Raw genomic sequence first — 52,150 nt, 5'->3', positions numbered from 1 at the left:
CCGACCCAGACCACCCCCACCGACCCCGGCAACATCGCCATTGTGGACCGCGACGAGTACGTGTCTGCCACCACCCGCACCATCGGCCGGCGCACGTTCGTGCAGCCCATCGAGCTGCCCAGCGGCACCCTGACGGGCGAGCCGAACGTGTCCGGCGACGGCTCCCGCGTGGCGCTGTGCTACCCGTGGACCGAGGAAGATCGCGTGGCGATCTGGGAGATGTTCCTGACGCTCGTGTGGGCCGAGGTGATGCCAGTCGACTGGGACACCGCGCAGTTCGCGCCGCTGTCCATGCGGGCGCCGACCGCGTGAGGTGGATGCTGGGGCTGCTGGCCGCGCTCCTCACGGGGTGCGGCCAGTCGACTGTCGGACGGCCCGCGCCTGCGCCACCCTCGCCGCTGGTCACGCGGCCCTGGCCGGACGTGCCCATCGAGTGGCATGCCGAGATCGACCAGGCGGCCCTGGACCGGTACGCGCGGCCGGGCGGCATCGCGGGGTACGTCCTCGGGACGGCGTGGATGCGTCCGGACGGCGTGTGCGAAGTGCACGTCATGTACGACCGCCTGCTGACGCCGGAGGTCAGCGCACATGAGGCGGCGCACTGCCTCGCCATCGCCCGACGCGGCGTACGTGCCCCGGTACCTGCAGGCCTGCGGCGCCACCGTCGCGCCCCTGGGTCTGCCTGACGACCGGCCCGCGACGTGCACGAACCCACCCGAACTCTGAACCCCGCCCACGTTCACGCGCCCCGGCTGCCCGGCCCGGGGCGCGCCTTCCTTTCCGCCGGGCACGAGGTGATCACCATGCGACGCAGGCCACTGGCCCTCCTTCTTCTCGTCAGCGCGGCCCTGCTGGTTCTGCCGGTCGCCGTGGCCGAACTGGCCCTGAACCCCTCCGATGCCCCCAGCTGCGCCGCCACCGCGCGGCTGACCGGGCCGCGCAGCATCCTGGGGCAGTACCAGGTGCGGATCGAGCTGCCGCCTACCTGCCCGCCGAATGAACTCAGGTATACGCGGATCATCACGCGGAACGGTGGCCGCATCCCACCCATCGGGTACTTCCGCATGGGCGCGGGCTTCCCGCGGCGGATCGACTGGTGGATCTTCCCCGGCGCGCAGGTGCAGGACCGGCCCGCGCCGAATCAGTGGGTGAACGTCCTGACGGGGGTGCCGACGTGGTGGTGATGCTGCGGCCGTACCGCACGCAGGTGCTGCTGGGGCACGCGCTGCTTGCCCTGGCTGTCTACCTCGCCGTGCCCGTCGAGAAGGCCAGCCTGTGGCCGCTGGAGATCTGGGGCGGGCTGCACATCCCCGTGTGGGTGTGGCCCGCCCTGCTCGGCGCGACCGGCCTCCCGCTGGCGCAGACCCGCAAGGCGCGGATCGGGATGCTGCTGTGCCAGCTGAGCGTGATCTGGCTGGTGACAGTCGGCATCGCGGCGTACCTCGCCAGCGGCTGGAATCCCATGTCGGTCCTGTGCGCCGTGCTGGCCCTGCACGCGCAGTGGACCAGCGTGGATCTGAAAGCCGTGGCGGCCGCGCTCGGCACCGGGGTCCGGTGACGGCGTGGATCTAGAACTGATCGGCAAGATCCTCGGGTGGACCACGGCGGGCACGGTCGCCCTGACCGGCGTGTGGACGTACCTCGGCAAGAGCAAGGACAGCGCCTGGACGCGGCTCGTGTCGGAAAACGACCGGGTGCGCCGGGACCTGCAGGAGATGAAAACCGAGCTGAAAAGCACCAACGAGCGGCTCGGGAAGGTGGAAACGGAACTGGAGGAACTGCGCGCCGACCGCCGGACTCTGCTGGACTTCCTCCGGGACGTGGTGAGTGGGCAGTTCCCACCCGACTGGATTCAGACCCGCGCGCGCGAACTGCTGGCGCGCATGGGCAGAGGAGCACCATGACCGACTGGAAAGCACTGATCGCCGCGCGACCGAGCGGCGCGACCGCGGCGTCCCTGATCGCGGCCTACGGCAACCCCGAGGGACCCGGCGCTGGTCCCAGTCCGCAGGGCGGCGCGTGGTTCACACCCAGCCCCGCCTGGGCGCGGGAGAACCTCACGACCATCCCTGCCGAGAAGCTCCCCCACTGGCCGCTGCTGGGCGGGAAGGCGGTGAGCGGCGTGACGGTGCACCGCCTGGTGGCTGCGCCGCTGATCGCCACCTGGGCGGAAGTCAACCGGCGCGGGCTGGCCGGGCGGCTGCGGACCTTCAACGGCGCGGCCGCGTTCCGGCACATGGGCCACGACCGCAGCCGGCCCCTGAGCGTGCACGCGTTCGGCGCGGCGTTCGACGTCGACGCGGCCTGGAACGCGTACGGGGTGCCGCTCGCGCAGCAGCAGATCGACCGGGACGTGGTGCGGGTGTTCCAGGAATGCGGCTGGGAGTGGGGCGGCCTGTGGACCGATCCCTACGAGGACGGGATGCACTTCCAGTGGACTGATCCGCTGCCGGGTGTCCGGCAGCCCGCGTGGCGCGACGCGATGGCACGCGGGCAGGGCAGCGCCCCGAAACCCACGCCCGCCCCCGCCCCCGCTCCTGCGCCGACGACGGGGATCGTCGTGAAGCCGACCGTGCCCGGTCCGGTGGTGCTCGTGCCGGACGGCGCGGGGGGCTGGCGCGACGTGGCCGGGCAGCGCACCACCCTGCCGGGCGGCACGGTCGTCAACGCGACCGACCTCACGCGGATCTGGATCGCCGAGCGCTGAACCTCACCGACCAGGGCGGCCACCTCCAGCGCGGGGTGGCCGCCCGCCTTGACCCCTGGGAGGGTGACATGAAACGAGTCGTGAACTGGATGACGGGCGCAGGCCTGCTGCTCGACGCGCAGCTGCGGTGGTTCTTCGCACTGGCGCTGCTGAGCTGCGGGTACGCCTTCGCACAGGAGGGCCTGCCGGACATGGGTGCGGACCCGCTCGGTTGGCTGCGGACCATGGCGAGCAACCCGTTTGCACTGGGCGCTGTTGTATTCGGCCTGGTGGAAGCGTGGAAGCAGGACGCGGCGAAGCGGGAGCCGCCCCTGGACTGGAAGCCGTGGCGGTGGCGCACCCTGGCGTTCGTGATCGGCCTGGGCGGCAGCGTGGTCGCGCGGCTGGCGGTGAGCGCCCTGCCGGGCGGCGTGGCGTTCACGGCCGCGGATCTGCCGGTCACGCTGGTGAACGGCCTGCTGGCGGGCCTCGTGTCGATCGCCGGGTGGAACAGCCTGCGGACCCTGACGAAATGGATCTTCCCCGATCGGGCCGCCGCGGACACTCAGACGGGCAGCGCGGCGGCAGCGGCGCAGACTGCGGGAACGCGTGAGGGTGACCCTGCCGCGCCGCCCGCTGCGGCCTTCCAGGAAGCCGAGGCGGCACGCGCCATGCGGGCCATGGGCGTGCCTGCTCAGCGTGGCATGGACGCAGTGGTGGCCCTCGGGATGATGGGCGGCAGCCCCACTCCGTTCCTCGGTCCGGTCCGCGCCCTGGCTCCGGCGGTGCTGGCCACCCTGCGGCAGATCCTCGCCGAGCTGCTGCCCGAACAGCTCACGGCCGCGCAGGCGGCAGAGCTGGCCATCCGCCTCGCGCCGGTGATCGCGGATCTCGCGGACGGCAGCACGTACCTCAGCGACGAGAACCGCGGGCGGCTGCTCGACGCGGCGCGCGACGTGCTGGACGGTGCCGCGTGAAGCGGGCGCTGCTGGTCCTGGTGGCGGTGCTCTTCACGGCGTGCGGCCTCCCCCCGGAGCGGTCGACCGTCACGGTGCAGGGCCTGACCGTCACGGTGGGGAACCCCGGCCCGGGGCCGCTGACCGGCGACCCGACCCGGAAGGGCGACGGCGTGGCCTTGCGGATTCGTGGTGTTGACCTGACACCGACCGGGGACGCGGCGCGCTGGTGCCAGGCGGTGAACGCTGTCCGGTGGGGGTGCGTCCTGCCGGAGATCCCGGAGGGCAGCGCCCTGCAGGCGACATTCACCGGGGGGCCTGGGGCGCGGATCGGGAGTGCGGATCTGGCGGGGTACCGGGCCGCGCGGGGCAGTCTGCCCGTGCTGCGGTTCTGGCCGCCCCTGGTGCCCTGAACTATCGGACGTCTTGCGCCGTTCCGACTGACCTGCGTGACTATGCGGGCGAATTGGGTTGCGGCGCCTGTGCGAACCCCGTACTCTGCGCTTGCCGATGCGTTTCTAGCCCCCGAGAGAGGGGCTTCCTGAGCTCGGACATGAATGCAGCCGCGCGAGCGGTGACTTTTCATGTCCGGGTGTATCGCGTTTTTCCGGAGCAAACATGCAGCCACAGCCAATTGCACCAGCCATGCAGATCATCTCGCGGCAAAACCTCACGCAGCGTCAGTTGCGCTTACAAGACTTCGATGTTGTGACGTGGAGGAGGGCGTGACGGTGCCACTGACAGCCTTGACATTAGAAGCGCTGCAGAACGGAAGCATCCCCGGCATCAGTGCTGCGAAAGGCGAGTGTCATGTGCAGGCCTGCATCGTGCGACTGGAAGCACACCAACATGCGTCCGGTGTAGATCTGGCGATGGGCGGCGATGTGGCTGGCAATCCAGCCGTCCTGAACTGGACGACCACCGTGACAGATCAGATGAGGCGCACTTGGAACGACCCGCAGGAAGCACTGGAAGAAGCGGCGGCAGGTATCGCCATCCTGACTTTGCTGGCCAACACGCCGTACACGGTCGTTGACCGCTCCTGCAAAGGCACGGGTGTAGACTACTGGCTGGGCGAAAAAGATGATGAAATTCTGTTTCAACGCAAAGCGCGTCTTGAGGTAAGCGGCATCGAGCGCGCCAGCCAGGGGAATACCGTGGCTTCGCGCGTGGCACTCAAGAAGAAACAGACGACTCAAAGCGCCGCCACCAAGCTGCCCGCCTACGTCGGCGTTGTGGAACTGTCGCAACCGCACTCGCATCTGGAGAAGGTATGAGCGCTGTACTCGATCAACAGGAGTTGAAGCGAATCCACCGCATGGCGATGGAAGCGGTCGATCGTGCCGACATTGCCCGCCGGGCTGGTGATCCTGTCGCAGAACAGCAGTTCCTGGGACTGGCCCTGGAACTGGAAACGCAAGCCGCCAACATGCTGGTCTTTGCGGTCACCGTGGAGCCCACGCGGTCCGTGCTCTACCGAAGTGCGGCCAGCATCGCCATGCGCACCAGGAACTACCGCGAAGCGGAACGGCTGATTGCGCACGGCCTCAGTGGAGAGCCGCCAGAGGAAATCGCCGAGGAGCTGCGCGATCTGTACGAACAGGTCACGTTCGAGCGTCATCTGGAATTACGGGGCATCACCCTGCAGGAAGGGGAGTTCCAGCTCACCCTTTCTGGCCCTGGCATCGGCCTCGGCATGGCGCCCAGTGAACACGCCTATCAACGGCTGGCCACCATGCAGAAGATGATCTACCGGACCGCGGAGCGCGTCTCCAATCTGCCGTTCCGTCAGAAGGGCGCGCCAGCCACTGAGATCAAGGACCTGTACGAGACGTATATCTCGATGCCACGCGCCGCCAGCTTCGCTCTGACGGTACGCCTCGGCGTGAAGAACGACGTCTTTGGTCAGCAGAATACGGTCGTTCGCGAAGTGATCCAGAACCTCCGCCTCGTCCAGACTGACCATCTGGACACGCTGCATGCCGCTATCCGTGACGAGGCGTACTACAACAACTTCGTGGCGCTCGCCACTGAGCTGGCTCCGGACGGTAAGGACGTCACGCAGGTCGGCATCAGCACGGAAACCGAGAACGTTGCCCTCCAGCGGACCCGCGATATCGTCCGCAAGACGATAAACGCCCATCAAGACACTCCAGTGGATAACGGGACTGATGCGGAAGTCAGTGAGATCACCGGAACCTTGCATCTGGTGGATGGACGCGGCAAGGACGATCTCGTCCGCCTGACGGACGAGCAGGGCGGGAAGTGGACGGTGCACGTGGCCCCAGGGCTAATGGACGACGTCGTCGCGCCAAACTGGCGCAAGCAGGTGCGCGTCACTGGAACCATCAGCACCCGCAGGAAGGACCGTCAAAAGAACGTCATTTTTATGGACACGATGGTGCCCATCGAGTAAATCGAGTACGGAAAGGGCCGCTCCCCATCCCAGATCCCTCAGCGGGCTGGGATGGGGAGCGGCCCTTTAGTTGTTCTGCGCAGTGGACCTGGTGCGGCGGCCCTGGAGTGTGATCGTCTCCAGCGCACCTCGACGCGTGACACCCACCTCGCGCAGGTCCAGCGTGCCGGTTTCCACGTCGTCCAGAAGTTGGCGCAGCTGCCGGATGGTGTCGTCCCGCAACGCTTCAGGGGTCTGATCCTGGATGACGTTGCTGCGTCTGAGGTGCTTGACCGTGGAGCGCTTGAGCACCTTGCTTACATCGTCGAGATAATCGCTAAGAATCCGTGCGGCGTCGGTATGCACATCGTCTCCTGCAGATTCCCACCGATCGAGGACGGCCGTGGCCTCGGTGACGCTGTAGAGGTCAGGAGTAGTGGGGAGCTGACAACTTCGCAGGCGCGCGAGCAGAAGGCCCTGGACTTCTAAGAGCAGCTCGCGCACCTGCGCGTTGTCTTGGAGGCTCAGGTCCTCTGCGAGATCCTTCAAAGTGGCGGCGGCCAGCACCGCCTCGTCTGACGTCCGGTCCAGATCATCATGCAGGAGCCCTAACACGTGGTAGGCATAGCGAATCAACCACCCCGTCCACTGTAGGGGGTAAGGGGTTTTGCCGTCTGAGTCGTACAGAGACTCGTACTGACCGTACGATAGAAGCACGAAGGGCGGCCACTCGCGGTCTCCACTGGGCTCAGGAGGCTGAAAGTGCAGGGAGACCGGGGGAACCATGATGCAGGCTAGCGTGTTACTTAGACGCGACGTGCCTCAGATGACGCTCAGGTGGCTGCTGAGCGTCATGGGAGAGCTCCGCGAGCGCCAGCCTGCTGAGCCTCGTGGGTTTCCATGAGGAAGGTTGCCGCTGCGCCTGCCGTCGTCACCGCCAGATGAGCGTGTCGGAGTTCCAGAGGTGAAGGACCAACGCCACCGTGACCAGTGCCGTAGAGATTGCGAAGCTCAGCTAAGCCTCGGACGATCTGCGAAACTCCTGCCAGCACTTGTTTGAGCGTGTCCTGACCGGCTGCCGAGGGCGCCAGGGCCACCTTCGGATCGAGGGCTAGGTACTGCTGAACGCGCTTCAACAACTGTGGCATATCGTCAGTCAGATTCGTGTCTCCATGTGCCTGGAGGATGAGCTTCAAGACGGACTCCAACAATTCTTTCGCGGAACCAAGGGCCAGTTCAGGATCACTCGTGAGTGCTTGCTCGAGCCGCGTGATGGCGCGCGTCACGTCGAAGCTACTGTTCACGCTGGCAGTAGTGACGCCCACCAGGGCTCCGAAGGCGCTGCCGTAGAGCTGCTGATGCACGGCGGGATCGTTAGCTTTCAGCCACGTGCTCAGCTGGAGATGTTCGGCTATACCCTCGATGAGCGCAGGATCACGCTGCTCGACACTGGTGAGGACCTCGGAGATGGCCCGGGCGTAGTCGCTGTCTCCAAAGTGCAGACTTCGGTACAGTCGCGTGTGGTCGGAAAAAATGTCCCCTATCTTGAACAGATCGCCGAGGTCATCCCATTTGCGTATGCTGGCTAATCCGGCAGTCGCCGCTGGAGTTATCCGGCACCTCATGCTGAGGTTATCCGGCACTCTCCCCCACGGCAGACGAGCTGTGTCCATTATGAAAGGCTGACGGCTGATGGGGTCAAGTGACGCGACCTCTTCCGCAGACTTTCTCCCTTCAATTCAATCCGGTAGGCGTGATGCAGGACGCGATCCAAGATCGCGTCCGCCAGTGTCGGATCACCCAGATTGGCGTGCCAGGCCGACGTCGGAAATTGACTGGTGATGATGGTGGATGACCGCTCATAGCGGTCATCCAGAATCTCCAGGAGAATTCTTCTGCCTTCTGGCGTCGGCACATCCAGCCCCCAGTCGTCCAGAATCAGCACCTGCACCTTGGCCAGGTGAGCGAGCAACTTCAGGTACCGCCCGTCGCCTTTGGCCAGCGTCATGTCCCCAAGCAGTCGTCCTGTTTGTGCGTACAGCGCGGTAAACCCCTGGCGGCAGGCCTGGTGTGCCAGGGCACACCCAATGAACGTCTTGCCGACCCCCGTCGGGCCGGTGATGATGACACCTCTCTTTTCGGCGATCCATTGCCCGCTGTGAAGTGACCTGAACAGTTTGGCGTCGAGCCCACGTGGATGTTTGACATCCACCTCCTCCATGCTGACGTTCTGTTTCAGCCGCGCCGCCGACAGGCGGCGCTGCATGCCTTTGGTATCCCGAATCACGCGCTCGCGTTCCAACAGGAGGGTCAAGCGTTCTTCGAAGCTCAGTTCGCGGATGCTGGCCTGTTCCTGCTGTTCCTGAAGCGCCAGGGCCATGCCATCGAGTTTGAGCGTGCGGAGTTGTTGAATCACAGGGTGCAGGAGCATCAAAACCTCAATTCAACACGCGGTCCGTGTCGGGTTCGTCGAGATCGGCGAAGTACTGCGGGCCACGGAGATTGCTGTGAACCGCCACGGGCAGCACCTCAGAGGCCGCGGGCAGTTCGGCCTCGTCCAGGCGGTGCTTCAGGATGGAACGGACGCTCTGCAGGCTGTGGGCCTGCAAAAACAGGGCACGGCGGCACGCGGCTTCCAGCCGCGCGCCATATTCACGGTGCAACCGGAGAATGCCCAACACCGTGCGTTTTTGCTGTTCAGGATGCTGTTCACCATCGAAAATGGCGCAGACCAGCGCGGCGGTCTGTTCACCAATGGCTTGGGCTTGCTGGATCAAGGCATCCGCGTTCAGAGCAGCGAGCTGCCGATGATGGGTCGGCATATGTTCCGCCAATGTCGTGTGCCGCATCGTCCTGCCGTGCTCCTCTGACACCCGGTGGTGCACGGCGATCCGCTGTCCTGCCCGGTAGATTTCGATGAGCTGCGGAGTCAGGCGAACATCCACCCGCGTCCTGGCGTGCAGGTGGGGCACGCTATAGGCGTGCCCCAGGACGACGACGTGGTAATCCAGCCCCACCACAGCCTGCTTCCACTCCGCAATTTCGAACGGTTGGATGGGTAAAGGGCGGAGTAGGGGGCGATCCAGGGCTTCGAACTCACTGCGCCGACTGCCGGGTCGTTTCTGAAACGGTTGCTGATTCAGTGCCTCGACCAGCGCCCAGATCAGTGCATTCGCTTCCGACACGCTGAACAACACCCGATCACGAAGGGGCGCCAGAATCCGGCGTTCCACGATTTGCACATGCACTTCGACCAGGGCCTTGTCTTTGGGCTTACGAACCCGGGTCGGAATGATCGCGACATCGTAGTGCTGGGCAAACTCCTGATAGGTGCGGTTCAGCTCAGGTTCGTAGCGGCTGGCGTGGTGCACGCCAGCCTTGAGGTTGTCAGGAACGATGATGTCCGGGACACCGCCGAAAAACGCCAGGGCACGGACATGCGAGGCAATCCAGTCCGGAACGCTCTGCGTGCGTGTGACTTCCGCGTAGGTATAGTCACTGGCTCCCAGGGTCGCCACAAACACCTGTCCTGCACTTACTTTTCCGGTTTTTGGATCCGTGATGGGCACGGTCAGTCCGGCGTAGTCGACGAAGAGTTTTTCCCCTGCTCGGTGGGTTTGACGCATGGTCAAACCGCTCGCGGCTTTCCAGTGACGGTAGTGTTCGTTGAACGTCGCGTACTGCCAGCCATCGGGATGCTGGCGCCGATATTCTTCCCACAGGAGTTGGCGTGTAACGCCTTTGCGCCGGAGTTCTCGGTCCAGTGCAGCCCAATCGGGAATGTGCACGGCACGCTGCGCCGCCTGATCCTGTTGCTTGAACAGTTGCTGTTCAAGCTGGTGGTCATCCAGGTCAGGGGGAAGTGGCCAGGTCAGCCCGGCCTGTTTCGCTCGGATGACGTAGTCCTGAACCGTGCTGCGCGCCAGACCGACACTCTGCCCGACCTGGTGGTCGCTCAGTTTGAGGTCCAACTTCAAGCGCAAGACTTCTCTGATTTTTCGCATAGACGCTCGCTTTCTGGTCATCCTTCAGGATGACCAAGGGAGTCTCGTCTACGTGTCGGGTGCCGACATCCAGCAGAGGGTGCCGGATTCGCCCAGCGCAGGGTGCCGATTTCATCCAGCGGGACGTGCCGGATAACTCCAGCGCCGCCCGCCGGATTTCACCAGCGTACGCACCATTCCTCGGAAGTCGTGAAATGCCCAGCCAAGTAGTCTTTCAGCTTGAGGCGCAGCAGCGTGGCACGGTTGATGGTTGTCATCGGCTCAACGTATCGCACGGCATGTGCGCAGTGTCGCGCGTCAGGTGGCCTCCATACTGTGCAGGATGCATCCCCAGGAATTCGCGGCCAAATGGCGCACCCGGGCCTTTGAGGTCACCGAGGAACAGGCCTACCAGGAACACTACGCCGACGTCGCCAGTCTCGTGGGTGGCCCCGTGCCCGGTCAGGCCGGGGCACCGGCCGGGCTGACGTACCAGGCGGGCGTGAGCAAGATCGGCTCGAAGGACTTTGGGAAGGCCGACGTGTTCCTGCCCCGGCATTTCATCTGGGAGGCCAAACGCGCGCAGAAAACAGCGGACGCCCGCGCCAGGAAACTCGGGGACGCCCTGGCGCAGGCCAGCCTGTACGCGTACGAGCTGGGCAACCCGCCCCTGATGATTGTCACAGACTTCGTGGAGATCCGCGTGCACACGGTCTTCACCGCGACCGCGCCCCGCATGTACCGCATCACCCTGGACGACATCGAGCAGAACCGGAAGCTCGAAGCAACGGACCTGACCGCCCTGCAGGTCCTGCACGCCGCCTTCCACCGCCCGGAACTGCTGAACCCGGCGCGGCAACGGCAGGAGATGACCACCCAGGCGACCGAGCAGGTCGGGGAGGTCGCGCAGAGCATGGTCCGCCGCGGCCTGGGCCAGCTGGAGGTGTCGCACTTCCTGATGCGGCTGGTGTTCGCAATGTTCGCCGAGGACGTCGGTCTGCTCGACGATACGCCGCTCACCCGCGTCCTGAAACGCAGCGCCGAGCACCCCGAACGGTCACGCGGGTACCTCGAGGAGCTGTTCGGGGCGATGCAGACGGGCGGGGAGTTCTGGGGCGCGGACGTCCGGCACTTCAACGGCGGGCTGTTCGACAGTGACCGGGCACTGGACCTCACGGCCGCGGAGGCGCACGCACTGCTGGGCGCGGCGCGGCTGAACTGGTCGAAGGTCGAACCGGCCATCTTCGGCACGCTGTTCGAGCACAGCCTCGACTCGGGCACCCGCGGGAAGCGCGGCGCGCACTACACGCCGGTGCAGGACATCCTCGACGTGACCGTCCCGGTCGTCCTCGAACCCCTGCGAGCCGAGTGGGACGCCGTGAAGGACAACGTCCGCACGCTGCTGGGCGGGAAGGCGAAAGACCGCCTCCAGAAGGCCACTGGGGCCCTGCAGGCGTTCCACCAGCGGCTCGCGGGCGTCACCGTCCTCGACCCGGCCTGCGGGAGCGGGAACTTCCTGGTGGTGACCCTCAGGCACCTGCTGGACCTGGAGAGTGAGGTGATCGGCCTGGCGCGGGAGATCGGGGCGCCGTTCGTGCTGTTCCCCAGCCGCATCACGCCCCAGCAGCTGCGTGGCATCGAGGTGGAACCGTTCGCGCATGAACTGGCGTCGGTCAGCGTGTGGATCGCGTTCCTCCAGTGGAAGGCCGCGCACCCCAGCGACGAGTGGCCCACGCCCATCCTGCGGAACTACGGCAGCATCCAGCACATGGACGCCGTGTTCGACGAGAAGACCGGCAAAGAACCCGAGTGGCCAGCAGCAGAGTTCATCGTGGGCAACCCGCCCTTCCTGGGGAACACCCGCATGCGCCAGCGGCTCGGGGACGCGTACACCGAGGGTCTGCGCGCCGCGTACGAGGGGCGCGTGCCGGGCTTCGCGGACTTCGTCATGTACTGGTTCGAGAAGGCCCGCGCGGAGATCCAGGCGGGCCGCACGCGCCGGGCAGGGCTGATCGCCACGAACAGCATCCGGGGCGGCGCGAACGCCGCGGTGCTCCAGCGCCTGCAGGAGACCGGGGGGATCTTCCTGGCGTGGCCGGACCGGGCGTGGGTGCAGGACGGCGCGGCGGTGCGCGTGAGCGTGGTGGGCTTCGACGACGGGACGCAGCAGGCACGCACCACGCACTGGCACGACGGGGATGAAGCTGATCTGACCAGCCGCGTGACGCGGTCGCAGCCGGTCGCGGCGTTCAACGCGGACCTGACGAGCGGGGTGGATGTGCGGCAGGCGCGGCGACTGTCGGAGAACGCCGGGCTGTCCTTCGAGGGCGTGAAACCGGCCGGGAAGTTCGATCTGCCCGGCGCCGTGGCGCGGGAGTGGCTGGACCTGCCGAACCCCACGGGCGTCAGCAATCGCGACGTGCTGAAGCCATATGTCACGGGGGAAGACGTGATGGACCGCAGCAAGGACCGCTGGACGGTTGACTTCGCTCAGATGGTGTTGGAGCAAGCCGAACAATACCGACGACCCATGCAGCACGTGACGGAACACGTCAAGCCCGTGCGTGAGAAGAACAATCGCGCCGTGTACCGGCAGAAGTGGTGGATCTATTCCGAAGCTCGGCCCAACATGCGTGAGGCGTTGAAGCCGCTGGAACGCTTCATCGGGACGTCCCGGGTGGCGAAGCACCGGGTGTTCGTGTGGCTCCCGACCTCGGTCGTGCCTTCTGATCTGGTCACGGTGATCGCGTCGGATCAGGACTACATGTTCGGCGTGCTGAACAGCGGCATCCATGTGGCGTGGGCGACGCGCCTGGGAACCAGCCTGGAGGACCGTCCACGGTACACGCCGACCACGACGTTCGAGACGTTCCCGTTCCCACAGCCGTCCCCGGAGCGCCGGGAGAAGATCGAGGCGGCGGCCCGGTATCTGGAGCAGGCCCGCGCGTACCTGCACGGGAAGGACGCCCCTGGCCGGAAGGGGGGCGTGAAGCTAGGCCTCACGGACATGTACAACCTGCTGACCGAGTACCGCGTGACGAGAGTGGAGGCGGTGGCGGGATTGAGCACGCTGGCGGACGCGCACGAGATGCTCGACCAGGCGGTGGCTGCCGCGTACGGCTGGGACTGGCCCCTGAGCGAGGACGACGTGCTCGCGCGGCTGCTGGCGCTGAACCTGGAGCGGGCCGCAGCCACAGCCTGATCAAATGACCATCCATTTAATTCCGGACTAAACGCTGTATGTCTTCAATGAGAGTCCAGAACACTGGCCGCACCATCCTGCTCGACCCCGGCATCCTGCCCCCCGACACCAAGGTCAGGGACGCCAAGCCGAGCAGGTCCGCCCCCAGCCTGCAGGTCTTCAGGTGGGACCGTGAACTGAAGAAGACCGTCGCCACCTCGCTCTCGGCCCTGATCATGGGTAAGGCGCCCGAGGGCCACATCTGGATGCACTGCAACGGGGACCACTACGACTTCCGCTGCGAGAACCTGCTCGCCGTGCCGAACGGCCGCCAGGCTGCCAAGAAGAGCCACCCCACGCTCTTCCCCGGCTACGAGGAGCGCCTCAAGGTCCGCGAGAAGAAGCCCCGCCGCAAGCCCACACCCGGCCTGATCGGCGTCACCCAAACCAGGGGCGGGCGCTGGAAGGCCAGCATCAAGGAGGGCCGCAACGCCCACGGCGGATTCACCAACCGCTCGCTCGGCGTGTACGACACCTCCGAGGAGGCGGCCCGCGCCTACGACCGCGCCCTGATTGGCCTGGGGAGGCCTCCGGTCAACTTCCCTGATTTCAGTGTTTGAGCAGAAGTTCAACTGCGACCCTGCGCTAAGTGACAGGGTGGGACGATCCATCAAGTAAGGCCACTACCCCGCGCTGGGCCTGTAGGGCGCGCCTTCATCTGGTTCCGATAGCCTGCAGAGATGACGCTGTTCCAGCCCGGCCGCCCCCTTCCCGCCGATCCGCAGTCTTCCTCGGAGCGCACCCTGTACCACGCGCCCCGGTCATCCGGGGAGCTGGGCTCGATGACCCGCGAGGGCGGCACGTGGCAGTGGCGGCGGCTGCGTGGGGATGGGCCGGACGCGTACGGGACGGGCGGGTGGAGTGACCTGCAGACGTGGCTGCGGGGGTGAATGGCAAGTTTGCGCGCCGATTAACCGTCATTTCGGGGACAATGCGCTCATGACACCCCTCTGTTCAATTCAGTCCGGTTGTGCGGGGTGACTGCCGCTCCTGATCGGCATGCCGTCGCTGTCCTCGACTTCTGGCGGAACGCGGAGTTGTTCAGTCCCCCCACCATTCCCAAAGTGAATGTCCGCGACCGATTTGAACCTGTTTTTGCCGTGCAGAACAGTGCAGAACCACTCCCATGGCAGAACGGTCACCCGCTGGGTCAGCGCTCCGCAGGGTCAGGGCGAAAGTGGCGGCACACCTGGTACGGCGGAGCGTATGAACTGGAGCGGGTGAAGCACATCCTTGACGTGGCACTCAAACGACCGGGTGAAACGTACGAGGAGATTGTTCGGAGTGAAAGCTGCCTGTTCGCCGTGAGTTTTACAGATGAGGGCCGTCCACTCTTCGACACGTTTGTCGTGTCTTCCTGCGCGTGGGCGCTGGGGCAACTGACGAGCACCGGGCGGATGCCTGATCCGGATCTCTTCGAAACGGCCAGTGACGCTCTCCGGAAAGCGTTCGAGCTGGCGTTTGCTGTTCAGCCGGGCGATGCCCGAGGCGAACAGATCCTGCAATGGGGATTTGCGGCTGGACGAGTCATGACCGGCACGGAACTTGGAGAGTTCACGCAGAAGGTGGCACGTACCCTTGGCGTGCAGGACGTCCTGAAGCCTGGTGAATCCAGAATCAGGAGCTTCGCGGTGTCGAGTGCGAAGCACCTGTCACCAGACGAACAGGACTTCCTCAACAGCTTCTACCTGAAGGATCTGGGGCGGGTGTCACAGGCCATGGCACGGGGTCAGGTCGGCAGCGGCCTGCGGACCTACCTGACCCCGCAGGACCGTCTTCCAGTCCGTGAACGCGTCGACGTCCGTGATGAGCTGGACGTCGTGCTGGCACAGCTCAGCCCGGATCTGATTCCCTCGGGAAGCTGGCCAGCGAAGGATCATCATCCACTTGTCCTCAGTCAGCAGTTCGCGGTGAACACCGCGCTCAGTTCACTGCAGGGCGGTGGGCTCACGAGTGTCAATGGTCCCCCCGGAACGGGCAAGACCACGCTGCTGCGGGATCTCGTGTCGGCCGTGATCGTGCAACGGGCTGAGCAACTCGCGCTGCTTACGTCACCTGCGCAGGCATTTCAGGGCAGTAGCGGGTACCGGGTCGGGAAGTTCAACCGGCGGGCAAACACGTTCCGGAATCAATTCCTGGGTTTCGAGATCGTGGTTGCCTCCAGCAATAACGGCGCGGTTGAGAACATCACGCTGGAAATTCCGAAGCTGGACGCGGTCGATCCTTCCTGGCTGTCTCCTGGCGCTGATCCCGTGGTGGATTACTTTGCCGAAATCGCGACAGCAGTCATCGGGAAAGAGGCGTGGGCTCTCCTGGCTGCCCGTCTGGGCAACAAGCAGAACCGGAGTGACTTCATCTCCAAGTTCTGGTACGGCGATCGGGCCGGGAGTTCAAGTGCCGCGGCAGGATTCCGGACTTACCTTCAGGGTCACGAGGGTGGTGCGGTCGACTGGCCGCGAGCAGTTCAGCGGTATCAACGCGCCGTGAAGTCGGAACAGGCCATCCGTCAGCAAAGGCAGCAGGCACACGCGATGCTGATGCGCCACAGGGAAGTTCTGAACTCACTGCGGAGCATTCCCGTCCAACTCGCTGATCTGGAGGGTGCGCTGGCGAGAGTGGACGTTCAGATCAGTGGCGCGCATTCGGCAGAGCAGGCCGCCGTCACGGACGTCACGGACTGTGAAAGTCGGCGGTCTCACCACGCCACGCTCCGACCTGGGGTCTGGGCCAACCTGCTTTCCCTGGGACGGGACTTGCGAACGTGGCAGGAGCAGGACGCGCAGCATGTCACGTCGATTGAGGAAGCATCCCGGACATTGAAGGCCGCGAGGCAGGCGACCCGATCCGCGCGTGATGCGAAAGCCGAACTTGAACGGAAACAGAGGGATCTGCAGAAGAGCCTGGGACACCTCCAGGCGGAAGCTCAGCGGCTGACGGGTGAATTACACACGGTGAGGACCTCGCTGGGCGTGCATTTCCCTGACCTGCAGGTGTGGGCGACCGATGACGAGGCGCGGGAGCATTCCTCACCGTGGCTCGATCCTGCATGGAACGCCGCGCGCAGGCGCGTGTTCCTCGAAGCTTTGAACCTGCACCGCGCCTTTATCACGGCGAATGCCACAGCGTTCAGGCAAAACCTCACGGTGGCGATGGATCTGCTGAGTGGTGACTTTCCGGCGGGCGCAGCGGATGAGGCTGCGAGGACGGCCTGGGCGAGCCTTTGCTTCGTCGTGCCGGTCTTATCCACCACTTTCGCCAGCTTCGACCGGCTGTTCGCACGAATGGGCAGGGAAAGCCTGGGCTGGCTGTTGATTGATGAGGCTGGTCAGGCCGTACCACAGGCGGCTGCGGGAGCGATCTGGCGGGCGAAACGCACGCTGGTGGTTGGTGATCCGTTACAGCTGGAGCCTGTCGTGACACTGCCTGAATCCGTTCAGGAAGCCCTCCGGACGCACCATCGGGTCGCGGAGGCGTTTGCTCCCCGTGTGACGAGTGTGCAGGAATTGGCTGACCGGACCACGCGGTACGGCACTGCCCTGCGGCGGGACGATGGCAGTCACCTGTGGGTGGGTTCGCCGCTCAGAGTGCACCGTCGGTGTGATGAGCCGATGTTCACGATCTCGAATCGCGTGGCGTACGCAGGCATGATGGTCTTTGGTACTTCCCACAAGCAAGCAGTGAATCTGCCGGCGAGTGGCTGGATCGATGTGCAAGGCCCGGCTGACTCGCACTACGTCCCGGCTGAAGGGGAAGCCCTGAAGCGATTGCTATCCACGTTGCTTCACTCTGGGCAGGCACCTGGGGAGATCTATCTGATCTCTCCGTTCCGAGCTGTCGTCAAGGAGTTACGCGAAATCGGCCGGGCAGCGGGAGTTCAGTTGACTGGGACCGTGCATACGGTTCAGGGTAAAGAGGCAAACGTTGTCATTCTCGTGTTGGGCGGTCATCCATCGAATGTCGGAGCCAAGGCCTGGGCGGCCAGCAGCCCGAATCTGTTGAACGTGGCCGTCAGTCGGGCAAAGCGGCGACTCTACGTGATCGGGGACCGCAGTGCTTGGCAAGCCCATCCATACTTCTCGGAAATGTCGACGGTTCTTCACCCGTTTGACGATTCAGGAATGAACGGCCCGCTGTGGAATTGAGCGGTGAACTGCCGTGGGACGCAAAAGAGCGGCACGGCCGGGGTCTTTGCGGGTAGCCTGCGCGCATGACGGACGTCGCACGCTACGTGCAGGATCACCCCTACCAGATGCTCTACGGCCTGATCGGCCTCGCGATCCTGCTGGTGATCACCGAGATCCGTCACGCGGTCGAGACGGCCGCGCTGCGCCGCGCGTTCCTGCGTCCCGCCGCCGTCACGCCTGTAGCAGGCACTGCGCCGGTCGCCCCTGCGCCCGCCAGGACGGGTGGCGCGCTGGTCAGCCTGGCGCTGGCCGTGGTGATCCTGGGCGGGGCGTTCTACCTGCTGCCGCTCCTGCAGGGGCAGCTCGGGCAGGGGGGCAGCGCCGCTCCGGTGGCGCAGGCCCTGACCAGTGGGACCTACCGGGGCGTGGGGACCAGCCCGGTGGGCAGCGCGGACCTGACCCTGACGCTGGATCTGCTGAGCACGCCGAAGCGGGTCGTGCTGGCGAACCCGACGCTCGGCACGTTCTGGATGCGGGGGGAGGTCACGCCGGAGAGTGGCGGGACGTACCTGTCCGGGACGCTGATAGCCGCCAGCGGAGCGTCGTGGGGGACGATCAAGGCGCACGTGACGGCGCGGCAGGTGACCGGCAGCGTCGGGGCCGGGCCGGTGCAGTGGCAGCTGGACCTGCGGCGCTGAGCAGACCCACTGCGTCTGGAGTGCGAGTGGCACACACCGCCGAGATTGGGTACTACTACGCAAAGTACCTTGCGGTGCGTGCTGCACAGCCGTCAGGATGCGGACATGCCAAATAACGCCTCCACCGCACCCAAAGCCGCCGCCTCCCGGATCGCCAAGACGGAACTCGTCGACCGGGTCGCTGCCGAGACCGGTCTGACCAAGAAACAGGCCGGTGACGCGTTCGACGCCATGGTCGACGCCGTCATCAACGGCCTGAGGAACGGCCAGAGCGTCGGCCTGCCCGGCCTGGGCACGCTGAGCGTCCGCGCAACCAAGGCCCGCACTGGCGTGAAGCCCGGCACCAGCGAGAAGATCCAGATCCCGGCCGGGAAGAAGATCGGGTTCAAGGTCGCCAGCACGCTGAAAGACAACCTGTAACGCGGCAAGAGCAGCGCCGGGCCTCGAACGTGAGGCCCGGCGCTTCGTGTGGTCAGTCGCTGAGGGGTAGTGCGGCGCGCAGGGGCAGCGGGGTGACCAGGGTGCGGTCGCGCTGTCCGGTGAGGTCCGGCCCGGCTGCGGTCTGGGCGAAGCGTTCGGCGAGGGCCGTGAGCTGGGCGGTGCTGACCAGTGCGCCGAGCAGGCGTGGGCTGGCACTGAGGCTGGGGGTGACGCGGTACAGGCCGGGCTGGACGGCCTGGGCGCTGCCGACGTGCTGGCCGTTCCAGGTGAGGGCCGGGGGCAGTCCGGGCCGGGTGACGAGCCCCACCCCGGTGGGCGGGGCCCGCAGCTCCTCGGTGAGGTAGGCGTCGGGGGCGGGGTCGGGCGCGACCTGGGTGACGGCGTGCCGGATGAGCGGGGCGGGTTTCATTCGGTGATGGGCTGGCCGTGCTCGTCGGTTTCCAGGCCGCAGCATAGGCATTCGTGGCCTTCGAGCTGGCCGGTGGGGTCGTGGTGCAGGGCGATGAAGGCGGGGTGGCCGCAGCGGGGGCAGCTGGGGCCGGGTTCGAGGTGCGCGTCGGGCTGGGGGGATGCGTCAGGCATGGGTATATGATGCCTCTTTATGCGGGCGGGGTGGTGTGTCTCTTCTGTGGCAGCAGGCGCCGCGCCACGCTGGCCTGCGACACGGCCGCGTCCACCAGCTGCACGCCCCGCTCGACCGCCTGAAGCGCGTCCCGCACCTCGTGATTCTCCGCGGCTTCCAGCGCCAGGACGCGCAGCAGGCGGCGCAGGTCCGGGCTCAGGCGGGCCAGGGCGTCCTCCAGGCGCGCGAGGCGCACCTCGGTGCCCTGCTCGGCCAGCGTGGTCATCGCGGCCGCGAACGCCCGCGCCTTGGCCTCCTCGTGCCGCGCGTAGTAACGGCCGTCCAGGAACCAGCCCCAGAACCGCGCCCGCGTGCCCTCGACCTGCAGACGGAAGCGGCGGGTACTCACCGGCAGGCGACCCTCGCCGTCGTCCAGGATCGCGGTGACGCTCCCGTCACGGGTGGCCCCGACCAGCCGCTCGCCCTGCGCGTCGCGGACCGCCTCGAACGGCACGAACTGGCGGCTGAGCCCGTTCCAGGTCGCACCCCGGATCTCGGTGCTGGAGAACAGCTGCAGGGCAGAGAACGCCGCGCTGTACGCCGCCTGGAGGAACACGTAGTCGGTGGGGGTGCCGCCGGGGAGGGCGAGCGCGCCGGTGATCACGCCCTCCTCGACGAACACGGTGAGGTGGCCGGACTGCGCGCGGGCCTCAGCGAGCTGGGCGGCGGCGCTGGGCGTCACGGGCAGATGCAGATCGAGGCCTTCGAGGGTGCGCAGGTGGGCGAGAGCACCCTCGACGAGTGGACTGGGGAGGATGACGGTGGCGTTGCGGTAGCTGGGCATGGTGGTCTCCTGGGGGGACGGGGCCGCCCCGGCTGGTCGCGCGGGGCGGGTGTGGGCTTCAGGCGGCGCGGCCGTCACGGATGGTCAGGCCCTGACGGTTGAGCGCGATGTGGAAGTTCACGAGGCTGCTGGGAAGGCCGCCGTGCAGCCCGGAGAGGGTGAGGATGTCGAAGCGGGGCAGCGTGGCGTACAGGCCGAGGTGCCGGGTGAGATCCATGCGTGGTTTGAACTTCAGGCCGTGCACGAGGTCAGCCCAACTGGGGACGCCTGCGCCCCGCGCAGCCGCGTCGCACCACTGCGGCGCCACGTGGTAGGCCTGCAACAGGTAGGCGTGCGGTTCGAGCCGGTCCGCGGGCGTGCTGCTGGCCTCGACGATGCGCAGGCCGGTTTCGTCGGTGTGCAGGGTGACCCGGTACCCCAGGCAGCTCTGGCAATGGTTGGCGGCGAGAAAAGGGGGGATGCCCTCAGGCGCGACGGTCATGGCGACGTCGAGGTCGGCGGCGCGCACCTGCACGGGCGCCTGCCAGTTCCAGTCCTGGGGCAGGGTGAGCAGGGCGTTGATGATGGTGCGGCGACCGGTAGGGGAGACGAGTTCGTTCATGGCTATATGATGTCATTTAATGCGGAGAGCGTAGTGTGTCTTTTGTGTGCCCTGCGGCGAAAACAGCCCCCAGCGCCCACCTCACCCCGCCCGCGCCAGATCGAACAGACCCGGCTGTCCCGCCCCCGCCTCGACCCATCCCTGCACGTCCCGCAGGCCCCGCTCGACGCCGGTGAAGCGCAGGTAGGTGCCGTCACACGAGTCCACGCCCAGCGCCACACAGGCCTGCACCCGCCGCGCGCTGTTCACCCGCCCGACGTGCACGCCCCAGTACCCCAGCGCCGCCGCCTGGGCGATCAGCGCCGGGCCGTGCTGCCCCCGCCACGCATCCGACCCGGCCAGGAACAGCCAGTTCGCACCGTCGGGCAGCGGCAGCCTCTCCTGACCGTCCTGCGCCACGACCGCCACCGGGAAGTCGTGCGCCTCGATCACCGACCGCCAGCGCGGAAACAGCGTCAGGGTGGCGGCCGCGTCTCCCACCACGTCCGGCGCGGCAACGAACAGGCAGCGCGGGGCGAACGGCTGCAGCCGCTCCAGGTGCGCGAGGAACGCCCCCTCCCGGAATCGACCGGTGAATCCGTCGTTGTCACTCGCCCACCAGCGGCCCTCCGCAAGCGGCGCCAGGCCCCGCACCCGGGGGCCCACCATGACCCCCACGTGCGCCGAGACAGTCCCCAGGCGGCTGCTGGTCGCAACCAGATACATCGTCATGCCGCGACCTTCAGACGCAGCAGCATCCGCCCCAGCTCGCCGCGCCGCGTGAACACGTCGAAGATCCGGTCCATCGAGGCCAGCTCGGCAGGCGTGAAACGGCGAGCGAACACCCGGCGCAGCTGCGCGGTATGCGCCCGGCCCCACACGAGCAGGGCTGCCTGCGCCTCGTCGCGGGCGGCGCGGGCCGCGTTCAGGCCCAGCTCCTCGTCCGCCTGATCCATGAGCTCGGCCCACTCCTGCTCGGTGCAGTCCCCATGATCGAAGCGCAGGGTGATCAGGTCCTGCACGAAGGCCACGTCGACCGCGACCCGCTTCACCTCATCCAGCGCCAGCGCGTAATTCCGCTGCACGGGGTGCAGGTCCGCCCAGCGCCCGCTCACGCGAGGCCCTGCGCGAGGCGGCTGGCGTGCAGGCGAACCTGCTCGGCCTCGTGGGGTTGGACCTCGGTGAGGCTGCTGATCACGCGGCCCAGCGCGGCGGTCGCCACGGCGGAGTGGTTCCCGGCGAGCACGCCGATCAGGGCGAGGTCACGGTGCAGGCGGCTGGCGGCAGGCTTGGGTAGCCCGATGCGGACCTCCTCGACCAGTTCGACCTGGCCGTCGGCCTTGGCGCGGTTGAGGAGAGCGGTGGCGGCGGCGACCGTCGCGGGCTGGCCGTCGACGCTGGCGCAGCGTTCACCGCGGCCGTCCGCGGAGAGGGTGACGCGGCGGGTGGCGAGGATCACGGGGGCGGTGCCGGGCTCGTAGCGGCCGTAGAGGGTGACGTTCCAGGTGCGGGTGATGTTGCGGGGTTTGGTATCGTTGTGCATGGCCTTGCTCCTTTGACGGGGGTGGGGTTGGGCGCGGCGAATCTTGGCGGAGGACCCGCGCCCTTTTCTTGTTTCTTATGATGTCATTTTATGCGGGCATGTTGATGTGAAACCCCTGTGTGTAGCGCGGAGGCTCGTACGGGAAGCGGCAGCCCATTCCCGCGAAGCGCTCGATGGTGACCCAGGCGTACTCGTCCGGGGCGAACCCCTCCACCCAGATCGACGGCCAGTCCCGCTCCGCCCCGATCACCCGCGCCCGGCGTTCCTCCCCGCCCGGCAACACCGCCGTCCACTCCAGCCCGGTCAGCTCGTACCGCCTGTCTCGGGAAATATCAGCGTTTCGCATGCCTGATTTTTGCTCTGGGACGAAGAAAACGGGTGTGTCTCATCTGTGTAAGATTGCTTTTAATGCGGGGCCGTGCGCATGATGCGCTCTATGACTCCTGTGCCCCCCTCTTCCGCACTCCCCCCCGACCGCGAGCAACTCCTCACCGCCCTGGCTACCGCCGCCCGCGAACGCGCCGAGACCCTCGGCCTGAGCCGCAATGACCTCGCCCGGCGCGTGTACGACCCCGCCGAACCCACCAGTCAGCAGCTGAGCGACCTGAGCCGCATGCTCGACGGCCGCCGCCTGGGCCTCCTCGCCGCCACTGGTCTGAAACTGCTCGATGTCCTCGGCCTGCAGGAACTGCGCCCCGTCTGGGGAACGGTTGACGTGCAGCCCGGCGTGCGGGCCGCCAACCTCAGTGCCGCCACCGACCTGCGCCTGGGCACCGACACCACCATCCGCGGCCGCCTGACCTACGCTGCCGCCAGGCGGGCCGTGGACATCGGCATGACCCGCGAGGAACTCGCCCGCCGCGCCGGACTGGTGGATCTGGACCGCGTGCCGCCCCCCACCGAGCACACCATGCGCGCCACCGCCAGCCGCTACCTGACCGGTAAGACCAGCCTGCTCACCACGAACGGCCTGGACGTCCTGCGCGCCCTGGGCCTGCAGGAACTCCAGCCGGTGTGGCGCACGCCCCGCAAGGGCCGGAGCGCGGGCGGGTGAGCGTGCTCACACGGGTGCACGGCGGCGCGGGGGCGTGCTACCGTTGCCGCGTGATACCCGAGTTTCCCGAGGCAGAACGCACCCCGGAGCGCGTGTGAGTCGCGGTCCCATCCTCATCGGCATGGCCAGCCTCAAGGGCGGGGTCGGCAAGACCACCAGCGCTGTCCACATCGCCGGGCGCTTCGCCGAGCAGGGCCGGAAAGTCCTCCTGGCGGACGGCGACCGCATCCGCACCGCCACCACCTGGGCGGCGCGCGGGCACCTGCCGTTCACGGTCGGCAGTGAACGCAGCCTCGCCCGCGCCGCCGAATACGACGTCGTGATCATCGACAGCCGCGGCGGACCCGAGACCGTGGAACTGGTCGAACTGGCGCAGGCCTGCCACCAGCTGGTCCTGCCGGTGCAGGCGGACATCCCCAGCATCGACGGGGCGCAGCAGACCGTGAACGTCCTGCGCGAGCATGGCGTGCAGGACGAGCAGTTCGTGGTGATGCTGACCCGCGTCAAGAAACAGCGCGTCGGTGAGGGCCGCGAGGCGATCACCAGCCTGAACATGCCGCTGCTGGCCGGGAAGATCCGGCAGAGCGACGCGTTCGTCGACGCGGCGAACGAGGGCGTGCTGGTGCGCGACGTGCGCGGGAACAAACTGGCCCGGAGCTGCTGGCAGGATTACATCGAGGTCACCCGTGAACTCGAAGCGCGGATCGGGGCGCGGGCATGACCGGTAAGCGCGGTGGACTGCTGGGCGGCCTGGACGCCCTGCGGCAGAGCCTGCCCCGTGAGGACGATGACGGGGGTGAGCAGCCCGCCCAGGTCCAGCAGGAACAGCAACAGCCGCAGCCCGCTCCGGCGAAGCCCCGCCCTGCCCGGAAGTCGCCCGCGAAGGCCGCGCCCGCCAAGGCGCCCACCACAGCCCCGTCCCGTCCTGCCGGCAGCTTGAACCTGCCCGCCTGGGACGGCGGGACCAGTAGTCGAAGCGGTGGGAAGAATCCGAACCTGGGGACGCGGGTGCGGCCGGAGCTGAAGGCGGCCCTTGACCAGCTGGTCTACGGGCTGAAGCAACAGGGCTGGCCGGTGGATCATCATCACGTCGTGGAGCTGCTGCTCGAACCGCTGCTCGACCCGGAGGGCATCGAGCGGATCGTCGCCGAGCTGCCCACCCGTCTGGGCCGCCGCGATTGATCTCGCCGATATAATCGCGCCCCCGCCAGCCTGATCAGGGCGAGCGGGGGCGCGGTCGTATCGGGTCAGGTCAGGGGCTGGATGAACGTCCAGGGCTGCCGGAGCAGTTCCTGCTGGCGCCGGGCGGCCGCTGCGGCGTCCAGTTCTGCCTGACGGCGCTCGCGCAGGCCGGGCACGGTGAAGAACCCGAGGTGCGCGGGCTGCCCGTGGTGGCTACCGGTGACCTCCATGTCGTCGGCGGCGTAGCGGGTCACGTGCACGGTGACGGGCTGGTCCAGATCGGCGCTGCTGGTCAGCACGAGCGAGGGCGCTCCGGCCTGCAGGTCGGCAAAACGCAGGACGTGCCCGAGGGCGTCGCCGAGCGTCCCGGTGAACGCGAGCTGCTGCGCGAGGGTGGGCTGGTCGGTGGGGGGGACAGGCATCAGGACCTCCGGGGTGGGGGTGCCCCGGGCGGAGCCGGGGCGGAGCGGATCAGGCGAGGGTGATCACGACGGCGACCGTTTCGCCGTCGAGCTCGGCGCCATACCCGGCCCACTCGGCGAGGCCTTCCTCGGGCTGCCCGGCGACGCCGTGGTCGGCACCGTCGTGGGTGGGGGCGAGCAGGACGGGCGCGTGGCTGAGGCCGCGGGCGTCGAGGGACTGCAGGGCTTTGATCATTTCGCGGACGGTCAGGGTGTCTTTCATGCCCTTATGATGCCATATAATGCGGTGTGGCGCGACGCGCCTCTTGTGCGGCCCTCCACCTTCCTGTTTGGCAAATGAATTGAAAGTGAAAGAGAGTTAAACGAAAAATTAAGCCCACCTTGCCCCATACGAGCGTGCCTTCCCCCAAATGGGGGTATAGCCTTGCGCAATGAAGAAAAAGTCGCTTCTGACCTTCTCGCTCTCATGCGTACTCATTTTGAGCAGCTGTGGGCTCCATGCTGCTCCAGACCCCTCGTCTGCCGGACCATCACGCACTGGCAATACAACAAGTGTTCAAGAAAGCCCTATTCTTAAAAACGCGTTGACTTCTCAGTCTTTTCAGAAAGCCCTCGTATTACTTGAATCTGAAAATGTTAAAATTAACCTAAATGAAGCGATAAGGAAAGATGATGCTGGTATGCCTGTTTTCGCTTTGAGGACTAGTCGCAATGATTTGATGGTCTACATTTCAGTTCCCGAGTCGGGAGAAGTGCTGACTCAATTTATTACCCGAAGCGAAGAGGGGCACATTTTGGGTACCGATATCGGCAGTTCGGCAGTCTATGAGTTCGACAGCCATCTGCAAGTGGTTAGGTCTGGATGGGCGGCATCTGACAAGAATTTGAGCTCACTATTTGTTATGGGTGGCCAGAAGCCTGCTAATAATAGCGTGAAACTGTCAGCTCAGGATTGCACTGTGCCCAGTGATATGTACATCGACCTGTATTTTGCTCAGAATGAAGCTGAAAATGCCGGTAATGCGGCGGCGGCTGCAGCAATAGCTTTTGCTTCGGCTGATTTCTTTTTAATGGCTTGCTTTGGCGGCCCTGCGGCATGCGCTGGAGCTGTTTCTGCCTTTACACTTGCCGCGATCAATTTGAATATCGCCACAAAGACGCTGACAACGGCAAATAAAAAAGTGCAAGAGCAGATGCGCAGGATTAACGAATGGCGACGGACTAATTGCAGTTGAATATAGGAGTTTATCATGAATAAGCTAAAAATAGCTCTAATTAGTATATTGGCCGTTATTGCGTGGTTTACATTCTATAATTTTGGATTCTATCCTTCTGTTGCAATTATATTTGCAATCATCGCACTCTCCGTCTTATTAATTAGGCCTATGCAAAAATAATCAACCCCCTCCCTTGCGGGGATAAGATTAATGTGTCATTAGATAAAGAGTCATAGATGAATTATGTCCAGCTTAATTAATGGATTGAGGGGAGGCATCGGTATTTCGATGCCTCCCCTCAATGCTGCTATTCAGGCATACCATTGAAATTGCAGGGGGACGCGCTGAGGACCGCGACGTCCTCGACCTTCACCCCGAACACGCCGCCGTCGAGGGCCTTGAGGTACACCGGCATGGCGTAGGGGGGCGGGGCAGGCCGAACTCCTCGTTGTCGATTTCGGCCAGCACGTCGGCCACCGTCGCGTCCCAGCAGTGGTTGTCCGGCACCGCCAGGAACGCCGCGGCCTCCCCGCTGACGACGAGCTGGAAGCGGCGGGCCGTCACGCTGGGCGGGAACAGCAGGGTGACCGGGGCGGTGGCGGGGAAGGCGGCGAGTGCGGCGCGGAGATCGGCGAAGCTGAGCGTTTCGTTCATGAATCTATGATGCCGGATTATGCGGGGCGTTTAGTGTGTCGAATGTGTGTGGAACGCCGAATCCGGCGCGCTTACGACACCGAGGCCCGCAGGACGCCGTCACCCGCCAGCCGGACCACCAGCAGCCGCCCCCGCACCCCCTGGCGAGCACAGGCCAGTCGAGCGGCACGCCCGCGAGGTCCTGATGGAAGCGCCAGGACAGATCCGCGACCTGCAGCCCCGCAGCCGAGAAATCCGGGCACGGCACCAGCAGGAGATGCCCAGCCTCCACGCGGATCTCGAAACGAGTCGGGGCGCTGGCGCGCAGGGCGAGGTTCACCGGCAGGTCCGCTGGAAGGGTCTTCAGCTGGGCGCGCAGCGCGGAGACGGTCAGGGCTTCAGGCATCAGGGGGTCTCCAGGACAGGGCAGAACGGGCGGTGGGGGTTGCCCCCGGCCCCTGGGGGGCGCGGGGGCCGGTCGGGCCGCTCAGGCGACCGCAGGGGCCTTCGGGGCGCGCGCCCACTGGCGGACCTGCTTGCTGTCCTCGTTGGCCGCTTCGAACACCGGGCGCATCGCGGCGGCCTCGGGCAGTCCGCGGCGGCGCGCGGCCCCCTCGCGGCTGCGGATCGCGGTCACGACGTCGAACAGGCGGTCCCACGCGGCGTTGGCCCCATCGTGGTCGCCGCGCATCGCGCAGACCTCCAGCCGGGCCTGCAGCGCGAAGCGCTCCTCGACCCGGGCCCGCCACGTATCCCGGGCATCCTCGGCTTCGGCCTGCAGGTGACCGTGGCGGGCCGCGTCGGCCTCGCGGGCCTCGACGTCGGTGCCCTGGGCGCGCAGCGCGGCTGCGACGCGCTCCCAGCCGTCGGCGGGCAGGGCGTGGGGGGCGGCCACGCCGCGCACCTTGGCGGGGGCGTCGGCCTGGGCGACCGGGGGCAGGTCGACCTCGGTGGGCGCGGGCAGCGCGACCGGGGCGGGGGCATCGACGGGCTCGGCGGCCGGCGCGACTTCGGGCTCCTGGACGGGCTCGGCGTCGGCCTGGGCGGGCGCTTCTACCGCGACCACCGGCTCGGCGTCGGTTTCGGTGGCCGCGTCGTCGGCGGGCAGCAGGGCCTCGACGCTGGCCTGGATGCGGATGATCTTCAGGCGGCGGTTCATCAGGGCGGGGTTGCGGGTCTCGCCAGCGTTCAGGCCAGCCTCGACCACGTCGAGCAGGGTGCGGGCTTCGGCGAAGTTGCCAGCCTGGGCGGCGGTCTGGGCTTCTTCGGCGGCGGTGAGGGCTTCGGCGAGGGCGGTCTTGATGACTTCGTTCATGGGTCTATGATGCCAGTTTATGCGGGTTGCGTGGTGTGTCGAATGTGTGCGGGAAAAAGCCGCTGCCGTGCGCGTTTTTTCTATTCCTGACCCAGAAAGATGTGCAGGGCGCGGACCGCGCGCAGGCCCGGAGTTCGGCAAATCCGGGCGCCCGGGCCGTGAGGGAAGCGCGCCCCATGACTGCCCCGCACGGAACCGCGCCGGAGGGCCGGGAAGGGGCCAGCAGACCGCCCCGCGCCCCGCAGTCGCGCCCGGAGCGCCGCAGGGGGCGCAGCGGCCCGGCGGTGAGCGCGGCGGGCACAACGGAAACCGGCCCCCCTGGGCGGAAGGGCCGGTGCGGACAGCGGACTGCAGTTACTGCCAGCGCAGCAGGTACTCGCCCAGCGCCGCGCGGAAGCGGTCGGTGAGGGCATAGAACCGGTCGTCGAGCGTGGCCAGGGCATCGGCCTGATCGTCACTCAACCGGCTGAACGACGGCGGGGCGAAGCGGTGGGTCTGATCGATCAGCGCGAGGACCTCGGTCACGGCCGCGCGCTGACCGGGGCAGTGCTCGGCGAAGCGGGCCAGCGCCAGGCGGAGCACGGCCTCCTGGTTCTCGCGGTAGTTCCAGCCGACCCACTGCTGGAAGCCGCCGTTCCCGACGGACGCGACGAGGGTGTGCAGCACGATCAGGTGGCGGTCGCGCTGGGGCAGGGTGTCGAGCCACGCGGTGAAGTCGAAGGTGCGGGCGGCGGCGAGCAGGCGGGTCAGGTCGGATTCGAGGGCTGGAATCATGGATTTATGATGGCGTTAAATGCGGGCGGGGTGGTGTGTTGATTCTGTGTGGGACGCACCGGACGGGGCCTCATCGTCGGCGGGCTCGGCATAGCGCCAGCGCAGGCCCCGGCACCGCGTGCCCCAGCGCAGCGCGTGGCTGAGCGCCGACTGGCTCACCCCATGAGCGGCCGCCGCTGCCGACTGGGAGGCGTACCGCCCCACCAGATCCCCGGCGTCGGTCAGCGCCTCGACCACCCGCGCGCCCTGCCCGACATACGGGCCCGGCGCAGGCGCGTCCGCGTCGACGACCCGCCAGCCCTGCAGCCGGATGCCGCGCGCCAGCGCGTGCGCCACCGAGGTGACCGGCACCTTCAGCGCCTCGGCCGCGGCCGTTCGCGACGGGTACTCGGCCCCCAGCACCCCGGCGTTGTCGTACAGCCGCACCGGGAGCTTGGCGCTGTCCACATACGCGCCCGGCGGCGGCGCGGCCTTGCGGCGCACCCGGACGCCCTGACGCAGCCGCCGACCGTTCAGCGAGTGGTGCACCGCCGTGACGCTCTCGCCCAGCGCCCGCGCGGCCTGCACCTGGGACTCGTAGGTGCCGATCACTGCCCCGGCGTCGTCATAGGCCACCACGTGCCGCGCGTCCCGGACCAGCGGTCCCGGCGCAGGCGCCTGGGCGCGGCACACCCGCACGCCCCGGATGACACTCCCGGTGCGGACTGACAGATACACCCCCTGGGACGAGACCCCCAGCGCCTGCGCGACCTCGACCTGCGTGGCGTAGCGCCCGGCAACCCCGCCCGCCGCGTCATAGGTCACGTAGCCGCGCTGCGGGTCCGACAGGGGCGCAGGATCGCCCTCCCGTGCCCAGCGCAGCCCGGTGCAGCGCGTGCCCAGCTCCATCGCGCGCTCGACACTGCCCCGCAGCACCTGCCGGTCGCGGGCAGCGGCGCTGACACTGGGATAGGAAACGGCTGCCCGGCCCTGGTCGTCATACCCGATCACTCGGCGTCGTTTCATGGCGGTCATCCTGGGTGACCTGATAAGGGACGGGCCGGGGCCGCAGCCCAGATCCGTCCCGCGAGACCGGTCAGTACCAGACCGTGCCGACCTGCTGCGTGCCCGCCACCAGCCGGATCAGCCGCAGCTCGCGCTGGGGCCGGGCGAACACGGCGGTGTCGTCGGCCAGCCCCGTCCAGTTGAGCGCCACCTGGGTCGCCCCCGGGCAGAGCAGCCGGATCTCCCGCACCAGCCCCGACAACGTGGCGGCGATCGGGTGTCCTTCGGCGACGTCGCAGGCCTCCCGCGCCACGGCGACATTATCGAGGGCGACGACCCGGGCCTGCGCGCCGGCGTGGGTCACTGGCAGGGTGCGGGCCTGGGCGGCCAGCTCCAGCGCCGCCTGGAGATTCTGTTCGAGGATGGCGCGGCGCGCGCCGCCGATCAGGTCCCGGGGCAGGGGCTGCCCGACTGGCGCGGCCGTGGCGATGCCGGACAGGTGGACGTGGGTCAGGGTGTAGGCGGCGCGGATCTCGCGCAGCAGGCGCTTGGCGCGGGCCTGACTGCCGGGCTGGCGGGACAGTCCGGCCGGGGCGCGGGTGAGCGGGTCGTGCAGGGCGGCGGCGAGGTGGGCGTGGCGGTCGGAATGAACAGGGAGGTTGGCTTCCATGCCTATATGATGCCAATTTATGCGGGGCGGGTGGTGTGCGGAGTGTGTGCAGTGCGGAAAAACAAAGGGGGAGCGCGTCACGCGCTCCCCCTGCACCAGGGGTTTTTGCTGGCCCGCGCCTGAAACCTTTGCCTGCTCCGTCGAGGCGTCCGGTGCCCCGTGATTGACTGTCGAGCAAGCGCCAATGAATCCGACTAGACGATAATCTCTTTAAATTCTGTCTTGTCGACGTCGAATCTGGAATGATTCTTATCCCTACTGTCCGAAAAACTGATAAAATGCACAGTTTCAAGTTTGTTGTCATACCCGGTATGGTAAAACCTGACACTGATCCCCTCTCTTGAATCATCTGCGGGCAAGTTGTTTTTGAAAAAATTATCCCAATCCGGTTTTTGGATGTTGATCTGTCCGCCCACATCCAGATTTCCGCCATCAAACGATTTATCAACCACAAGATCTCTCTTTTCGGGATACTTGGAATTATAGTAACTCAATCCGATCACATAAACTGGAGAAGGGCTCATGTTGACGATTTGAAGATTGCCTTCCGCGTTGGTTCTGAGGACGATCTTAATTCGCTTTTCCCGATCGATCCTTTCTTTTTCCATATCGTTCAACTCGCGACTTACCCGATAGACGAGAAAAGAAAAGCACGCCGAAAGTATGATGCTGATGGGACCAAAGAAAGCGTAAGAGTAGGCCTCGAAAGTGTCCTTGTTTCCCTGAGGTAGTGGCTTCAGCTCTCTGATATAGCCATACGCAAAAAGAGAAATGATAATGGCTATGGATATGAACAGGGAGATCTGGTAGAGCTCCACTCTGAGCTTTTTCGATTTCAGCATTGACACACTTTAGCCGGAGTGAGAGGGAGTGCCGGCGCAAACTGTGCACGTCCGTGGACGCCGCACAGCGCATCTTCTGATCGCAGGTTCAAGCACCAGAAAGAGAAATTCCACAGGTGCCTGACCTCACTTACGCGGCGGCCTGCGCGACGGCGGCGCGGAGCTGGGCGCGCTGCGCGGCCGCGTCCGGGAACAGGGCCCGCCACGCCTCGACCGCCGCGGCAGAGATCCCGGCCGGGCAGGTCACCACGGCGCGCTGCACCGACGCCTGGAGGCCCTGATCGATCAGGAACCGCCGCAGGCTCATGGCTTCGAGCGCGCTGGCCAGCGTGACGGTCTCCTGCACGCCGGTGAGGCCCTGCGCCTCGTCCCGCTGCTGGAGTTCCGCGTTGAGCTGAGCCGCGACCCGCTGCGCGGCGGCCTTGTCGTCCTCCAGGCGGCGCCGCGCCTCATTCCACTCCCGTTCACGCCGGATCGTCGCGGCGCGCTCGCTGGCCAGGGTGCGTTCCAGTTCTGCCTCGCGGCCCGCGGCCTGCGCCTTGGCCTGTTCCAGCTGGGCCTGCAGGGCGTCGGCGCGGCGCCGCTCGGCGGTCGCGTCGGCCTGGGCGCGTTCGGCCGCGCCGCTCATCAGTTCGCGTTCGTCGTTCAGCAGGCCGTCCAGGCGCACGAGTTCCTCGCCGAGCTGGTCGTTCACCAGCTGCGCCATCAGGCTGCCGATGCGTCGTTCGACGCCCTGGAACATCGTCACGAAGGCCGGGAGCCGGCCCACGAGGCGGCGGCGGGTGATTTCCTCCGAGTGGCCGACCGTGTGCACCAGGCCGACCTGACACATCAGTTCGACGTACGCGTCGATGGCGACTTCGAGCAGGAGACCGGTCGCGCCCTGCCCGTGCTTCTTGAAGTACTCCGCGGTGAACTGGCTGGCGAGCTGCGCCAGCACGCCCTTATCCCGCATCGGCATGCTCTGGAGCTTGTGGGCCAGCGCGATGGCCGCCTCGACGTGCTCCTCCTTCACGCCAGGCGGGACGGGCACGGTCATGCCCTGCGCCACGACCTCCTGCACGGACCTGCCCAGCGGGGCGCTCGCCTTCTTGTGCGCGAGGAACTCCTTCAGGGTGTCGCTGACGACGGGAAACGGTTTGTGGTCGCTGAGTTCGAACATGGGAGGCCTCCGGGTGGGGTCAGAACAGGGACGGCATGACCGTCGGTTTCGGGGCGGGGCTGGGCACATCGACGGGCGCAGGCAGCGGCGCTGGGGGGGTGGGAGCGGGGGCCGCGGCGGACAGATCCGCGCGGGTGTACGTGCCGGGCCGCAGCAGCTGCTCCCCGACCCGGGACCGGGCGACCGCGAGGCGCGTGCCGTCCGGGTAGGCCAGGACGTGGGTGACGGTCGCCGCGCCGATCACGCTGGCCTGCACCGCGTCTCCCACCGCCAGATCCAGTGCCGGCAGATCCGCAGTCGGGCATTCCGCCTCGGCAGGGGCGGGCACTTCGTCGACCGGCGCGGGCCCCTCTACGTCGGACACCTCCTCCGCCCAGGGCGCGCCCTTCGGGACGGGCACGGTGCCCAGACCACGCCGCGCCGCGTACTCGGTCAGGGTGAGCCGCTCGACCGCGCAGCCCTGCACCTCCATCGTCCGGACGAAGCGCGCGCCGAACTCGGCCGAGGTCTCGCAGCTCACCGCGTGCGTGGTGCCGCCGGGGGCGCGGGCGATCAGGACGTGCACGTCGCCTCCCGGTTCACGCGGATCTCCGGAGTGTCCCGCTGCGGCGGCTCGGGGTCGCAATGTCGTCGAGCCACGCGGTGAACTCGTGGGCGCGGGGATTCCCGGTGAGTTCATAGCCGTGCACGGGCAGCCGCTCGACGCCCTGGCGGGTCAGCTCGGCCAGCACCAGGGGCGTGACCGGCACGCGCCGGATGACGTCATGCACCCGCAGGATGTTCAGGGCGTGCCGCAGCTGACTGGCCTTGATCGGCCCGGCGTTCAGGCGGGCGGGCAGCTGCTCGATGGCCAGCGGGCCGCGTTCGGCCCGCAGCGCGGCGGGAATGTAGTGCAGCAGGACGTGGAAGGTGCTCACGCGCGCTCCAGGCGGCGCTGCTGGGCGTCGCGGGTGAGCTGGCGCTTCGGGGGCAGACCGGCCGCTTTGCGCAGGGTGGCGCTGTAGGCCTGCCAGTTCTCGAATCCGGCCTGCAGGCTCAGTTCATGCAGGCAGGTCGAGTAGGCGACGTCGGCGTGCCCCTGGGCCTTGAGCAGCTGGCTCATGGCGCGGGCCTGGGCCTTGACCACCAGCACGGCGGGCGGGTCGGTCGGCGTCACGCGAACGCCTCTGCGCGGGTGATGCGTTCGAGCTGCTCGGTCCGGCAGGTGTACAGGCCGACCTGGGTGCGCACCGCGACCAGGAAGTCCGGACCGCCATGCTCACTGAACTCGTCGAGGATGAGACCGATATCCCCATCGAACGTGGTTGTGTCCGGCGAGCTGAGAGGTTCCCCGTGCCCGTAGACCCTGACCCAGTCGCCCGGCTGCAGGCCTCCGCCGGTGCGGCGCAGCGCCATGCGGAGCCAGCCGTTGCGCAAGTTGTCCCGCCGGTCGGTGAGCACTTCCCAGTCCACGTGGTGACGCTCGCTCCCCCGCTCACCCTCCACGGCCACGACCACGCCGGGTCGGCCAGTGCTGGCCATGCTGACCCGGTCGCCGACGTCCAGGGCCTGGCTGAAGTCTTCAGGACAGTTCAGGGGCAGGGTCATGCGCTCTCCGCCCATTCCGTGGGTTGCTGGGCGGCGATCAGGCCTGCCAGGTAGGTGTTGGCGTGATCCCAGCCGGTGCGCCAGCGGGGGCGGCGCCCCGGCCCGTTGCGGCGCTGCTGATCCAGACGGGCCTGCCAGCCCGCCTCGAACAGATCCGCGCTGGAGGACGTGCCGACGTGGGCGATGATCACGCTGCCGAGCACGGCCAGCCCGACCCGCTCGGGCTGCCCCAGCAGGGGCGCGGGGATGCGCGTGAGGGACAGGTCAGGCATGGGCCGCCGCCTTCGCGGGAAGCTCGGGGAAGCGCAGCAGGCTGGGCACGAACCCTTCGCGGTGCAGGCGGTCAGCCTGCTCGACAATCAGGGCGCGCATCTCCTTCTGGGTTTTGCAGGCCTCCAGCGGCGCCAGTTCCAGCCCGGCTTCCCCGGCCAGGGCCAGCAGCGATTCGCGCGGGTACCGCTTGAGCCACTCGTCGGAGAGGGTGAAGTTCGCGGCGAGCCGCTGGGGAGCGTCGGTCAGGCTGGCAAGGTACGAGTACTCGGCGCGCACTTCGTGCTGGTTGTTGTACTGGGGCCAGTCGTAGGCAGACAGGGCCGTGAGCGTGTTCAGGCATTCCAGGAGGTCCTGGTCGGTGAAGGACAGCAGCAGTTCCAGCATGGGCTGGCGCTCGGCCGTGCTGTTGCCGCTCAGCAGCGGGTGCTGGTTGTAAGCCGTGCCCTTGGCATGCGTGCCGGGGCGGATGCGGTCGCGTAGCCGCTCGACGGCCGCCGCGAGTTCGGGCATGCCCGCGAGGTCCCTGGGCAGTCCGTTCACCTCGCCGTGCTTCACCATGCCGACGCTGTCATTCACCAGCAGGCCCCAGACAGTCAGGGCCAGGGTCACGTGGGTGTTGCCCACCACAGACTCACGCAGGGCCAGCGCGCGGCGCTCATGGGCTTCCTGGTACGCAGCGTCCGAGATGGGGCGGGCCGGCGCGTCGGCCTTGGCTTGCCCAGCCTTCACGGCCTCCTGCTTCGCGCTGGCCTTCAGGCGGTAGTGGGTCTCCTCACTGACGCTGCCGTCGTTGGTGTTGATGTAGAAGATCAGGCCGTTGGCGTCCGACGTGTACGAGTACTGGTACTTCCGCCCCCCGTCGAGTGTGCCGTACGCGCCGCCTCCCCCGCTCTCGACGGCGACGAAGGGATGCTTGCCCTTCGCGCGGGCCTTCTCGGCGCGGGCGTTCGCCCATTCGATCTGCGCGTTCAGGGCCTTGCCCTTGTCCTTGAAGTACGGCTCGAATGCGCCGAACAGATCGCTTACGACCTCCAGACCGCTCTTCTCGACGTTGAACTTCGCCGTCTTGACCAGGAACTGCCCTCGCGTGAGCTGCTGGGACAGGTCGGTCGCGCTGGCCGGGTTGTGGCGGCGGGTGGCCTCGCTGGTCATGCTCAGCTGGAGATCCTGGCCGGGTGCGCGGGCGATGATCACGGCCTGCGCGAGGCTCAGTTCGCCGCGGTCCAGCAGGTCGCGCGGGGTGGTGTGCAGCAGCCGAGCCACGAGGATGCGGTCGGCGACTGGTTGCGCGGACTTGTACCCGAACATGATCTGGAGGTCCTCGACGCTGCGGCCCGCGTCGTTCAGGCGGTGCATGGCCTCGCACTCCTCCAGGGCGGTCATGTTGCGGCGGCGCATGTTCTCGGTGGCGCTGATGCTCAGGGCCTCGGCGTCGGTGAGCTGGCGGACGTTGACCAGCAGGGTCAGGTCCGTGTCGCCCTGTTCCTGGCGTAGCAGCTGCGCGCGGCGGCGGGATTCACCGGCGACGATCTCGACCTGCTCGTCGGCGTTCCAGCGGCCAGTGGCGTTCTCGATCTGCCCCTCGGCACGCAGGCTGGCGGCGAGTTCCTCGATTGCGGCAGAGTCGTAGTGGCTGCGGACGTTGCAGCCGCTGCGGGCGGTCTGGTGCAGTGGCACGGCGTGCAGGCCGAGGGTGCCCGGCGTGAGATTGATGGTGGGGGCGGGAGTGGGTGTGTCTGGCAGTTCTTCCGTCGCGGTCGGTTCGGTACCTGCGGCGACAGGTGCGGGCAGCTTGGCGACAGAAGCGCTGCACTTCAGGCACTTCTTGACGTCGGCGTGGGGGTCGGTGTTGACGATCTGGGTGCCCGTGGGCACGGTGCGGCCACACAGGACTCGGCTGCCGTCGTACCAGTGTGCGACGTGGCTGTTGTTGGGGTGCATCCATCCGGTCGTGGCGGCGGCCGGGGCGGTGGGGGCTGTGGTGGGCATGGTCAGGCTCCTTTGACGGGGGTGGGGAAAGGGGGACCCGGGCGGTCCCCCTGGGGTTTGTGGTTCAGCGCAGGGGCATCCAGCCGTGGCCGGACTGCCAGAAGTGGGTGTGTTCGGTGGTGATGTCGCGGTGGCGCACGAGGCGCTCGCGGGTCATGCCGGACTTGCTGAACTGCATGACGGGGTGGAAGCCGAGGTCGTCGATCCCTTCGAGGCGCAGCATGGTCTTCGTCCGGGAGCGGGACTCCATGTCCTCGTTGTCGCTCAGGTCGAGCAGCAGCAGGGCCTCGGCGTCGTGCACGGCGGGTGCCAGCCGCGCGAGGTGCGCGAGGTAGGCGTCGAGGTGGGCTTCCTCGACGTGGACGGTGGGTTCGCCGCCGTCGCCCGCGTCGGTGACCCAGCCGATGATCTGGCCGTATTCGCGGAGCTTGGCGTTGTAGCCGCCGCCGTCGAGGGTGGGGAATTCCACGAGGTCGGTCAGGGTGTAGCGCAGGCCCTTGTCGGTCTGGTTGGCGGCGTGCACGGCGTCGTATGGGCTGGTTTCCATGTCTCTAATGATGTCATTTAATGCGGGAATGCGGGTGTGCGCCCGGTGTGACGAGACCGGCTCGACGACCGTCAGCACGAAGCCGCGGCGTGGACGTCCCCGCTTCACCGGTACCCGCCCGCCGCGCACCAGCACGCCGCGCTCCAGCAGGGTCTGAACCAGCGCCCAGGCTGCGTTGACCGGCAGCCGGTAGCGCTGAGCGACGTCTGCCAGCGTCACCGGACCGCGCCGCGCCACGAGGGTGATGCCCTCCAGCAGCGCCTCACGCTCTGTCACGTGCGCCCCTGGCCGTCGCACTCGCACAGGGACTCCGGAGCGCCGCACCCCGGGCAGTGCAGCTCGACCACCGGTTCCGGCTCCTGCACGGCCGCGTGGCCGCCCGCGTAGTGCTGGAGCATCGCCAGGGTGCGCTGCGCGTTGCCCAGCGCGGTCCCCTCCGGAGCGGCGTCGCCAGGCAGCCTGACGCCTTGGAGGGCCTTGCGGCGCGGCACGTCCAGGAAGTCGAACCGGCGGTGGCTGTACGTGCCGTGCGCCTCGGTCACGAGCATCTGAAGGCCGGGTTGCCAGTGTTTGAATGGCAGACGGGGCAGTCCCTCGGCCGCCGCGCCCCGGTTCAGGCTGGCCTGGATGAACGGCGCGGCCCAGACCAGCACGTCATGCCCAGGCGCGAGCAGCCGCCCGAGCACCTCGTGCGCCTCGGCGAAGCTCGGCTCGCCCAGCAGCATGGTGGCGCTGATGCCGTGGACCGCCTGCGCGGCGGGGTCGATGGGGCGGTCCGTGCGGATCAGGGTCTCGTACAGCGCCGCGCCCTGTCCGTCCAGGACCATGGCGGCGATCGGCACGCCGCCCAGGTCGTTCGTGCTGATCTCCAGCACGCGCAGCTTCGTGGACGCGGCCAGCTCGCGGATCGTCCGGGCGGCGCGCTGGCCGCGCTCGGTGGCGGCGTCGGGCAGGGCGGCGGTCACGCGCGCACCTCCGGGCGGGGAGCGGGCAGGATGCGGGGGACGCTGTGGTACTGGTGGGCCATCCGGGCCTCGGCCAGCGCGAGGCGCAGCGCCTCCGCGAGTGGCCCAGCGGGGGTGGCAGCGCAGCTGCGTTCGAGGTCCTGGATCTCCAGATTGATGGCCTGCAGGCGGGTGAGTGGGGCGGGAGCGGGGGCGGGGGCCGGGCGGCGGCGCAGTCGCAGGCGTGAGAACATCAGCTGACCTCGGGGAGGGACGTGAGGGCGGGCGCGGCGGGGCGCGGGTAGCGTCCGGTGTTCATCGCGCGCAGGGCGGGTTCGCGCAGGACACGTTCGACCTGTTCGCTGAGGCGCGCGAGGTGGCGGGCGGGACGGGCCGTGGGCGTCACGCCTTCACCTGCGCCTGCAGGTACTCGGAGCTGCCGCGGCGCACCTCGGCGCGGGTGCTGAGGCGGCGCTCGGCGCGGCCCGCGTCGACCAGGAGGTCGGCAGCGACGCGGCACTGGCCGGGGGTCAGGTCGCCCAGCGCGGCGCTGAGTTCGCCGGCGGTGAAGGCCCGGGCGGGGTGCTCGCCGAGCAGGGCCGCGACGCGGTCGGCGCGGGCGTTCAGGACGCTCACGCCTGTCCCGTGCCGCGGCACTGACGGCAGTTCAGTTCGGGGGTGCAATGGCGGACGCAGGGGCAGGTGGGGGTGAGGTAGTAGCTGGCCCCGCAGTGCGTGAGGTATCCGCTGGTGGTGATCAGGCCGCCGCCCTGCACCTGGGCGCGCAGGACACTGAGTGGGTGCTGCAGCGCGCGGGCGCGGGCGCGGATCAGGCCGGTGGCTTCGCGGTGGTTGACCTGCTGGCGGCTCACTGCGCGCCCCGGAAGTGGGCGCGCAGGGCGCTGAGGATGTCCGTGGTGCGGTGGCCGTCGAGGCGCGCGGCACCCCAGAACAGCAGCAGGAGTCCGGTCAGGATGATCAGGGCGGCCAGCGCGAGGTGGTCTGCGCCGCCGCCGGTCGTCACGAGCGTGAGTCCGGCGGCGCCGCGCAGGGTGCCACGGTGACTCTTGGTCAGGGGGCGGCAGCGGCTGCAGTAGCCGGGGCGGGTGACGTGCTCGACCTGGCAGCCGTCACAGACCGGATCGACCCGAGAAGCACCCCTGGGGTACATCTCGGGCATGGGAAGGCTGGGGGCGGTCGGAACGTGCTGGGCATGGGTCATTGCGGGCCTCCTGGGCGGTGGGATTGGGGAGCGTGGCAGTGCGGGCAGCACGTCAGGTCGGGGCGGATGGGGCGCAGGCAGCGGGCGTTCGTGCACCAGACGGTGGGATTCCAGCCGCTGCCCAGCAGGCCGGGCGTCACGCGCACCGGTCCGGGAAGGCGGTCTTTACCAGCAGTTCGGCGCGTTCCGTGCGTGACTGTCGCTTCGCGTCACGGGCCGGGCGGGTGGCACGTCGCGCGGCGCCGACCAGCGTGCGGATGCGGGCGTTCAGGGCCTGCGCCTGCCGGTCGGTGAACAGGCCGCTGTATCCGGCCGCGCAGAGGCAGCCGCTGCGGACGCGTTCGCCGTCCTGCACGGGCAGCTCTGCGAAGATCCGGGTGAGGACTGCCTCGGCGTGGGCGCGGTCGACGATCCAGGCGGTGCGGGTGCGGTAGACGGCGACTCCGTCGACCAGCACGCCGGTGATGGCCCCGGAGGGGAGCTGGTCGGCGGGGATGAGGGTGGCGTTCATCGTGAGGGACCTCCTGGGCAGTGCCCCCTGTGGGGGCTCTTGTCGCCAATGTAACCCAGGGGTACATTAGAAATCAAATGGAAACGCAGAGATACATACGGGAAATCAAGCCGATGGGGGGGGTAGGGGCGAAATTCACGCGAGTGGCGCGCGTCGTGTGGAACACTGAACAGCCATTCATGGGGAAGCCGCTCATTCTCACCACCCTGCCCGCCGCCTTCGACGCCGTCGAATGGGAACAGCGGCAACGGCGCATGAGCTGGTATGAACTCTCGGCGTCCGTAGATGACGCCGACCCCAACGTCACGTCACTCCGTCTGCTGGCCTCGCTCGGCAGCCGCCAGGACGCCGAGGTGCTCCCGGCCCTCCGGCGCCTCAACCCCGACGAGCCGCTGGCGCGCGGGGCGCGGCTCCAGGCCCTGACCGACATGAAGAACTACGCCGAGGTGATGACCCAGGCGCGCAACATCTACCCCACAGGCCCCTCGCAGGTGGAACTGTTCGACGCCGCCAACGCGTCCTTCGCGGTGGGACTGAGCGCCAGCGTGCTGGAGCTGCCCGAGGCCGAGTTGCACCTGCACGCCGCGACCCTCCTGGCCCGCGCGCTGCGCATGAGCAACCGCATCCAGCTGTGCGAACTCGAACTGGAGGGCGCGCGCGCCCGGATCGGTGAGGGCAGCATCGAGGCCGTCGACCGGATCATGTCCGCCTACGAGGCGCCCGTCGCCCGACAGCAGCACGCCAACCGCCTGAAGGCGGACATCGCCCTGACACTGGGTGACTACCGCATGGCCGTGAACCTCGTGGGCCCTGCCGACGTCCGCGGCCTGGTGGCGACCGCCCTGCTGAACGGCGAGGTGTGTCTGCCCGAGATTGAGGCGGTCCGCACCAGTCCCTACGCGCAGCTCGCGCTCGCACTGCGGTATCCGGACCACGCCATTCCGGACGGCGTGACCATCCGGCCGTTTGCCGGGTACGCGTGGCTGCTGCGCGTGGCGAGGCTGCTCGACGAGCCGGGCGGCGCCGATCAGGCCGGGACCATGCTGGCCAGTATCGAGACCAGGGCCGCGGATCAGCGCGTCATGCTCGGCGGCCTGATCCTGCGGGCACACGCCCTGGGCGCCGAGATCCAGCAGGACCCGCACGAGGTCGTGCGCATGATCCGGAGCGGGTGGGAACGCATGACCACGCACCGGCCGCTGGCCCTGTACCTGCGGGAACGGATGCCGGACGTCCTGATGATCCTGGCGCACCTGCCCGGCGCCCCGGCGGAATACGTCGACCTGATCATGACCCTGCCGTTGTTCGTCGGGAACGCCGTGCGTTTCGAGGGCCGCGTGCTCGGATTACCCGCCCAGCGCGGGTCGGTGATCCAGACCCGCGAGCTGACCCTGAAGGCGCCGACGCGGGCGCATTCGATGCAGAAAAAGCGCTACAGCGACGCCTGGGAGGGGCTGCCGCTGCAGGGCCGTCCGGTGGTGTCCCTGGCGCGCGTGGCGCGGGCGGTGCGCTGGGCGGCGCAGTCGCCCGGTGAGGCGCAGGGGCCGTGGGAGCAGGCGCTCACGGCGCTGGTCAGGCTGGCGCGTGGGCCGGAGTTCGTGGAGAAGCTCAGCGCCTTTGTCACCCTGCGCGACACGTAGAAATGAGAACGGCGAATCCGTACCCTGGGGGCATGAAGAAATTCATGCCCCTGATGCTGGCGCTCGGTCTGCTGACTGCCCTGGCGTCGCCCCTGGCTTCAGCTGAAACCACCACGGCGACCATCCCTGCTCAGCCCTCCACGCAGGCTGCCGCTACGCCCGCTCAGCCTGCGTCACCCATGCCAGGCGGCCCGAGGGGTGGTTCTGTCAGTCTGATGAGTGACGGCGTCGGGCCATGCTCCGGCTGCTGACGACGATCTGTCTAGACTGATCAGTGTCGAGTGTGTGTCGGTTGCGTGGCGTACCGGTGATGTTCCGAAGTACTTCTGCGCGGCACTTTTCAGCACGGATCACCCGGTCAGCACGTAGGTTCGAGGTCGTGAGCACGTTGCGCCTCAAATCCCCCATTCCTTTCCATCATCTCGGGGCATTCAAAGTCGCTGTTCCCTGCGCACACCTGCGTCTGGAACAGCGATTCTGGCATGCGTACCTGCCGACGCCAGCAGAATTGGATCGTGCTACAGAGATTCTCGCCGACCTGAAATACGGACCCCGGCAAACGCCCCGTGAACCTGCGCGGACGGATGCACCGCGCTAGGCGGCAGCGCGTACAGCTGCCCGCCCACCGTCACGACCTGCAGGCCAGCCTTGTCGGCGTGATTCGTCAGGACCTCTAATCCAGCCCCTGCGGGGAGGAACAGCGTGCCCTGCAGGGGCACGCTGTCCAGCGCGATGATCCCCAGCGACACGTTGACCTCGCGGGTGACCTCGCCGCTGGGATTCTCGAAGCCGCGCCAGCGCTGACGGACGTCCTGTGGAATGCCGAACATCTCCCAGGCGCGCTCCAGCGACAGGCTGAACGCGCCGAGCAGGCCGCTGATGGAGTGCGGGTCGAGGTCCAGAATGGAGTACTCCTTCTGGCCGGTCCTGGTCTTCTCGAATCCCCGGATCAGGCGGTGGATGTGGTTGCGCGATACGCCGCTCTCCCGGGCGACCTTCACGATGCCCCCGTTCTGTTTGACCAGCCAGGCCAGCATCTGGCGGCGTTCAGGGTCGTTGGTTACGATCGGGGGACGGGTTACGTTCGCCACTGCACACTCCTCACTTCCCGGCAGGCTCGTGCCCGCTGGGGATACCTTCACCGTTACGGTAGTAACGCAGGGGTACTTTAGCAATCACGTAACGGGGGATGTGGCGCGAGTGTGGCACCTGGGCTGTTTCCGCTTGCCTTATATGTAACCCTGGGGTACATTGCCAGCGTGAACGGAAACATAGGGGTACGGGAAGGGTTGCGGAAATGGACGGTGGAGAACACCGCCCACCTCCGCCAGCCTCGCCAGCTCAACCCCGACAAGCTCATCGCCGCGCGCCTCGCCGCGGGCATCGACACCCAGTGGCAGATGGCGGACCTGATCGGCATGACGCGCGGCCGCTACAACCGCTGGGAGCAACCCAACCCACCCACCAACCTCCCGCACCGCATCGTCGCGCCCATGCTGACCATCCTCGGCGTGCAGTGGGACGACATCAGCGACCCCATCCCCTGAACCACCCGCCCCTCACCCCCGCGCCCAGCGGGTCTTTTTACGGCCTCACGGCGATATCCCGACCGCCGAAACGACGGGAATCCAGGGCGAGAGCCCACGCACGCGCCGCGTGCGAGACGCATGACAGACGAAGCACTGACCCAGACCCAGCAGCGACGCTGCCGGGAAACCACTGGCGCGCCCCCGGTTCCCAGGCGCGAGACAGCAGGGAACTGCGGTGCGACCCCGCCGAACAACTCGCACGTTAGAGGCCTCCCCACGCAGCCGAGAGGAGCAATGCGTGCCGACCACACACCTCGCGCCCAGACGAACGGGCGCGTCATGGAACGGCCCCAGTCCGGTGGGCCGCCGGTTCAAGTCCGGCCCGTTCCGTCCAGTCTCCTCCCCCCGACCCTGGTAAGTCCGGAGACACAAGCGGCGCCGCCCAGGCAGCGGCGTGACCACCTCCGATCCGGCCCCGCCGGACACCGACTCAGCGGCCCTGAGACCCACCCCTTGAGCGCGGCCACGCCGCCCCAGCGGCGCGGCCCACCCACCACCTGGAGGTGAACGCCCATGCCACCCCGGCGCGGCGCGGCCCCTCCCACGACGGGCCTGCGCCGGTCACCCCGCGCCAGCCCGCCCACCCGCCGCAGGCCAGCGGCCTACCCTGGCCAATCCACCGCTGGAGGTGCCCCCAGACCCGTAGACGGCCCCGTGACCGCCTCACTCAGAAAGGACGTCCATGATCAGCCCCGTTCCCCTCCACACCCTGCTGCACCGCACGGACGTCAACCGCGTCCACTACACCCCGGAACAGGCCTCCCCACGTCACCAGACGGACGGTCTCGTGCTGATGGCCCGCGCCCTGGCCTACGTCCCGGTCAGCGTCGTCCGCACCGAGCGCGGCGTGCCCACCCGCGTCCTGCGGACCCTCCACCCCGACGAGCTGGGCCGCCACCAGCTGCTGCCCGGCGTGACCGCGTACGCCTGGGCCTTCACACACCAGGAGGACGGCCAGCCCCCACAGACCGTCCTGATCGTCGTGGCTGCCGCCGAGATCCGCTCACCCCGCCCCGAGGAACACCACGAACTCTGGGGCCGCTACGCCCTCGACCGCCCGCGCACGGAACGCCCCGACCGTCCCGGCCAGGCGCTCCAGGCCACCACCGAGCAGGCCGCGCGGCCGCCCCGCCGGAAGGTCAAACCCGTCAAACCCAGACCCGACGGCCGTGCCGGGAAGAAAGGTCCGAAGAACAAGGGGCGCCGGCGACGCTGACCTACCAGTCCGCGTTCACCTTCGGCTTCTGCGCCCGGGCGTAATCGACGTAGATCTCACTGCTGTCGATCGAGCGGTGCCGCAGCGTGTCCCGCACCGCGAGCAGGTCACTGGTCACCGTGTACACCCGCGTGCCCGCGCTGTGCCGCAGCCCATGCACCTCCCGCCCGTCGTACGCGACGCCCGACTCGCGGCACACCCGCTCCACCGCGCGCCCCAGGCCGCGGCTGGAGCGGATCAGCAGCACCGGATCACTCGGCCGGACCTGCCCGCGCAGGCCCCTCCAGACCCGCAGCGCCGCCGCCGCGGACCGCGACAGCGCCACGTCCTGACGGCGACCCCGCTTCCCCAGCACGTTCACGAACGGCGCGGGACCGTCCAGGTGCACGTCACCCCATGCCAGGGACCGCATCTCCGCGTTCCGCAACCCGCAGTGCGCGCCCAGCAGCAGAATCACGCTCTCCTGCGGCCCGGCCGCCAGCAGCATCGCCGCCAGATCCGCGTCCGTGTACGGCTTGCGCTTCTCGTGACGCGGCGTCGGGTCCGGCGCGGTCCGGACATCCGTGAACGGCGCGGCGTCCGTCGCCCCGCTCCACCGCAGCGCCCCGTACAGCGCCCTGGCCGCCGCCAGGCGCGTCCGGACACTCGACGGAGCGAGCCGCGCCCCCTCCAGGTGCCGAGTAAATCGGTACCCGTCACTGCCGCCGGGCCGCAGCAGGCTCACGCCCGCCGGAGCCGCCCAGTCCAGGAACACCTGCAGGCCGGTCCGGTAGCTCGACAGGGTGTGATCACTGACCCGCGCGCCCCGGCGGCCATGCGTCACCAGGAACGCCTCGACCAGCGCCCACAGCGCCTCGGGGTCCGCGTCCCTCGCCGCGCGCACCGCTTCCCGGCGGCGCGCTTCCGGTTCCAGCGCCGCCACCCGATCGGCGCGGGCCTGCAACTCCAGGTTGTGCTGCACGAGCGCGAACGACATGCGCCCAGCATAGACCCCCGCCCCCCTCCACCCTCCAGGAGAACCCGTGAACAGCCTGCGCCTGTCCCCTCACCTCGTGCGCGAACTGCGAGCCTCCGGGCACGTCACCCACTACAGCCGCCCGATCCTCACCCCGGACGGCACGCTCGTCCCCACCGACCTCACCGCCACCCCGGAACCGGACGGGTACGGCCACACCTTCACGGTGCCCGGCGAGATCCTGGTCCTGTTCCCCCGCACCCGACCAGGCAGCGTCCTGTGTGTGAAAGAACGCTGGAAGGTCGGCGCGTGGACCGACGGGCACGTCGCCGTGGACTACGCCGCCGACCACTTCGCCCGGCCCGAATGGCTGCCGGTCCGCGAACCGTTCCTGTCCCAACTGATCAGCGAAAGCCTCGAGGACCTCCGGAAGGCCGGATGCACCCCGGACGACACGGGCCGCGCCACCTGGGAGGTCGGGAAGGCCCCCACCCGCTGGCGCCGCCCCGAAACCATGCGCATCAGCCTGAGCCGCGCCGCCGCGCAGGCCACCTCCGTCCACCCGGTGCGCCTCAGCGACCTGACCGAGCACGACGCCATCGACGCGGGCATGCTGCGCGTCAGCGACGGCTGGCTGGAACAGCACTTCCCGGCCTGGTTTGCCCGGCTCCGGCGCGTGAACCAGGCTGGCGCCGCCCGCGGCGCCAGCCTCTCGCCAGGACCCGACACGCAGCTCACCGCCCCGCCGCCCGGCCCGTCCCCCCTGACCCGCCTGCGGGCCGCGATCCGGCGCGGACATGACCTCCACCCCGATCAGGACGCCTGGGTGTGGGCCACCCGACTGCACCTGCTGCACCGGACCCCCCACCAGATCCGCCAGAGCACCCAGGAGACACCATGTCCCGCACCGTGATGCCTGCCAGTGACGCCCGCGCCCGCCTCGACGCGACCGACCCGACCGACGCCCAGCTGGAACGGGCGCAGTACGAGATCGAGCGGGCGCTCCGGCAGAAGCGCGACACCTTCTACCTCGACCTGCCCATCACCCCCAGGCCGAAGCGCACCTGACCGCCCAGGGCTACCAGCTCCGGGTTAAACATGGCCGCGGCCCCGCCCACCTCCAGGTCCGCATTCCCTGAACCGACCAGTCGCAGTGAAGCAGTCACGTAATACCGATTATGTGACGTTGCCTGACCACCCGGCCTGACCCACACCGCCCCAGCCCCCCGGCTGGGGCTTCACCCATCCCGCGAGGTCACCCATGCCCACCATGCAGACCACCACCCCGAACCCCCACCCGGACCTGCCAGTCCGCTCGACCGCCCTGACCCTGACCGGCAGCCTGAACATCTCCCTCCAGCTGGCCGGGGAGTACGGCAGTCCCAAGTGGGGCTTCGAGGCGCTGCGCGACCACCTGCGCGCGCATCAGCAGCTGCCCGAACCGATGAGCGCCGCGCAGGTCCTCACGGCGCAGAGCAGTCTGCTCAGCACCATGCTCCTCGCCGAGGAAGGCCTGCTCGAGGACCCGTACGGCCTGCTGAGCCTCGACGCACTGGACGCCGCCCTGGCGGACCTGACACCCGGCCCGAGTGGGGTGCGGGCGTGACCGGCGAGCTGGTGGTGCTGGCCGTGTGGCAGTACGCGTTGCTGCTGCTGATTGCGTTCCTGATCGGCGGGATGGGCGGCGCGCTCGGCCTGTACGTCTGGCAGACCGTCACCCTCAACCGCCAGGTCGACCGGCTCCTGCAGGATCTGCCCGAGCAGTGAACATGCGGCGCGTCATCGACGGCCTGGAGGACGTCCTCGTCCAGGCGCAGCAGCTCCCGAACGTGGCCGTGCTCGTCGTGGTGGTCCGCACCGACCCGAACCCCGACGAGGACATCGACCGGGTGCATGCGTTCGTGCACGCCCCGGCCGGGCAGGCCCTGCTGCTCGACGCCACGCGCGCCCTGGTGGACCGCGAGGCGAACCCCCTGACCCGGCAGGGCCCCCCGTGACGCTCTTCGACGAGCCCGAGACGTTCCAGGCGGAAGCGGGGGCGAACCGCCTCGCCGAGCAGCTCGCCCTGGCCATGGCCGAGGCGCGCCGGGACACGAAGCAGGTGCCGGTGAACCTCCCGAACGGCCTGCGCGTCCGGGTGATCGCCGACGTCGACGGCGACCGGATGGTCCTGTCCCGCCCGCGCGGCGGGGAGCCCAGCCCGGAGGAAGCCCGGACGGTTGCCGAGGCGGTCGGCTGGACGCTGCACGACGTGCGCCTGGACAACCACAGCGGCACGCGGTACCTGATCGTCACCCCGAGCCTCGAGGCGGAAGATCCCGATCCGCCAGTGTTCACCTCGACAGCTCCGGCCACACCGGTCACGAAGGATGAGGCAGACCGCATCGCCGCGTTCGAGGCCAAGGTGCGGGCTGTCCTGATGCGTCCCGGTGCACCGTGGCACCCGACGACGTTCACCCCGCACATGATGGAAGCCCGCCTGGACGCACTGAAAGCGTTGAAAGGGGGTGAGTTGCGCTGGGAGTTGAAGTGGCACGCCCAGCGCTGGCCCGAGGTCTTCCAGGAGCTCACGGAAAAGGAGCCCTGATCACATGAGCGTGATACTCTGCCAGCTAACCCGGTAAGGCACCGATCAACACTGCCTGAAAGGCGAACGCCCAGTGTCGGGAAACACCAGGCGTTCATAGACAGCAGAGTTTTTGCGGGCTCTGTACCATCTGGCCTCGAAAGAGGCTAGCGGCATGCACGTATCTTAGACGGCATACGTGCTCTGGTCAATCTGACCGCAGCGGCAACAATGCCGCATGCCCTCGCCACCCCGGGAAGGTGGGCCGTTCCGAGGATCTACCGTGAATGCACCACAGGCCGCCGAAAACGGCGTCACCCCAACCCTGACCGTCAAGGCCAAGGGCAGCTTTAACTACGGCTTCACCATCATCCCGAACTACCTGCGCGACGAACTCATGCCCAAAGCGGGCCCCGACGCCTTCGTCCTCGCGTACCTGATCATCAGCTGGGCCGGTGAAGGGAACCGCGGCGCCCGCCTGAGCGCCCGGTACCTCAAAACCCTGACCGGCTGGGGACCCGAACGCATACGGGCCGTGAAAAACAAATTGCTCGACTCCCACCCGGCCGTGTTCTCGTACCAGCCCGGCGATCAGAAAACCTCCAGGCCAGAAACCTGGTGGGTGGACTTCGACGAACTCAGCCGCCTGCACGCCGCCTACCTCGGAACGCTCGAAACGCAGCAGGCTCAGAAACGCGGTCCTGGACGCCCGAAAAAACCTGTAGTGGATTCCGACACAGGGTTTCCGGAAGCGGTCGAAAAACCTGTCCCGGATTCCGACACAGGTTTTTTCAGCAGCAAGACCTTCAACACCAAAAACCTGTTCCGGATTCCGACACACCCCTGTGTCGGAATCCAGGACACCCCTGTGTCGGAATCCGGGACACTCAAAGAAAAGGGAAAAAACATCTCCAAAGAAACAGAAGAAGAAGGGGCACCACCACAGCGCGCCAGGGTTGCCAACTTCTCCTCCTCCTCAGGGGATCAGGAACGAACGGATCAACAGCAGGCGCCTGACAGCGCGGCCGCTCACGCGGCCCAGGGTCACACGCCCTCTGCGGATCAGGACACCGGCAGCGCTGGGGGTCGGATCGACACCGCCACGAGCACTGAACAGGTTCCGGGGGCGGCGGCCGCGGCGCTGGCCAGCGTCAGCGAGATCCGCCCGGTCCCGCAGGCTGAACTGAACGCCCGCCCCTGCTGGACCCGCAAGAGCGCCGAGATGGACCTCCTGGTGACCTACGGCGGCACGCTCGTCCGCAAGACGCTGGAAGAACCCACCCCGGTCCGCGCCCTGCCCCGCGCGCAGTGGTGGACCCGCCTGACCGAAGGCGAGATCCACCTCGCCGGACGGACCGCCAGCCGCGAAGCCCAGCGCGAGGCGGGCAACATGAAAACACTGTTCTACCGCGCTCTGGACCGCCTCGTCGGGGCCATCCCGGCAGAGAAACCCGCCGATGGGAAACCGGCCGCGCTCGGCATCGACCCGATGCTCAAACCCGGCGACGGCGTCCGCATCAGCGGCACCGACGGGATCGTCGAACTGGTCACCGCCGCCACCTACCGCGTGCAGCTGGTCACCCACGAGACGTCCACCATCGACCGCAGCGTGCACGCCCAGCTCAGCCGCATCGAGCGCCTGGACTACGTCCCCGTCATCCCCGCTGCCGAAGGCGAGAACGTCGCCAAGGGCAAACTGTGGCGACACAAACGTCAGGGCCACACCGTGATGATCAAAGCCGTCGACGGCCCGACCGTCACCTTCTTCGACGGGGACACCCTGAGCGTCTTCGAACTCAACCGCCAGTACGAGCCGGTGCCCACCGCCAGCTGAGGCGCCCATGACGTACAACACGAAGATCCGCGGGCCGGATCTGGACGCCGCGTGGGCGGTGCTCGAAGGGGCCGTCGTGATCATCGGCCCGGAGGACACCGTCACCTTCCCGGCCGGCAGCACGTGGCCCGGCCTGCGCGCCCTGCCCGCAGCGCTCATCGACCGCCTCGCGCCGCATGACACCGAACGGCTCGCCGGAACCCGCGTCGTCCCCTGGCACGCCACACCCCGCGAGGCCGAGTTCGCCGCCGCGCTGATCCAAGTGCAGCTGATGCGCAGCCGCCGCCAGACCGTCCCCGACCGCGTGAGCCTGCTCCGCACCGTCGCAGACCTCACGAGCGACAACCGCGAGACGGTCGCCACGGCCCTCGGCCTGAGCCGCCACACGTTCCGCGGTGAGCTCGTGCACCTGCTCGACCCGCTGCCCACCTGACCCTCTCCCCCACCCACCCCAGGCATGGGGTGGCATTTCCCCTGGAGCCAACCCGTGACCCCAGCATCACCCGCCGCCGCCCTGGCGCACTGGTGGGCGTCGTTCCTGCCGGAATGCGCCCCGCAACTGTTCTTCGGCCGCAAGCCCGGCGCGGCCGCCACCGCCCACCTGCTGAACCTCCTCGCCCAGCGGCAGGTTCACAGCCAGCAGGACGCGCAGCGCTTCGAGGCCTCACTCACCGCGCTCGCGCAGCGCGCCCTGGACGAACGCGGCGAGGCCGACACGTGGACGGATCTCGCCCCGTTCGGCCTGCTGCACCGCGCCGCCCAGGACGCAGGCGTCACCCTCGGCAACGCCAGCCTTCCCGTCCGGAGCCGGGCCATCGCGCGCCCCGAAGGTGCGATCGCCCGCCTCGGCCCGGACGGCCCCTGGCAACAGATCTGGCCCCCTCTCCCCTGACGGAGGAACGACGATGTCCGACCTGCCCCAGTACGAGACCTGCCCCGCCACCCTGGCCAGCCGCACCGCCCTGAAAAAAGCCGGGCTGGTGCCCACCGGCGACCCGGTCGCCACGCTCCGCTACCGCACCCCGCAGGGCTACAAGACCTGCGCCCTGTACAGCTGCGCCGACGCCCGGAGCGAGAAGGACGCGAAGGCCGCGCGGAAACGCCGCCAGGCGAACGCCGGCGGGCAGTTCCTGCTCTTCCCGTTCAGTCCGGAGCGGCCGTGATCGATCTCCCCGGCATCTGCCACGACTGCATCCAGCACGGCAGACGCGCCCCCCAGGCGTTCGGCCCCGAATACGCCGGATACCGCGCCTGCAGGTACTTCCGGCAGCGCGACTTCAGCGGGAAGGCCACCGCGCACGGCTCCACCCTGTACACCCATCCCGACGCGGGCTGCCGGGACCACAAACCCCGCACCCTGAACCCGCGTCCGCTCCGCCCCGGCGGCGCCAGCCCCAGCCCTGACAAGCGAGACTGACTTGATCCCCGACCCGTTCACCCTTCCGCCCCTGAACTACGCGGCCCTGAGCCCCGAACACCACCTCCTGCGCGTCCTCGTCGACGAGGAACCCACCGACCTCGAAACGGCGATCGGCCGCGTCCTGAAGCGCAGCACGAAGGCCGGCACGCCGTACACGCGCTTCGGGCAGGACCCGGAGCGGCCCACCAGCCTCGCGTACCACACCTGGGAGCACATCGGCCAGGAGGACTGGACCCGCAGCGTCCGCCGCGGCGCCCGCCACGGGTACGTCCTGACCGGCACCGGCGAGATCCGGCTGCGCACCCTGTGGGACCTGCAGGTCATCGCCCCGCATCTGCGCGCCGTCCGCGCCCAGCATGGCGACGAGGTCGCCCGCGCCGTCGCCGCGCGCCTGGACCGGCCGTGAGCGTCACGGCCGCCGCGCAGCGGCTCCTGCAGGACGCCCGCAGTCAGGACAGCCGCGCCGACCGCCTCGGCACCAGCCGCGCCGAGCAGACCTGGGACGAGGAAACCCACCACATCCGGCTGATCGACTGGACCGACGAGCACATCCCGGACCTGCCGCCCCTCGCACTGCTGTTCCACGTCCCGAACGGCGGGAAGCGGGAGCAGCGCGTCAGCCGCACCGGGAAGCGCTACAGCCCCGAGGCCGCGCGGCTGCTGCGCATGGGCACCCGCACCGGGTACCCGGATCTGGGCCTGGACCACCCCAGCCACGGCCGCGCCGGGCTGCGCCTGGAACTGAAAAGCCTGACCGGCGAGCTGCGGCCCGACCAGCGCGCCTGGATCGTGCACCTGCGCCACGCCGGGTACCACGCCGACGCCGCCTGGGGCTGGCGCGACGCGCGGCAACTCCTCCTCGAGTACTTCCTCCCCGCCCCGCCTGCCACCCGGTGGACGCCACGCAGCAAGCGGCCCCTCGACGACCATCCCCTCCCCCGCTCGGACACAAGTGAGGTTCACATGACTCTGTTCCTGCTCGTCCTGCTCGCCGCCGCCCTCCTCGCCCCGTCCGTCCTCTGCGCCCTGGCACGCCAGCAGCGTGGGAATGCCCTGGCCCGCTTCAGCCGCCGCGTGACCGCCCGCCGCGGGCAGATCCAGGCCGACATCAGCCGCGCCGCCCACGACCCGAGCTTCAGCGAGCCCACCCGGCTGCGGCTCCTGTCCGGCCTGCACGCCGAGCGCGTGGGCCTGGACCTGCGCGTGGGCCGCGTGGCGCTGGGGGAGGTCAACCCCGACCAGCCGCTGCCCGCCCGCCCCCAGCACCCGTGGCGCTCCAGCCCTGCTGACACCGTGGTGTCGTGCTCACACAGCACCACGGTGTCAGGGCAGGGCATGAAGGATCACTACCTCCCACTGCTTCAGAAGCAGGCGTGACCGGCGACGCAGCGGCCCCGCCGATCACGATCAGCAGCCTCCCGACCGCGCTGGAGGTGCGCCGCGCCGCGGACATCCGCCGGGCACAGCGGGACCACACGCACCTCCAGACGTGCCTGCGCCTGCTGATCGCCGCATTCGAGCAGGATGACGTGCGGGGCGTCGACCTCCC

Annotated in this window: 74 protein-coding genes (1 of these 74 cut by a window edge); 36 read left to right on the top strand and 38 right to left on the bottom strand. The window is 68.0% G+C overall.

Features of this window, described 5'->3' with window-relative positions; genetic code table 11:
• The 10 genes from EXW95_RS02620 to EXW95_RS02575 form a co-directional block, all read left to right on the top strand.
• On the top strand, positions 1-312 hold the 3' portion of the coding sequence (locus EXW95_RS02620) for a hypothetical protein (protein WP_174366132.1). Its footprint begins 15 nt before the window's first position; only the last 312 of its 327 coding nucleotides appear in the window; its start codon lies off the left edge, out of view; it ends in the stop codon at positions 310-312.
• Between the two features lie 5 nt (positions 313-317).
• Complete coding sequence (locus EXW95_RS02615) at positions 318-686, top strand: hypothetical protein (RefSeq protein ID WP_174366131.1); 369 nt, start codon at positions 318-320, stop codon at positions 684-686.
• A gap of 117 nt (positions 687-803) precedes the next feature.
• A complete protein-coding gene (locus EXW95_RS02610; protein ID WP_174366130.1) occupies positions 804-1,184 on the top strand; it encodes a hypothetical protein in 381 nt (126 codons plus the stop codon).
• Positions 1,184-1,558, top strand: a complete 375-nt coding sequence (locus EXW95_RS02605; protein WP_174366129.1) for a hypothetical protein — start codon at positions 1,184-1,186, stop codon at positions 1,556-1,558. Before EXW95_RS02610 ends, EXW95_RS02605 begins: the two co-directional genes overlap by 1 nt.
• A gap of 4 nt (positions 1,559-1,562) precedes the next feature.
• Complete coding sequence (locus tag EXW95_RS02600; protein ID WP_160979701.1) at positions 1,563-1,904, top strand: hypothetical protein; 342 nt, start codon at positions 1,563-1,565, stop codon at positions 1,902-1,904.
• Positions 1,901-2,707, top strand: a complete 807-nt coding sequence (locus tag EXW95_RS02595) for a M15 family metallopeptidase (RefSeq protein ID WP_174366128.1) — start codon at positions 1,901-1,903, stop codon at positions 2,705-2,707. The genes EXW95_RS02600 and EXW95_RS02595 overlap by 4 nt, the downstream gene beginning before the upstream one ends.
• A gap of 68 nt (positions 2,708-2,775) precedes the next feature.
• Positions 2,776-3,663 (top strand): hypothetical protein, encoded by an 888-nt coding sequence (locus EXW95_RS02590; protein WP_174366127.1) that lies wholly within the window; start codon positions 2,776-2,778, stop codon positions 3,661-3,663.
• Positions 3,660-4,055: a hypothetical protein gene (locus tag EXW95_RS02585; protein ID WP_174366126.1), complete on the top strand. Its 396-nt coding sequence runs from the start codon at positions 3,660-3,662 to the stop codon at positions 4,053-4,055. Before EXW95_RS02590 ends, EXW95_RS02585 begins: the two co-directional genes overlap by 4 nt.
• A gap of 312 nt (positions 4,056-4,367) precedes the next feature.
• Entirely contained in the window at positions 4,368-4,919 is a 552-nt protein-coding gene (locus EXW95_RS02580; protein ID WP_174366125.1) for a hypothetical protein, read from the top strand.
• Positions 4,916-6,058 (top strand): hypothetical protein, encoded by a 1,143-nt coding sequence (locus tag EXW95_RS02575; RefSeq protein ID WP_174366124.1) that lies wholly within the window; start codon positions 4,916-4,918, stop codon positions 6,056-6,058. The genes EXW95_RS02580 and EXW95_RS02575 overlap by 4 nt, the downstream gene beginning before the upstream one ends.
• A 66-nt stretch (positions 6,059-6,124) precedes the next feature.
• Here EXW95_RS02575 and EXW95_RS02570 read toward each other — a convergent pair whose 3' ends face one another.
• From EXW95_RS02570 to istA, 4 genes are all read right to left on the bottom strand, one after another.
• Positions 6,125-6,673 carry a hypothetical protein gene (locus EXW95_RS02570; protein ID WP_254605465.1) on the bottom strand — a complete coding sequence of 183 codons (549 nt, stop codon included), beginning with the start codon at positions 6,671-6,673 and terminating at the stop codon, positions 6,125-6,127.
• 215 nt (positions 6,674-6,888) lie between these two features.
• Positions 6,889-7,680 carry an abortive infection family protein gene (locus EXW95_RS02565; RefSeq protein ID WP_174366122.1) on the bottom strand — a complete coding sequence of 264 codons (792 nt, stop codon included), beginning with the start codon at positions 7,678-7,680 and terminating at the stop codon, positions 6,889-6,891.
• 29 nt (positions 7,681-7,709) lie between these two features.
• The gene (istB, locus tag EXW95_RS02560; RefSeq protein WP_058979396.1) at positions 7,710-8,468 is read right to left on the bottom strand and encodes an IS21-like element helper ATPase IstB; all 759 of its coding nucleotides are present in this window, start codon (positions 8,466-8,468) and stop codon (positions 7,710-7,712) included.
• 7 nt (positions 8,469-8,475) lie between these two features.
• Positions 8,476-10,041, bottom strand: a complete 1,566-nt coding sequence (istA, locus tag EXW95_RS02555) for an IS21 family transposase (protein ID WP_119673501.1) — start codon at positions 10,039-10,041, stop codon at positions 8,476-8,478.
• 322 nt (positions 10,042-10,363) lie between these two features.
• Between istA and EXW95_RS20465 the strand changes: the two genes are divergently transcribed.
• The 6 genes from EXW95_RS20465 to EXW95_RS02525 all read left to right on the top strand — a co-directional run bounded on the left by EXW95_RS20465 (position 10,364) and on the right by EXW95_RS02525 (position 18,503).
• Positions 10,364-13,222, top strand: coding sequence for a class I SAM-dependent DNA methyltransferase (locus tag EXW95_RS20465; RefSeq protein WP_174366121.1), 2,859 nt, complete (start codon positions 10,364-10,366; stop codon positions 13,220-13,222).
• Between the two features lie 47 nt (positions 13,223-13,269).
• The gene (locus EXW95_RS02545; protein WP_174366120.1) at positions 13,270-13,821 is read left to right on the top strand and encodes an AP2/ERF family transcription factor; all 552 of its coding nucleotides are present in this window, start codon (positions 13,270-13,272) and stop codon (positions 13,819-13,821) included.
• 120 nt (positions 13,822-13,941) lie between these two features.
• Entirely contained in the window at positions 13,942-14,151 is a 210-nt protein-coding gene (locus EXW95_RS02540; protein ID WP_174366119.1) for a hypothetical protein, read from the top strand.
• 174 nt (positions 14,152-14,325) lie between these two features.
• The gene (locus EXW95_RS02535; RefSeq protein ID WP_174366118.1) at positions 14,326-17,403 is read left to right on the top strand and encodes a DEAD/DEAH box helicase; all 3,078 of its coding nucleotides are present in this window, start codon (positions 14,326-14,328) and stop codon (positions 17,401-17,403) included.
• Positions 17,404-17,468: 65 nt separating this feature from the next.
• A complete protein-coding gene (locus EXW95_RS02530; RefSeq protein WP_174366117.1) occupies positions 17,469-18,083 on the top strand; it encodes a hypothetical protein in 615 nt (204 codons plus the stop codon).
• A gap of 105 nt (positions 18,084-18,188) precedes the next feature.
• Positions 18,189-18,503, top strand: a complete 315-nt coding sequence (locus tag EXW95_RS02525) for an HU family DNA-binding protein (RefSeq protein WP_174366116.1) — start codon at positions 18,189-18,191, stop codon at positions 18,501-18,503.
• A 52-nt stretch (positions 18,504-18,555) separates the two neighbouring features.
• Here the strand turns inward: EXW95_RS02525 and EXW95_RS02520 are convergent, their stop codons facing one another.
• From EXW95_RS02520 to EXW95_RS02485, 8 genes are all read right to left on the bottom strand, one after another.
• On the bottom strand, positions 18,556-18,933 hold the full coding sequence (locus EXW95_RS02520) for a hypothetical protein (protein ID WP_174366115.1): 378 nt from the start codon (positions 18,931-18,933) through the stop codon (positions 18,556-18,558).
• Positions 18,930-19,106 carry a hypothetical protein gene (locus EXW95_RS02515; protein WP_174366114.1) on the bottom strand — a complete coding sequence of 59 codons (177 nt, stop codon included), beginning with the start codon at positions 19,104-19,106 and terminating at the stop codon, positions 18,930-18,932. Before EXW95_RS02515 ends, EXW95_RS02520 begins: the two co-directional genes overlap by 4 nt.
• 17 nt (positions 19,107-19,123) lie before the next feature.
• A complete protein-coding gene (locus EXW95_RS02510) occupies positions 19,124-19,930 on the bottom strand; it encodes a hypothetical protein (RefSeq protein WP_174366113.1) in 807 nt (268 codons plus the stop codon).
• A 58-nt stretch (positions 19,931-19,988) separates the two neighbouring features.
• On the bottom strand, positions 19,989-20,531 hold the full coding sequence (locus tag EXW95_RS02505; protein WP_174366112.1) for a hypothetical protein: 543 nt from the start codon (positions 20,529-20,531) through the stop codon (positions 19,989-19,991).
• An 81-nt stretch (positions 20,532-20,612) separates the two neighbouring features.
• Positions 20,613-21,242, bottom strand: coding sequence for a hypothetical protein (locus EXW95_RS02500; protein WP_174366111.1), 630 nt, complete (start codon positions 21,240-21,242; stop codon positions 20,613-20,615).
• Complete coding sequence (locus tag EXW95_RS02495) at positions 21,239-21,625, bottom strand: hypothetical protein (RefSeq protein WP_174366110.1); 387 nt, start codon at positions 21,623-21,625, stop codon at positions 21,239-21,241. The genes EXW95_RS02500 and EXW95_RS02495 overlap by 4 nt, the downstream gene beginning before the upstream one ends.
• The gene (locus EXW95_RS02490; RefSeq protein WP_174366109.1) at positions 21,622-22,053 is read right to left on the bottom strand and encodes a hypothetical protein; all 432 of its coding nucleotides are present in this window, start codon (positions 22,051-22,053) and stop codon (positions 21,622-21,624) included. The genes EXW95_RS02495 and EXW95_RS02490 overlap by 4 nt, the downstream gene beginning before the upstream one ends.
• Positions 22,054-22,141: 88 nt before the next feature.
• The gene (locus EXW95_RS02485) at positions 22,142-22,399 is read right to left on the bottom strand and encodes a hypothetical protein (protein ID WP_174366108.1); all 258 of its coding nucleotides are present in this window, start codon (positions 22,397-22,399) and stop codon (positions 22,142-22,144) included.
• A gap of 90 nt (positions 22,400-22,489) precedes the next feature.
• Between EXW95_RS02485 and EXW95_RS02480 the strand changes: the two genes are divergently transcribed.
• The 3 genes from EXW95_RS02480 (at position 22,490) to EXW95_RS02470 (ending at position 24,289) form a co-directional block, all read left to right on the top strand.
• A complete protein-coding gene (locus tag EXW95_RS02480) occupies positions 22,490-23,107 on the top strand; it encodes a hypothetical protein (RefSeq protein ID WP_174366107.1) in 618 nt (205 codons plus the stop codon).
• 94 nt (positions 23,108-23,201) lie between these two features.
• Positions 23,202-23,828 carry a ParA family protein gene (locus tag EXW95_RS02475; protein ID WP_371809871.1) on the top strand — a complete coding sequence of 209 codons (627 nt, stop codon included), beginning with the start codon at positions 23,202-23,204 and terminating at the stop codon, positions 23,826-23,828.
• On the top strand, positions 23,825-24,289 hold the full coding sequence (locus tag EXW95_RS02470; RefSeq protein ID WP_174366106.1) for a hypothetical protein: 465 nt from the start codon (positions 23,825-23,827) through the stop codon (positions 24,287-24,289). Before EXW95_RS02475 ends, EXW95_RS02470 begins: the two co-directional genes overlap by 4 nt.
• Before the next feature lie 65 nt (positions 24,290-24,354).
• Here the strand turns inward: EXW95_RS02470 and EXW95_RS02465 are convergent, their stop codons facing one another.
• Positions 24,355-24,711 carry a hypothetical protein gene (locus EXW95_RS02465; RefSeq protein WP_174366105.1) on the bottom strand — a complete coding sequence of 119 codons (357 nt, stop codon included), beginning with the start codon at positions 24,709-24,711 and terminating at the stop codon, positions 24,355-24,357.
• 49 nt (positions 24,712-24,760) lie between these two features.
• Positions 24,761-24,973 (bottom strand): hypothetical protein, encoded by a 213-nt coding sequence (locus EXW95_RS02460; RefSeq protein WP_174366104.1) that lies wholly within the window; start codon positions 24,971-24,973, stop codon positions 24,761-24,763.
• A gap of 169 nt (positions 24,974-25,142) precedes the next feature.
• On the opposite strand from EXW95_RS02460, the gene EXW95_RS02455 reads away from it, so the two are divergent.
• Entirely contained in the window at positions 25,143-25,946 is an 804-nt protein-coding gene (locus EXW95_RS02455) for a hypothetical protein (RefSeq protein ID WP_174366103.1), read from the top strand.
• Positions 25,947-26,297: 351 nt separating this feature from the next.
• On the opposite strand, the gene EXW95_RS02450 is transcribed toward EXW95_RS02455, so the two are convergent.
• The 22 genes from EXW95_RS02450 to EXW95_RS02345 all read right to left on the bottom strand — a co-directional run bounded on the left by EXW95_RS02450 (position 26,298) and on the right by EXW95_RS02345 (position 39,381).
• Positions 26,298-26,582, bottom strand: coding sequence for a hypothetical protein (locus tag EXW95_RS02450; protein ID WP_174366102.1), 285 nt, complete (start codon positions 26,580-26,582; stop codon positions 26,298-26,300).
• 4 nt (positions 26,583-26,586) lie between these two features.
• Positions 26,587-26,967 carry a hypothetical protein gene (locus EXW95_RS02445; protein WP_174366101.1) on the bottom strand — a complete coding sequence of 127 codons (381 nt, stop codon included), beginning with the start codon at positions 26,965-26,967 and terminating at the stop codon, positions 26,587-26,589.
• Between the two features lie 81 nt (positions 26,968-27,048).
• A complete protein-coding gene (locus tag EXW95_RS02440; protein WP_174366100.1) occupies positions 27,049-27,876 on the bottom strand; it encodes a hypothetical protein in 828 nt (275 codons plus the stop codon).
• A gap of 354 nt (positions 27,877-28,230) precedes the next feature.
• Positions 28,231-28,650, bottom strand: a complete 420-nt coding sequence (locus EXW95_RS02435) for a DUF4375 domain-containing protein (protein WP_174366099.1) — start codon at positions 28,648-28,650, stop codon at positions 28,231-28,233.
• A 15-nt stretch (positions 28,651-28,665) separates the two neighbouring features.
• Complete coding sequence (locus tag EXW95_RS02430) at positions 28,666-29,655, bottom strand: hypothetical protein (RefSeq protein WP_174366098.1); 990 nt, start codon at positions 29,653-29,655, stop codon at positions 28,666-28,668.
• Between the two features lie 70 nt (positions 29,656-29,725).
• Positions 29,726-30,304: a hypothetical protein gene (locus EXW95_RS02425; protein WP_174366097.1), complete on the bottom strand. Its 579-nt coding sequence runs from the start codon at positions 30,302-30,304 to the stop codon at positions 29,726-29,728.
• 194 nt (positions 30,305-30,498) lie between these two features.
• Entirely contained in the window at positions 30,499-31,146 is a 648-nt protein-coding gene (locus tag EXW95_RS02420; RefSeq protein ID WP_174366096.1) for a hypothetical protein, read from the bottom strand.
• A 130-nt stretch (positions 31,147-31,276) separates the two neighbouring features.
• On the bottom strand, positions 31,277-32,308 hold the full coding sequence (locus tag EXW95_RS02415; RefSeq protein WP_174366095.1) for a hypothetical protein: 1,032 nt from the start codon (positions 32,306-32,308) through the stop codon (positions 31,277-31,279).
• A gap of 19 nt (positions 32,309-32,327) precedes the next feature.
• Positions 32,328-32,873: a hypothetical protein gene (locus tag EXW95_RS02410; RefSeq protein ID WP_174366094.1), complete on the bottom strand. Its 546-nt coding sequence runs from the start codon at positions 32,871-32,873 to the stop codon at positions 32,328-32,330.
• Between the two features lie 13 nt (positions 32,874-32,886).
• Positions 32,887-33,225, bottom strand: a complete 339-nt coding sequence (locus EXW95_RS02405) for a hypothetical protein (RefSeq protein WP_174366093.1) — start codon at positions 33,223-33,225, stop codon at positions 32,887-32,889.
• Entirely contained in the window at positions 33,222-33,464 is a 243-nt protein-coding gene (locus EXW95_RS02400; RefSeq protein WP_174366092.1) for a hypothetical protein, read from the bottom strand. The genes EXW95_RS02405 and EXW95_RS02400 overlap by 4 nt, the downstream gene beginning before the upstream one ends.
• Positions 33,461-33,895, bottom strand: coding sequence for a hypothetical protein (locus tag EXW95_RS02395; protein ID WP_174366091.1), 435 nt, complete (start codon positions 33,893-33,895; stop codon positions 33,461-33,463). The genes EXW95_RS02400 and EXW95_RS02395 overlap by 4 nt, the downstream gene beginning before the upstream one ends.
• Positions 33,892-34,167, bottom strand: coding sequence for a hypothetical protein (locus EXW95_RS02390; protein ID WP_174366090.1), 276 nt, complete (start codon positions 34,165-34,167; stop codon positions 33,892-33,894). Before EXW95_RS02390 ends, EXW95_RS02395 begins: the two co-directional genes overlap by 4 nt.
• A complete protein-coding gene (locus EXW95_RS02385) occupies positions 34,160-36,157 on the bottom strand; it encodes a ParB/RepB/Spo0J family partition protein (RefSeq protein WP_174366089.1) in 1,998 nt (665 codons plus the stop codon). The genes EXW95_RS02390 and EXW95_RS02385 overlap by 8 nt, the downstream gene beginning before the upstream one ends.
• A 64-nt stretch (positions 36,158-36,221) precedes the next feature.
• On the bottom strand, positions 36,222-36,980 hold the full coding sequence (locus EXW95_RS02380) for a hypothetical protein (protein WP_174366088.1): 759 nt from the start codon (positions 36,978-36,980) through the stop codon (positions 36,222-36,224).
• A complete protein-coding gene (locus EXW95_RS02375; protein ID WP_174366087.1) occupies positions 36,977-37,669 on the bottom strand; it encodes a hypothetical protein in 693 nt (230 codons plus the stop codon). Before EXW95_RS02375 ends, EXW95_RS02380 begins: the two co-directional genes overlap by 4 nt.
• A complete protein-coding gene (locus tag EXW95_RS02370; RefSeq protein ID WP_174366086.1) occupies positions 37,666-37,902 on the bottom strand; it encodes a hypothetical protein in 237 nt (78 codons plus the stop codon). Before EXW95_RS02370 ends, EXW95_RS02375 begins: the two co-directional genes overlap by 4 nt.
• Positions 37,902-38,054 carry a hypothetical protein gene (locus EXW95_RS02365; RefSeq protein ID WP_174366085.1) on the bottom strand — a complete coding sequence of 51 codons (153 nt, stop codon included), beginning with the start codon at positions 38,052-38,054 and terminating at the stop codon, positions 37,902-37,904. The genes EXW95_RS02370 and EXW95_RS02365 overlap by 1 nt, the downstream gene beginning before the upstream one ends.
• Positions 38,051-38,284: a hypothetical protein gene (locus EXW95_RS02360; protein WP_174366084.1), complete on the bottom strand. Its 234-nt coding sequence runs from the start codon at positions 38,282-38,284 to the stop codon at positions 38,051-38,053. The genes EXW95_RS02365 and EXW95_RS02360 overlap by 4 nt, the downstream gene beginning before the upstream one ends.
• The gene (locus EXW95_RS02355) at positions 38,281-38,520 is read right to left on the bottom strand and encodes a hypothetical protein (protein WP_174366083.1); all 240 of its coding nucleotides are present in this window, start codon (positions 38,518-38,520) and stop codon (positions 38,281-38,283) included. The genes EXW95_RS02360 and EXW95_RS02355 overlap by 4 nt, the downstream gene beginning before the upstream one ends.
• Positions 38,517-38,870 (bottom strand): hypothetical protein, encoded by a 354-nt coding sequence (locus EXW95_RS02350; protein WP_174366082.1) that lies wholly within the window; start codon positions 38,868-38,870, stop codon positions 38,517-38,519. The genes EXW95_RS02355 and EXW95_RS02350 overlap by 4 nt, the downstream gene beginning before the upstream one ends.
• Before the next feature lie 136 nt (positions 38,871-39,006).
• Positions 39,007-39,381 (bottom strand): hypothetical protein, encoded by a 375-nt coding sequence (locus EXW95_RS02345; RefSeq protein WP_174366081.1) that lies wholly within the window; start codon positions 39,379-39,381, stop codon positions 39,007-39,009.
• A gap of 179 nt (positions 39,382-39,560) precedes the next feature.
• On the opposite strand from EXW95_RS02345, the gene EXW95_RS02340 reads away from it, so the two are divergent.
• A complete protein-coding gene (locus EXW95_RS02340; protein WP_174366080.1) occupies positions 39,561-41,021 on the top strand; it encodes a hypothetical protein in 1,461 nt (486 codons plus the stop codon).
• A 518-nt stretch (positions 41,022-41,539) separates the two neighbouring features.
• Here the strand turns inward: EXW95_RS02340 and EXW95_RS02335 are convergent.
• Complete coding sequence (locus EXW95_RS02335; RefSeq protein WP_174366079.1) at positions 41,540-42,112, bottom strand: hypothetical protein; 573 nt, start codon at positions 42,110-42,112, stop codon at positions 41,540-41,542.
• A 168-nt stretch (positions 42,113-42,280) separates the two neighbouring features.
• Here EXW95_RS02335 and EXW95_RS02330 point away from each other — a divergent pair, with 168 nt between their 5' ends.
• Both EXW95_RS02330 and EXW95_RS02325 read left to right on the top strand, forming a co-directional pair.
• Positions 42,281-42,568, top strand: coding sequence for a helix-turn-helix transcriptional regulator (locus EXW95_RS02330; protein ID WP_174366078.1), 288 nt, complete (start codon positions 42,281-42,283; stop codon positions 42,566-42,568).
• A 724-nt stretch (positions 42,569-43,292) separates the two neighbouring features.
• Complete coding sequence (locus EXW95_RS02325) at positions 43,293-43,826, top strand: hypothetical protein (RefSeq protein ID WP_174366077.1); 534 nt, start codon at positions 43,293-43,295, stop codon at positions 43,824-43,826.
• Position 43,827: 1 nt separating this feature from the next.
• Here the strand turns inward: EXW95_RS02325 and xerC are convergent, their stop codons facing one another.
• The gene (xerC, locus tag EXW95_RS02320) at positions 43,828-44,802 is read right to left on the bottom strand and encodes a tyrosine recombinase XerC (RefSeq protein ID WP_174366076.1); all 975 of its coding nucleotides are present in this window, start codon (positions 44,800-44,802) and stop codon (positions 43,828-43,830) included.
• Between the two features lie 46 nt (positions 44,803-44,848).
• Here xerC and EXW95_RS02315 point away from each other — a divergent pair, with 46 nt between their 5' ends.
• The 13 genes from EXW95_RS02315 to EXW95_RS02255 all read left to right on the top strand — a co-directional run bounded on the left by EXW95_RS02315 (position 44,849) and on the right by EXW95_RS02255 (position 51,978).
• The gene (locus tag EXW95_RS02315; RefSeq protein ID WP_174366075.1) at positions 44,849-45,694 is read left to right on the top strand and encodes a hypothetical protein; all 846 of its coding nucleotides are present in this window, start codon (positions 44,849-44,851) and stop codon (positions 45,692-45,694) included.
• The gene (locus EXW95_RS02310) at positions 45,679-45,849 is read left to right on the top strand and encodes a hypothetical protein (RefSeq protein ID WP_174366074.1); all 171 of its coding nucleotides are present in this window, start codon (positions 45,679-45,681) and stop codon (positions 45,847-45,849) included. The genes EXW95_RS02315 and EXW95_RS02310 overlap by 16 nt, the downstream gene beginning before the upstream one ends.
• 193 nt (positions 45,850-46,042) lie before the next feature.
• Positions 46,043-46,387, top strand: coding sequence for a hypothetical protein (locus tag EXW95_RS02305; RefSeq protein ID WP_174366073.1), 345 nt, complete (start codon positions 46,043-46,045; stop codon positions 46,385-46,387).
• The gene (locus EXW95_RS02300; RefSeq protein ID WP_174366072.1) at positions 46,384-46,548 is read left to right on the top strand and encodes a hypothetical protein; all 165 of its coding nucleotides are present in this window, start codon (positions 46,384-46,386) and stop codon (positions 46,546-46,548) included. Before EXW95_RS02305 ends, EXW95_RS02300 begins: the two co-directional genes overlap by 4 nt.
• 2 nt (positions 46,549-46,550) lie before the next feature.
• Positions 46,551-46,778 (top strand): hypothetical protein, encoded by a 228-nt coding sequence (locus EXW95_RS02295; protein ID WP_174366071.1) that lies wholly within the window; start codon positions 46,551-46,553, stop codon positions 46,776-46,778.
• Positions 46,775-47,368, top strand: coding sequence for a hypothetical protein (locus tag EXW95_RS02290; RefSeq protein ID WP_174366070.1), 594 nt, complete (start codon positions 46,775-46,777; stop codon positions 47,366-47,368). The genes EXW95_RS02295 and EXW95_RS02290 overlap by 4 nt, the downstream gene beginning before the upstream one ends.
• Before the next feature lie 262 nt (positions 47,369-47,630).
• Complete coding sequence (locus EXW95_RS02285; RefSeq protein ID WP_174366069.1) at positions 47,631-49,181, top strand: hypothetical protein; 1,551 nt, start codon at positions 47,631-47,633, stop codon at positions 49,179-49,181.
• 7 nt (positions 49,182-49,188) lie between these two features.
• Positions 49,189-49,614 carry a hypothetical protein gene (locus tag EXW95_RS02280; RefSeq protein ID WP_174366068.1) on the top strand — a complete coding sequence of 142 codons (426 nt, stop codon included), beginning with the start codon at positions 49,189-49,191 and terminating at the stop codon, positions 49,612-49,614.
• A 54-nt stretch (positions 49,615-49,668) separates the two neighbouring features.
• Positions 49,669-50,073, top strand: a complete 405-nt coding sequence (locus tag EXW95_RS02275; RefSeq protein ID WP_174366067.1) for a hypothetical protein — start codon at positions 49,669-49,671, stop codon at positions 50,071-50,073.
• Between the two features lie 13 nt (positions 50,074-50,086).
• Positions 50,087-50,344, top strand: coding sequence for a hypothetical protein (locus EXW95_RS02270; protein ID WP_174366066.1), 258 nt, complete (start codon positions 50,087-50,089; stop codon positions 50,342-50,344).
• Entirely contained in the window at positions 50,341-50,598 is a 258-nt protein-coding gene (locus EXW95_RS02265; RefSeq protein WP_174366065.1) for a hypothetical protein, read from the top strand. The genes EXW95_RS02270 and EXW95_RS02265 overlap by 4 nt, the downstream gene beginning before the upstream one ends.
• Before the next feature lies 1 nt (position 50,599).
• The gene (locus EXW95_RS02260; protein ID WP_174366064.1) at positions 50,600-51,007 is read left to right on the top strand and encodes a hypothetical protein; all 408 of its coding nucleotides are present in this window, start codon (positions 50,600-50,602) and stop codon (positions 51,005-51,007) included.
• The gene (locus EXW95_RS02255) at positions 51,004-51,978 is read left to right on the top strand and encodes a VRR-NUC domain-containing protein (protein WP_174366063.1); all 975 of its coding nucleotides are present in this window, start codon (positions 51,004-51,006) and stop codon (positions 51,976-51,978) included. Before EXW95_RS02260 ends, EXW95_RS02255 begins: the two co-directional genes overlap by 4 nt.
• The last annotated feature ends 172 nt before the right edge of the window (positions 51,979-52,150 follow it).

Origin of the sequence: Deinococcus sp. JMULE3 (genome assembly GCF_013337115.1) — a bacterium.
In the GTDB taxonomy this organism is placed as follows: Bacteria; Deinococcota; Deinococci; order Deinococcales; family Deinococcaceae; genus Deinococcus.
Note: the sequence above shows the minus strand (reverse complement) of the source record. Positions and strands in the feature narration are given on the sequence as shown.

Excerpts from the sequence above, each read along its gene's own strand:
- EXW95_RS02270 (WP_174366066.1), top strand. The coding sequence starts at position 50,087 with ATGTCCGACCTGCCCCAGTACGAGACCTGCCCCGCCACCCTGGCCAGC.
- EXW95_RS02310 (WP_174366074.1), top strand. The coding sequence starts at position 45,679 with ATGTCCCGCACCGTGATGCCTGCCAGTGACGCCCGCGCCCGCCTCGAC.
- EXW95_RS02505 (WP_174366112.1), bottom strand. The coding sequence starts at position 20,531 with ATGAACGAACTCGTCTCCCCTACCGGTCGCCGCACCATCATCAACGCC.
- EXW95_RS02325 (WP_174366077.1), top strand. The coding sequence starts at position 43,293 with ATGATCAGCCCCGTTCCCCTCCACACCCTGCTGCACCGCACGGACGTC.
- EXW95_RS02425 (WP_174366097.1), bottom strand. The coding sequence starts at position 30,304 with ATGGAAGCCAACCTCCCTGTTCATTCCGACCGCCACGCCCACCTCGCC.
- EXW95_RS02515 (WP_174366114.1), bottom strand. The coding sequence starts at position 19,106 with ATGCCTGACGCATCCCCCCAGCCCGACGCGCACCTCGAACCCGGCCCC.
- EXW95_RS02605 (WP_174366129.1), top strand. The coding sequence starts at position 1,184 with ATGCTGCGGCCGTACCGCACGCAGGTGCTGCTGGGGCACGCGCTGCTT.
- EXW95_RS02520 (WP_174366115.1), bottom strand. The coding sequence starts at position 18,933 with ATGAAACCCGCCCCGCTCATCCGGCACGCCGTCACCCAGGTCGCGCCC.
- EXW95_RS02500 (WP_174366111.1), bottom strand. The coding sequence starts at position 21,242 with ATGACGATGTATCTGGTTGCGACCAGCAGCCGCCTGGGGACTGTCTCG.
- EXW95_RS02350 (WP_174366082.1), bottom strand. The coding sequence starts at position 38,870 with ATGACCCATGCCCAGCACGTTCCGACCGCCCCCAGCCTTCCCATGCCC.
- EXW95_RS02525 (WP_174366116.1), top strand. The coding sequence starts at position 18,189 with ATGCCAAATAACGCCTCCACCGCACCCAAAGCCGCCGCCTCCCGGATC.
- EXW95_RS02305 (WP_174366073.1), top strand. The coding sequence starts at position 46,043 with ATGCCCACCATGCAGACCACCACCCCGAACCCCCACCCGGACCTGCCA.
- EXW95_RS02540 (WP_174366119.1), top strand. The coding sequence starts at position 13,942 with ATGACGCTGTTCCAGCCCGGCCGCCCCCTTCCCGCCGATCCGCAGTCT.
- EXW95_RS02545 (WP_174366120.1), top strand. The coding sequence starts at position 13,270 with ATGAGAGTCCAGAACACTGGCCGCACCATCCTGCTCGACCCCGGCATC.
- EXW95_RS02430 (WP_174366098.1), bottom strand. The coding sequence starts at position 29,655 with ATGAAACGACGCCGAGTGATCGGGTATGACGACCAGGGCCGGGCAGCC.
- EXW95_RS02385 (WP_174366089.1), bottom strand. The coding sequence starts at position 36,157 with ATGCCCACCACAGCCCCCACCGCCCCGGCCGCCGCCACGACCGGATGG.
- EXW95_RS02370 (WP_174366086.1), bottom strand. The coding sequence starts at position 37,902 with ATGTTCTCACGCCTGCGACTGCGCCGCCGCCCGGCCCCCGCCCCCGCT.
- EXW95_RS02390 (WP_174366090.1), bottom strand. The coding sequence starts at position 34,167 with ATGCCTGACCTGTCCCTCACGCGCATCCCCGCGCCCCTGCTGGGGCAG.
- EXW95_RS02480 (WP_174366107.1), top strand. The coding sequence starts at position 22,490 with ATGACTCCTGTGCCCCCCTCTTCCGCACTCCCCCCCGACCGCGAGCAA.
- EXW95_RS02530 (WP_174366117.1), top strand. The coding sequence starts at position 17,469 with ATGACGGACGTCGCACGCTACGTGCAGGATCACCCCTACCAGATGCTC.
- EXW95_RS02595 (WP_174366128.1), top strand. The coding sequence starts at position 1,901 with ATGACCGACTGGAAAGCACTGATCGCCGCGCGACCGAGCGGCGCGACC.
- EXW95_RS02435 (WP_174366099.1), bottom strand. The coding sequence starts at position 28,650 with ATGATTCCAGCCCTCGAATCCGACCTGACCCGCCTGCTCGCCGCCGCC.
- EXW95_RS02395 (WP_174366091.1), bottom strand. The coding sequence starts at position 33,895 with ATGACCCTGCCCCTGAACTGTCCTGAAGACTTCAGCCAGGCCCTGGAC.
- EXW95_RS02470 (WP_174366106.1), top strand. The coding sequence starts at position 23,825 with ATGACCGGTAAGCGCGGTGGACTGCTGGGCGGCCTGGACGCCCTGCGG.
- EXW95_RS02280 (WP_174366068.1), top strand. The coding sequence starts at position 49,189 with ATGACGTACAACACGAAGATCCGCGGGCCGGATCTGGACGCCGCGTGG.
- EXW95_RS02610 (WP_174366130.1), top strand. The coding sequence starts at position 804 with ATGCGACGCAGGCCACTGGCCCTCCTTCTTCTCGTCAGCGCGGCCCTG.
- EXW95_RS02295 (WP_174366071.1), top strand. The coding sequence starts at position 46,551 with ATGCGGCGCGTCATCGACGGCCTGGAGGACGTCCTCGTCCAGGCGCAG.
- EXW95_RS02455 (WP_174366103.1), top strand. The coding sequence starts at position 25,143 with ATGAAGAAAAAGTCGCTTCTGACCTTCTCGCTCTCATGCGTACTCATT.
- EXW95_RS02440 (WP_174366100.1), bottom strand. The coding sequence starts at position 27,876 with ATGAACGAAGTCATCAAGACCGCCCTCGCCGAAGCCCTCACCGCCGCC.
- EXW95_RS02450 (WP_174366102.1), bottom strand. The coding sequence starts at position 26,582 with ATGAACGAAACGCTCAGCTTCGCCGATCTCCGCGCCGCACTCGCCGCC.
- EXW95_RS02615 (WP_174366131.1), top strand. The coding sequence starts at position 318 with ATGCTGGGGCTGCTGGCCGCGCTCCTCACGGGGTGCGGCCAGTCGACT.
- istB (WP_058979396.1), bottom strand. The coding sequence starts at position 8,468 with ATGCTCCTGCACCCTGTGATTCAACAACTCCGCACGCTCAAACTCGAT.
- EXW95_RS02485 (WP_174366108.1), bottom strand. The coding sequence starts at position 22,399 with ATGCGAAACGCTGATATTTCCCGAGACAGGCGGTACGAGCTGACCGGG.
- EXW95_RS02340 (WP_174366080.1), top strand. The coding sequence starts at position 39,561 with ATGGGGAAGCCGCTCATTCTCACCACCCTGCCCGCCGCCTTCGACGCC.
- EXW95_RS02460 (WP_174366104.1), bottom strand. The coding sequence starts at position 24,973 with ATGAAAGACACCCTGACCGTCCGCGAAATGATCAAAGCCCTGCAGTCC.
- EXW95_RS02345 (WP_174366081.1), bottom strand. The coding sequence starts at position 39,381 with ATGAACGCCACCCTCATCCCCGCCGACCAGCTCCCCTCCGGGGCCATC.
- EXW95_RS02420 (WP_174366096.1), bottom strand. The coding sequence starts at position 31,146 with ATGCTGAAATCGAAAAAGCTCAGAGTGGAGCTCTACCAGATCTCCCTG.
- istA (WP_119673501.1), bottom strand. The coding sequence starts at position 10,041 with ATGCGAAAAATCAGAGAAGTCTTGCGCTTGAAGTTGGACCTCAAACTG.
- EXW95_RS02590 (WP_174366127.1), top strand. The coding sequence starts at position 2,776 with ATGAAACGAGTCGTGAACTGGATGACGGGCGCAGGCCTGCTGCTCGAC.
- EXW95_RS02465 (WP_174366105.1), bottom strand. The coding sequence starts at position 24,711 with ATGCCTGTCCCCCCCACCGACCAGCCCACCCTCGCGCAGCAGCTCGCG.
- EXW95_RS02575 (WP_174366124.1), top strand. The coding sequence starts at position 4,916 with ATGAGCGCTGTACTCGATCAACAGGAGTTGAAGCGAATCCACCGCATG.
- EXW95_RS02445 (WP_174366101.1), bottom strand. The coding sequence starts at position 26,967 with ATGCCTGAAGCCCTGACCGTCTCCGCGCTGCGCGCCCAGCTGAAGACC.
- xerC (WP_174366076.1), bottom strand. The coding sequence starts at position 44,802 with ATGTCGTTCGCGCTCGTGCAGCACAACCTGGAGTTGCAGGCCCGCGCC.
- EXW95_RS02510 (WP_174366113.1), bottom strand. The coding sequence starts at position 19,930 with ATGCCCAGCTACCGCAACGCCACCGTCATCCTCCCCAGTCCACTCGTC.
- EXW95_RS20465 (WP_174366121.1), top strand. The coding sequence starts at position 10,364 with ATGCATCCCCAGGAATTCGCGGCCAAATGGCGCACCCGGGCCTTTGAG.
- EXW95_RS02490 (WP_174366109.1), bottom strand. The coding sequence starts at position 22,053 with ATGCACAACGATACCAAACCCCGCAACATCACCCGCACCTGGAACGTC.
- EXW95_RS02415 (WP_174366095.1), bottom strand. The coding sequence starts at position 32,308 with ATGTTCGAACTCAGCGACCACAAACCGTTTCCCGTCGTCAGCGACACC.